The 57548-nt window shown below is 68.9% G+C and carries 53 protein-coding genes and 2 pseudogenes (1 of these 55 running past the window's edge); 26 read left to right on the forward strand and 29 right to left on the reverse strand.

All coding sequences use genetic code 11. From position 1 onward, the window contains the following. Together ACYVLQ_RS23585 and ACYVLQ_RS23590 are read right to left on the reverse strand one after the other, a co-directional pair. A partial coding sequence (locus ACYVLQ_RS23585; protein ID WP_460699694.1) for a biotin carboxylase N-terminal domain-containing protein occupies positions 1–706 on the reverse strand: 706 nt, incomplete at its 3' end. A gap of 134 nt (positions 707–840) precedes the next feature. Beyond that, entirely contained in the window at positions 841–1785 is a 945-nt protein-coding gene (locus tag ACYVLQ_RS23590) for a sulfurtransferase (protein ID WP_460699695.1), read from the reverse strand. Positions 1786–1944: 159 nt separating this feature from the next. Here ACYVLQ_RS23590 and ACYVLQ_RS23595 point away from each other — a divergent pair, with 159 nt between their 5' ends. Then, the gene (locus ACYVLQ_RS23595; protein WP_460699696.1) at positions 1945–2742 is read left to right on the forward strand and encodes a helix-turn-helix transcriptional regulator; all 798 of its coding nucleotides are present in this window, start codon (positions 1945–1947) and stop codon (positions 2740–2742) included. Here ACYVLQ_RS23595 and ACYVLQ_RS23600 read toward each other — a convergent pair. From ACYVLQ_RS23600 to ACYVLQ_RS23625, 6 genes are all read right to left on the reverse strand, one after another. Then, entirely contained in the window at positions 2674–3312 is a 639-nt protein-coding gene (locus ACYVLQ_RS23600; RefSeq protein WP_460699697.1) for a Maf family protein, read from the reverse strand. The genes ACYVLQ_RS23595 and ACYVLQ_RS23600 overlap by 69 nt on opposite strands. Then, positions 3313–3630 carry an acyl-CoA carboxylase subunit epsilon gene (locus ACYVLQ_RS23605; protein WP_460699698.1) on the reverse strand — a complete coding sequence of 106 codons (318 nt, stop codon included), beginning with the start codon at positions 3628–3630 and terminating at the stop codon, positions 3313–3315. It lies immediately after the preceding gene. Between the two features lie 141 nt (positions 3631–3771). Continuing rightward, the gene (locus tag ACYVLQ_RS23610; protein ID WP_460699699.1) at positions 3772–5412 is read right to left on the reverse strand and encodes an acyl-CoA carboxylase subunit beta; all 1641 of its coding nucleotides are present in this window, start codon (positions 5410–5412) and stop codon (positions 3772–3774) included. Between the two features lie 260 nt (positions 5413–5672). Further along, positions 5673–6866, reverse strand: a complete 1194-nt coding sequence (locus tag ACYVLQ_RS23615) for a YVTN family beta-propeller repeat protein (protein ID WP_460699700.1) — start codon at positions 6864–6866, stop codon at positions 5673–5675. A gap of 144 nt (positions 6867–7010) precedes the next feature. After that, positions 7011–8372, reverse strand: coding sequence for an L-lysine 6-transaminase (lat, locus tag ACYVLQ_RS23620; protein WP_460699701.1), 1362 nt, complete (start codon positions 8370–8372; stop codon positions 7011–7013). 64 nt (positions 8373–8436) lie between these two features. After that, positions 8437–8889, reverse strand: coding sequence for an Lrp/AsnC family transcriptional regulator (locus tag ACYVLQ_RS23625; RefSeq protein ID WP_460699702.1), 453 nt, complete (start codon positions 8887–8889; stop codon positions 8437–8439). A 97-nt stretch (positions 8890–8986) separates the two neighbouring features. Here ACYVLQ_RS23625 and amaB point away from each other — a divergent pair, with 97 nt between their 5' ends. Next, entirely contained in the window at positions 8987–10516 is a 1530-nt protein-coding gene (gene amaB / locus ACYVLQ_RS23630; RefSeq protein WP_460699703.1) for an L-piperidine-6-carboxylate dehydrogenase, read from the forward strand. 27 nt (positions 10517–10543) lie between these two features. Here amaB and ACYVLQ_RS23635 read toward each other — a convergent pair whose 3' ends face one another. Beyond that, on the reverse strand, positions 10544–11398 hold the full coding sequence (locus ACYVLQ_RS23635) for an SDR family oxidoreductase (protein ID WP_460699704.1): 855 nt from the start codon (positions 11396–11398) through the stop codon (positions 10544–10546). A gap of 99 nt (positions 11399–11497) precedes the next feature. Next, positions 11498–12445 carry a patatin-like phospholipase family protein gene (locus tag ACYVLQ_RS23640; RefSeq protein WP_460699705.1) on the reverse strand — a complete coding sequence of 316 codons (948 nt, stop codon included), beginning with the start codon at positions 12443–12445 and terminating at the stop codon, positions 11498–11500. A gap of 67 nt (positions 12446–12512) precedes the next feature. Between ACYVLQ_RS23640 and ACYVLQ_RS23645 the strand changes: the two genes are divergently transcribed. Continuing rightward, positions 12513–13133 carry a TetR/AcrR family transcriptional regulator gene (locus tag ACYVLQ_RS23645; protein ID WP_460699706.1) on the forward strand — a complete coding sequence of 207 codons (621 nt, stop codon included), beginning with the start codon at positions 12513–12515 and terminating at the stop codon, positions 13131–13133. Here ACYVLQ_RS23645 and ACYVLQ_RS23650 read toward each other — a convergent pair. Further along, complete coding sequence (locus ACYVLQ_RS23650) at positions 13123–13668, reverse strand: histidine phosphatase family protein (RefSeq protein WP_460699707.1); 546 nt, start codon at positions 13666–13668, stop codon at positions 13123–13125. The two genes, ACYVLQ_RS23645 and ACYVLQ_RS23650, sit on opposite strands and share 11 nt — an antisense overlap. Positions 13669–13789: 121 nt before the next feature. Here ACYVLQ_RS23650 and ACYVLQ_RS23655 point away from each other — a divergent pair, with 121 nt between their 5' ends. From ACYVLQ_RS23655 to ACYVLQ_RS23685, 7 genes and pseudogenes are all read left to right on the forward strand, one after another. Next, positions 13790–18388, forward strand: coding sequence for an ATP-dependent helicase (locus tag ACYVLQ_RS23655; RefSeq protein ID WP_460699708.1), 4599 nt, complete (start codon positions 13790–13792; stop codon positions 18386–18388). A gap of 18 nt (positions 18389–18406) precedes the next feature. Continuing rightward, positions 18407–19171: a DNA-formamidopyrimidine glycosylase family protein gene (locus ACYVLQ_RS23660; RefSeq protein ID WP_460699754.1), complete on the forward strand. Its 765-nt coding sequence runs from the start codon at positions 18407–18409 to the stop codon at positions 19169–19171. Between the two features lie 153 nt (positions 19172–19324). Then, positions 19325–19501 carry a hypothetical protein gene (locus ACYVLQ_RS23665; RefSeq protein WP_460699709.1) on the forward strand — a complete coding sequence of 59 codons (177 nt, stop codon included), beginning with the start codon at positions 19325–19327 and terminating at the stop codon, positions 19499–19501. 82 nt (positions 19502–19583) lie between these two features. Next, positions 19584–20610 (forward strand): annotated as a pseudogene (locus ACYVLQ_RS23670) (hydroxysqualene dehydroxylase). A gap of 29 nt (positions 20611–20639) precedes the next feature. Next, positions 20640–21248, forward strand: a complete 609-nt coding sequence (locus ACYVLQ_RS23675; protein WP_460699755.1) for a TetR/AcrR family transcriptional regulator — start codon at positions 20640–20642, stop codon at positions 21246–21248. Positions 21249–21261: 13 nt separating this feature from the next. Continuing rightward, positions 21262–21639 (forward strand): hypothetical protein, encoded by a 378-nt coding sequence (locus ACYVLQ_RS23680; protein WP_460699710.1) that lies wholly within the window; start codon positions 21262–21264, stop codon positions 21637–21639. Positions 21640–21682: 43 nt separating this feature from the next. Beyond that, entirely contained in the window at positions 21683–25273 is a 3591-nt protein-coding gene (locus ACYVLQ_RS23685; protein ID WP_460699711.1) for an nSTAND1 domain-containing NTPase, read from the forward strand. 135 nt (positions 25274–25408) lie between these two features. On the opposite strand, the gene ACYVLQ_RS23690 is transcribed toward ACYVLQ_RS23685, so the two are convergent. The 5 genes from ACYVLQ_RS23690 to ACYVLQ_RS23710 all read right to left on the reverse strand — a co-directional run bounded on the left by ACYVLQ_RS23690 (position 25409) and on the right by ACYVLQ_RS23710 (position 32940). Further along, positions 25409–27160, reverse strand: a complete 1752-nt coding sequence (locus tag ACYVLQ_RS23690) for a glycerol-3-phosphate dehydrogenase/oxidase (RefSeq protein ID WP_460699712.1) — start codon at positions 27158–27160, stop codon at positions 25409–25411. Positions 27161–27627: 467 nt separating this feature from the next. Beyond that, positions 27628–28806, reverse strand: a complete 1179-nt coding sequence (locus ACYVLQ_RS23695) for an aminotransferase-like domain-containing protein (RefSeq protein ID WP_460699713.1) — start codon at positions 28804–28806, stop codon at positions 27628–27630. A gap of 82 nt (positions 28807–28888) precedes the next feature. Further along, positions 28889–30076, reverse strand: a complete 1188-nt coding sequence (locus tag ACYVLQ_RS23700; protein ID WP_460699714.1) for a hypothetical protein — start codon at positions 30074–30076, stop codon at positions 28889–28891. A gap of 78 nt (positions 30077–30154) precedes the next feature. After that, complete coding sequence (locus tag ACYVLQ_RS23705) at positions 30155–31255, reverse strand: hypothetical protein (protein ID WP_460699715.1); 1101 nt, start codon at positions 31253–31255, stop codon at positions 30155–30157. Positions 31256–31536: 281 nt separating this feature from the next. Then, a complete protein-coding gene (locus ACYVLQ_RS23710) occupies positions 31537–32940 on the reverse strand; it encodes an NAD(P)H-quinone dehydrogenase (protein ID WP_460699716.1) in 1404 nt (467 codons plus the stop codon). Positions 32941–33435: 495 nt separating this feature from the next. Here ACYVLQ_RS23710 and ACYVLQ_RS23715 point away from each other — a divergent pair, with 495 nt between their 5' ends. Further along, a complete protein-coding gene (locus ACYVLQ_RS23715) occupies positions 33436–33915 on the forward strand; it encodes a gamma-glutamylcyclotransferase (protein ID WP_460699717.1) in 480 nt (159 codons plus the stop codon). A gap of 415 nt (positions 33916–34330) precedes the next feature. Here the strand turns inward: ACYVLQ_RS23715 and ACYVLQ_RS23720 are convergent, their stop codons facing one another. From ACYVLQ_RS23720 to ACYVLQ_RS23735, 4 genes are all read right to left on the reverse strand, one after another. Further along, entirely contained in the window at positions 34331–35485 is a 1155-nt protein-coding gene (locus ACYVLQ_RS23720) for a M20 family metallopeptidase (RefSeq protein ID WP_460699756.1), read from the reverse strand. 164 nt (positions 35486–35649) lie between these two features. Next, a complete protein-coding gene (locus tag ACYVLQ_RS23725; protein WP_460699757.1) occupies positions 35650–36825 on the reverse strand; it encodes a M20 family metallopeptidase in 1176 nt (391 codons plus the stop codon). 176 nt (positions 36826–37001) lie between these two features. After that, positions 37002–37703, reverse strand: coding sequence for an enoyl-CoA hydratase-related protein (locus tag ACYVLQ_RS23730; protein WP_460699718.1), 702 nt, complete (start codon positions 37701–37703; stop codon positions 37002–37004). A gap of 31 nt (positions 37704–37734) precedes the next feature. After that, the gene (locus tag ACYVLQ_RS23735) at positions 37735–38649 is read right to left on the reverse strand and encodes a ribonuclease Z (protein WP_460699719.1); all 915 of its coding nucleotides are present in this window, start codon (positions 38647–38649) and stop codon (positions 37735–37737) included. Between the two features lie 276 nt (positions 38650–38925). Between ACYVLQ_RS23735 and ACYVLQ_RS23740 the strand changes: the two genes are divergently transcribed. After that, entirely contained in the window at positions 38926–39705 is a 780-nt protein-coding gene (locus ACYVLQ_RS23740) for a purine-nucleoside phosphorylase (RefSeq protein WP_460699720.1), read from the forward strand. Positions 39706–39730: 25 nt separating this feature from the next. Next, positions 39731–41506, forward strand: coding sequence for a phospho-sugar mutase (locus ACYVLQ_RS23745; protein WP_460699721.1), 1776 nt, complete (start codon positions 39731–39733; stop codon positions 41504–41506). A 36-nt stretch (positions 41507–41542) separates the two neighbouring features. Here the strand turns inward: ACYVLQ_RS23745 and upp are convergent, their stop codons facing one another. Next, entirely contained in the window at positions 41543–42166 is a 624-nt protein-coding gene (gene upp, locus ACYVLQ_RS23750; RefSeq protein ID WP_460699722.1) for a uracil phosphoribosyltransferase, read from the reverse strand. Positions 42167–42316: 150 nt separating this feature from the next. On the opposite strand from upp, the gene ACYVLQ_RS23755 reads away from it, so the two are divergent. From ACYVLQ_RS23755 to ACYVLQ_RS23775, 5 genes are read left to right on the forward strand one after another with little or no spacing between them, the layout of a single operon-like run. Next, complete coding sequence (locus ACYVLQ_RS23755) at positions 42317–42637, forward strand: hypothetical protein (RefSeq protein ID WP_460699723.1); 321 nt, start codon at positions 42317–42319, stop codon at positions 42635–42637. A gap of 5 nt (positions 42638–42642) precedes the next feature. Further along, positions 42643–43770: a bifunctional WXG100 family type VII secretion target/C40 family peptidase gene (locus ACYVLQ_RS23760; RefSeq protein ID WP_460699758.1), complete on the forward strand. Its 1128-nt coding sequence runs from the start codon at positions 42643–42645 to the stop codon at positions 43768–43770. Further along, entirely contained in the window at positions 43767–44111 is a 345-nt protein-coding gene (locus ACYVLQ_RS23765; RefSeq protein ID WP_460699724.1) for a hypothetical protein, read from the forward strand. Before ACYVLQ_RS23760 ends, ACYVLQ_RS23765 begins: the two co-directional genes overlap by 4 nt. 9 nt (positions 44112–44120) lie before the next feature. Next, the gene (locus ACYVLQ_RS23770) at positions 44121–44468 is read left to right on the forward strand and encodes a YbaB/EbfC family nucleoid-associated protein (protein WP_460699725.1); all 348 of its coding nucleotides are present in this window, start codon (positions 44121–44123) and stop codon (positions 44466–44468) included. Between the two features lie 32 nt (positions 44469–44500). Next, entirely contained in the window at positions 44501–45754 is a 1254-nt protein-coding gene (locus ACYVLQ_RS23775; protein ID WP_460699726.1) for a primosomal protein, read from the forward strand. 355 nt (positions 45755–46109) lie between these two features. Here the strand turns inward: ACYVLQ_RS23775 and ACYVLQ_RS23780 are convergent, their stop codons facing one another. From ACYVLQ_RS23780 to ACYVLQ_RS23795, 4 genes are all read right to left on the reverse strand, one after another. Next, complete coding sequence (locus ACYVLQ_RS23780) at positions 46110–47201, reverse strand: adenosine deaminase (RefSeq protein ID WP_460699727.1); 1092 nt, start codon at positions 47199–47201, stop codon at positions 46110–46112. Positions 47202–47572: 371 nt separating this feature from the next. After that, positions 47573–48856: a thymidine phosphorylase gene (locus ACYVLQ_RS23785; protein WP_460699759.1), complete on the reverse strand. Its 1284-nt coding sequence runs from the start codon at positions 48854–48856 to the stop codon at positions 47573–47575. A 159-nt stretch (positions 48857–49015) separates the two neighbouring features. Continuing rightward, positions 49016–49417, reverse strand: coding sequence for a cytidine deaminase (locus tag ACYVLQ_RS23790; protein WP_460699728.1), 402 nt, complete (start codon positions 49415–49417; stop codon positions 49016–49018). Between the two features lie 49 nt (positions 49418–49466). Next, complete coding sequence (locus ACYVLQ_RS23795; RefSeq protein ID WP_460699729.1) at positions 49467–49919, reverse strand: tyrosine-type recombinase/integrase; 453 nt, start codon at positions 49917–49919, stop codon at positions 49467–49469. Between the two features lie 34 nt (positions 49920–49953). Here ACYVLQ_RS23795 and ACYVLQ_RS23800 point away from each other — a divergent pair, with 34 nt between their 5' ends. Further along, positions 49954–50511, forward strand: a complete 558-nt coding sequence (locus ACYVLQ_RS23800; protein ID WP_460699730.1) for a DUF7172 family protein — start codon at positions 49954–49956, stop codon at positions 50509–50511. Positions 50512–50584: 73 nt separating this feature from the next. Here ACYVLQ_RS23800 and ACYVLQ_RS23805 read toward each other — a convergent pair whose 3' ends face one another. Together ACYVLQ_RS23805 and ACYVLQ_RS23810 are read right to left on the reverse strand one after the other, a co-directional pair. Beyond that, a complete protein-coding gene (locus ACYVLQ_RS23805; protein ID WP_460699731.1) occupies positions 50585–50959 on the reverse strand; it encodes a hypothetical protein in 375 nt (124 codons plus the stop codon). Continuing rightward, positions 50956–51522: a hypothetical protein gene (locus ACYVLQ_RS23810; RefSeq protein WP_460699732.1), complete on the reverse strand. Its 567-nt coding sequence runs from the start codon at positions 51520–51522 to the stop codon at positions 50956–50958. The genes ACYVLQ_RS23805 and ACYVLQ_RS23810 overlap by 4 nt, the downstream gene beginning before the upstream one ends. Before the next feature lie 275 nt (positions 51523–51797). On the opposite strand from ACYVLQ_RS23810, the gene ACYVLQ_RS23815 reads away from it, so the two are divergent. The 3 genes from ACYVLQ_RS23815 to ACYVLQ_RS23825 are packed head-to-tail and all read left to right on the forward strand — an operon-like array spanning position 51798 to position 53446. Next, a complete protein-coding gene (locus ACYVLQ_RS23815) occupies positions 51798–52115 on the forward strand; it encodes a hypothetical protein (protein ID WP_460699733.1) in 318 nt (105 codons plus the stop codon). Then, positions 52096–52614, forward strand: coding sequence for a DUF6879 family protein (locus ACYVLQ_RS23820; RefSeq protein ID WP_460699734.1), 519 nt, complete (start codon positions 52096–52098; stop codon positions 52612–52614). The genes ACYVLQ_RS23815 and ACYVLQ_RS23820 overlap by 20 nt, the downstream gene beginning before the upstream one ends. Beyond that, positions 52595–53446, forward strand: a complete 852-nt coding sequence (locus tag ACYVLQ_RS23825) for a DUF5753 domain-containing protein (protein ID WP_460699735.1) — start codon at positions 52595–52597, stop codon at positions 53444–53446. The genes ACYVLQ_RS23820 and ACYVLQ_RS23825 overlap by 20 nt, the downstream gene beginning before the upstream one ends. A gap of 79 nt (positions 53447–53525) precedes the next feature. On the opposite strand, the gene ACYVLQ_RS23830 is transcribed toward ACYVLQ_RS23825, so the two are convergent. Further along, entirely contained in the window at positions 53526–53702 is a 177-nt protein-coding gene (locus tag ACYVLQ_RS23830; RefSeq protein WP_460699736.1) for a hypothetical protein, read from the reverse strand. Between the two features lie 178 nt (positions 53703–53880). Then, positions 53881–54030 (reverse strand): annotated as a pseudogene (locus tag ACYVLQ_RS23835) (cytidine/deoxycytidylate deaminase family protein); the annotation flags it as partial. Positions 54031–54365: 335 nt separating this feature from the next. On the opposite strand from ACYVLQ_RS23835, the gene sdhC reads away from it, so the two are divergent. The 4 genes from sdhC to ACYVLQ_RS23855 all read left to right on the forward strand — a co-directional run. Beyond that, positions 54366–54767, forward strand: a complete 402-nt coding sequence (gene sdhC, locus ACYVLQ_RS23840) for a succinate dehydrogenase, cytochrome b556 subunit (protein ID WP_084519179.1) — start codon at positions 54366–54368, stop codon at positions 54765–54767. Position 54768: 1 nt separating this feature from the next. Continuing rightward, positions 54769–55200: a succinate dehydrogenase hydrophobic membrane anchor subunit gene (locus ACYVLQ_RS23845; RefSeq protein WP_460699737.1), complete on the forward strand. Its 432-nt coding sequence runs from the start codon at positions 54769–54771 to the stop codon at positions 55198–55200. A gap of 111 nt (positions 55201–55311) precedes the next feature. Then, positions 55312–57078 carry a succinate dehydrogenase flavoprotein subunit gene (sdhA, locus tag ACYVLQ_RS23850; RefSeq protein ID WP_460699760.1) on the forward strand — a complete coding sequence of 589 codons (1767 nt, stop codon included), beginning with the start codon at positions 55312–55314 and terminating at the stop codon, positions 57076–57078. After that, on the forward strand, positions 57078–57548 hold the 5' portion of the coding sequence (locus ACYVLQ_RS23855; RefSeq protein ID WP_460699738.1) for a succinate dehydrogenase iron-sulfur subunit. The gene runs 312 nt beyond the window's last position; only the first 471 of its 783 coding nucleotides appear in the window; the start codon lies at positions 57078–57080; the stop codon falls past the right edge of the window. Before sdhA ends, ACYVLQ_RS23855 begins: the two co-directional genes overlap by 1 nt.

Here is a 57548-nt window from a genome sequence, read left to right on the forward strand (position 1 = left end):
AGTCACGAGTCCCCGCCACAATCACATTGCCGTGCTGATCGGCCAGCACCTGCGCCTCGACATGACGCGCCTTGTCCAGATACTGCTCCACGAAACACTCACCACGCCCGAACGCCGCCGTCGCCTCCCGCGTCGCCGACTCGAACAACTCCGGAATCTCGGCGATCGTGTGCGCAACCTTCATCCCACGCCCACCACCACCGAACGCCGCCTTGATCGCCACCGGCACACCGTACTTCTTCGCGAACTCCACAACCTCGGTCGCATCCTCGACCGGATCCTTGGTCCCCGCCGCCATCGGCGCGGACGCCCGCTCGGCGATATGCCGCGCGGTCACCTTGTCCCCCAGATCCCGAATCGACCGCGGCGACGGCCCGATCCAAATCAGCCCCGCATCGATCACCGCCTGCGCGAAATCCGCATTCTCCGAAAGAAACCCGTACCCCGGATGAACCGCATCGGCACCCGACTTACGCGCGGCCTCGAGAATCTTGTCGAACACCAGGTACGACTCCGCCGACGTCTGACCACCGAGCGCGAACGCCTCATCGGCAATCCTCACGAACGGCGCATCCGCATCCGGTTCCGCATACACCGCAACACTCGCGATACCGGCATCCTTGGCGGCCCGGATCACACGCACCGCGATCTCGCCCCGATTGGCAATCAGAACCTTGGTGATCTGCGCGTTGGCATGGCTGGGCACTGAGCCTCCTGTGCTTTGGACAACTTTCGTCTGGAGCGAGTGTAGGCAGTGTGCCAACAGACGCCGAACCCGGGCTAGGGCCTACTGGGTAGTAGGATGGCCGTCACGGTGGCGAAACAGTGCGTTTTACACCGTCAACGGGGGTGGACTGAACCGCTCCCGAAGCCCGGGCCGACGGGGGTCGGTGCTCCGTCGTCGGCAACCTCTCCCGGCTCGTCGCCTTTAACGATCGGGGTCCGCACCGCGTTACTCCATTCGGTCCAGGAACCGTCGTAGTTGCGCACGTTCTCCCGGCCCAGCAGATACGTCAGCACGAACCACGTGTGCGCCGAATGCTCTCCGATCCGGCAGTAGGTGATCGTCTCGCTCGTGTCGAGCGTGGGCTCGTAGATGCGATCCAGCTCCGCGCGGGACCGGAACCTGCTGTCGCCCGCGATCGCCGCGGTCCAGGGGATGTTCACCGCCGTGGGAATGTGTCCCGCCCGCAGCGCCTGCTCCTCCGGCCGATCGGTGATGCGATCGCGCTCACCGGTGTACTCCTGCGCCACGCGCACGTCGATCAGCGACTGCCCCAGCCGCGTCCGCACCTCGTCCAGGAACACCCGCGCCCGCTTGTCGTCCCGATCGACCACCGGATACTCGCCCAGCCCGACATCGGGCACCTCGAAGGTCGTGTCGCGCTCCTCGGAGATCCACGCGTCACGCCCGCCGTCGAGCAACCGCACGTCGGGATGCCCGAAAAGCTCGAAAACCCACAGCGTGGCGGCGGCCGTGCCGTTCGCCTTGTCCCCGTAGACCACCACGGTGTCCTCGCGCTCGATACCCTTTGCTCGCATCAAATCGGCGAAACGGGCACCGTCGATGACATCCCGCGTACTCGGGTCGGTAAGCTCAGCCCGCCAGTCGATCTTGATGGCGCCGGGCACGTGCCCGATGTCGTAGAGCAGTACGTCCTCGTTGGACTCCACGATCCTGAGTTCCGGCGCGCCGATGTTTGCCGACAGCCACTCCGTGGTTACTAGTCGGTGAGGGTGTGCGTGGGAGCCGAAGGATGGATGAGGGTCCGGGGCGACGGGCACGGTGTTTGGTCCTTCACGCGTGGTAGACGGGTGGTCAGCAGTTCCACTCCGATCGTAGGTGCGAAGCGTTACAGCAACCGGTTTCACATCACGAATCGGGTGAAGAGCGAATAAGTCGCAGCCTCATCCGATAAAGTCTCCCGGGAGGAGGGGTGAGCTATGTCTGATTCTTGGCCACGACGGCGCCTGCTCGCGATCCTACGTGGCGCCAGCGAGCCTCTCGATGCCCAAGAACTCGCAAGAGTCACCGGGCAGCACGTCACCACCGTCCGCTTCCATCTGGACGTGCTGACGCGCGAATCGCTCGTGCGGCAGTTCCAGCAGCCCCCGCGCGGCCGCGGCCGTCCGCGCATCGGCTATACCGCCGTCCAGCGATCGGTCGGCTATCAGGATCTCGCCCAGGTGCTGGCCGACCAGTTGGGCAGCGATCCGCGCCGCCGCTCGGATGCGGCGATCGCCGCCGGGCGCGCCTGGGGCGCCAAGCTGGAGTCACTGGACCAGCCGATCGCCTCGCTCGCCGACGCCAAGGACGTCACCGTGACGACGATGTCCGAACTCGGCTTCGCGCCCGAGCGGGACCCCTCGACGGAGACCGACGAGCAGGTCATGATCCGGCTCACGGCCTGCCCGCTGCGTGATCTGGCCCGCACCCACTCCGAGGTGGTGTGCGGGGTGCACCTGGGCCTGATGCGCGAGATTCTCGACCGCAACGGCGGCCGGGATTCGGTCAACGTGCGGCTGCATCCGTTCGTGGAGCCCGAGATGTGCGTGGCCCGGCTGGAGGCGCTGGAGAACACGCTGCTGCCGGATCCGGCCGAGCTGCCCGAGATGCGACAGGACGGCGAGCCTCGGTTGGCCGCCCCGGCGGGCGGGCGGGTAGCTCCGCAGCTACGTGCCGACCCACAATTGCGCAACGCCGACTCCCACGCCGGAAAGCAGTCGACGCAGCAGCGGTAGCCCGATTCCGATCACGCTCGACGGGTCGCCCTCGATGCGGTCGACGAACCAGCCGCCGCGGCCGTCCAGGGTGAAGGCACCGGCCACCTGCAATGGCTCGCCGGAGGCGAGGTAGGCGTCCAGCTCCTCGGGCTCGGGCTTGGCGAAATGCACGGTGGTGGCGCTGCAGTCGGCGGCCTCCGCCGTCACGGCGCCGTCGCGGATCCGCAGCACGCTGTGGCCGGTCAGCAGATCCGCGCTGCCCCCGGCCATTTCGGCCCAGCGTGCCCGGGCCACCTCCGGTGTCAGCGGCTTACCCTGCAGCACGCCGTTCACCAGCAGCATCGAATCACAGCCCACCACCACGCAATCCGCGACGACGGCGGCGGACTCCGCGATCAGGGTCGTGGCGACGCTCTGGGCCTTGGCGCGGGCCAGCGCGGTGACCACGCCCTCGGGGGCGGTATCGGGCGGCAGCGCCGCGGCCACCGCGTCCTCGTCCACGTCCGAGACCCGCACCAGCGGGCTCAGACCGGCCGACCGCAGCACCTGCAGCCGGGCGGGCGAGGCGGAGCCGAGTACGAACTCCATCTAGCCGCGCAGGTGCGACAGGTAGGGGAAGGCGTAGGGCGAGAACGGCGACGTCCCGCGGTGCATCAGCGTCGGCCTGCCCCACTGGTCGGACGGGCCCGTCTCGACGGATGTCGCGGCGGAGTTCGCCGCGGCAGCCGCCAGCACACACACCAGGGCGGCGATCTCGTCGTCGGTGGGCGTGCCCTTCAGGATCCGGATGACGGGTCCCGCGTTCGATTCGGTATCGGTGACCACCGGCTCCATCGCGACGAAGTCGTCGACCGACAGATCCAGTTCGGCAGCGCGCAATACCTCTTCATCAGCTACAGCCGTCACAGCGCCAGCTCCTCCTGTCCATGTGCCGGAGCCCCCGCAGGGCCTGTTCCTACCATTTTTGCTCGGATGAGGCGGTTACGCGCGAGATGCTGTTCTTTCTCACAACTGCAGTGTGCCTCCGCTACCGCGCTTATCGCCGCATCAGAGCGGAATGTTGCCGTGCTTCTTCGGCGGCAGGGTCACCATCTTGCGTTCCAGCAGCCGCAGCGCCGAGACGATCTGGCCGCGCGTCTGCGAGGGCGGGATGACCGCGTCGACGTAGCCGCGCTCGGCCGCCACGTAGGGGTTCACGAGGGTGTCCTCGTACTCGTTCTGCAGCTCGAGCCGCAGCGCATCGACGTCGGCGCCCTCGGAGGCCGCCTGTGCGAGCTGCTTGCGGTAAACGAATCCGACCGCGCCGGAGGCGCCCATGACCGCGATCTGCGCGGTCGGCCACGCCAGGTTCACATCCGCGCCCATATGCTTGGAGCCCATCACGTCGTAGGCGCCGCCGTAGGCCTTGCGGGTGATGATGGTGATTTTGCCCACTGTGGCCTCGCCGTAGGCGTAGAGCAGCTTGGCGCCACGCCGGATGATGCCGTTGAACTCCTGGTCGGTGCCGGGGAGGAAGCCCGGCACGTCGACCAGCGTGATGATCGGGATGTTGAACGCGTCGCAGGTGCGCACGAACCGCGCGGCCTTCTCCGAGGCGTCGATATCCAGGCAGCCCGCGTACTGGGTGGGCTGGTTGGCCACGATGCCGACACTGCGGCCGTCGATGCGGCCGAAGCCGACGATGATGTTCATCGCGCGCTCGGCCTGCACCTCGAGGAACTCGTCGTCATCGAGCAGGCGGCGGATGACCTCGTGCATGTCGTACGGCTGGTTCGGCGAGTCCGGGATCAGCGTGTCGAGCTCGAGGTCTTCTTCGGTCAGCGAATCCTCGATGGCGCCCTCGATCGGATCGCTGGCGGGGAAACGCGGCGCCTCGGCCCGGTTGTTGCTGGGCAGGTAGCTCAGCAGGTCCTTGACGTAGTCCAGCGCGTCCTGCTCGCCGGAGGCGACGTAGTGCGCCGCACCGGATTTCACCATGTGGGTGTGGGCGCCGCCCAACTCCTCCATGGTGACTTCCTCTCCGGTGACGGTCTTGATGACGTCCGGGCCGGTGATGAACATCTGGCTGGTCTGATCGACCATGACGACGAAGTCGGTCAGCGCGGGCGAGTACACATGGCCGCCCGCGGCCGGGCCCATGATCAGCGAGATCTGCGGGATCACGCCGGAGGCCTGGATATTGCGGTGGAAGATCTCGCCGTAGAGGCCGAGCGAGACCACGCCCTCCTGGATGCGAGCCCCGGCGCCCTCGTTGATGCCGATCAGCGGGCGGCCGGTCTTGAGCGCCAGATCCTGCACCTTGACGATCTTCTCGCCGTACACCTCGCCGAGGCTGCCGCCGAAGACGGTGACGTCCTGACTGAAGATGCACACGTCGCGGCCGTCGACGGTGCCGTAGCCGGTGACGACGCCGTCGCCCAGCGGGCGGTTGTTCTCCAGGCCGAAGTTCACGCTGCGATGCCGCGCCAGCGCGTCCATCTCGACGAACGAACCCTCGTCCAGCAGCGCCAGGATGCGCTCGCGCGCGGTCATCTTGCCCTTGGCGTGAACCTTGTCGACCGCGGCCTCACCCATCGGGTGCTTGGCCTCTTCCAGCCGATTGCGCAGATCAGCCAGCTTCCCAGCGGTGGTGTGGATATCGGGGGCGCCCGCCGAACCCGGCGAAGGCTGCTGCTGGACACTCGTCATGCCCCGGAGTGTAACCAGTACCAGGACGACGGGAAATTCCAGTAGGGCCTACTGATGAGTACTGCTATTGGCTGGCTGCCAGTATAAAATCCCAGGTGAAACGCGGTGCGGGGCGGGCAGAATCCCCCTTCCGCGACACCCGGAAAATTCGGAATCCGATGCGTCCTCGGGGGAAGTTCACAATTGCGCCGACCGGCCGAACGCGGCGCCCGTCCTGAAGTACGCGGCCCCCTGAGCCACACGGCCCCGCTGTGGGCTGCTCAGCGCATAACGCCGGTGTGGCCGGTCGAATAGCGCCCCGGCTGTGGCCACACCGTCAATCCGTGCGGACCTCGACCGACCGGGATGCGCGCCAACAACTTCCAGTCGACGATGTCTATGGCATACACCTCGTCGTGATGACGGCCCGCCACCCAGAACACCCGGCCATCGGCGGACAGATTGCCCATATCCGGGCTGCCGCCGCCGGGGATGTGCCACTTGTGCACGAGTCCCCGGGTCGCGAAATCCCATACCGAGAGGCTGCCCTCACCGCGATTGGTGATGATCATCTGCCGCGAGTCACGGGTGACGTACAGCCCGTGCGCGCCTTTGCCGGTCGGGATGTGTCCGGTGACGTCGAAGGTCTTGGCGTCGACGGTGTACATGCCGTCGGCCATCATGTCGGCGATGAAGAAGGTGGACCCGTCCGGGGACAGCTTGACGTCCTGCGGCATGCCCTCCGGCCCGCCCGGCAGATCGATCATCCGCACCAAGCGCAGCGCGGCGATGTCGACCACCGCCATGCGGCCGGAGAATTCGCAGCTGGCCAGGGCGTAGCGGCCGTCGGCGGTGAAATCCATATGGTCCACACCGGCGCAATCGGGCACGGGAATGGCGTTGACCTGCTGCCAGGTGCGCGGGTCGTAGAGGTCCAGGGATTTGTCCGCCTCGGCGACGACGAGGGCGTAGCGGCCGTCGGGCGTGAAGTACATGTTGTAGGGGTCGCGCACCGGCAGCGGGTCACCGGCCTGGCCGGTGCGCGGATCGATCGGCATCAGGCTGCCGCCGCCGATCGGCAGGTCGTTGGTCGCGTACAGCGTCTGCATGTCGTAGGACGGCACCACGTGCTGGGGCTCCTCGCCCTGCGACGAGTAGGTGTCGATCACCTCGAAGGTAGCCGGATCGATCACCGTGACGGTGTGCGATTTGCTGTTCGGCACGTAAACCCTGGGCAAATGATCGGACACCGCCGGGCTCAGCTCCCGCGCACCGGCGTAGACGTCGGTGGCCGACAGCGGCGGCGGCATGCCCGGCAGCAGGTTCGCCGCGACCGGCGACGCCTCGGCGCCGGTCGTGGCTACCGGAGTCGAAGGGCTTGCTTCCGGCTCCTTCTTGTCCGCATTGCTCGATGAGCAACCGGCCAGTACGACTACGGCGACAAGGACGCCCAGGCGCGCTCGGGGTGCGGTCATGCGCCGCACCGGGCCGAAAGGTCGTGGCGGCAAATCGACATGCGGCGAATAGTAGAGGGCGACACCGCCTTTGACAGCAACATCCCAGCGATGTCGCGCTACAAATCAGTCACGGGCTGTCGACGCCTCGGCGCGCCCCCATCTTTATTCCGGCACGCTGCGGCCGAAACAACTCAGCACGCGGTCCAGGGCGTCCACGGCACCGTCCAGTTCGTCGGCGGTGACCGTGAGCGGGGGGCGGAAGCGGATGCCGCGCTCGCCCGTGCCGAGGATCAACACGTGCTCACGCTCGCGCAGTTCGGTGACGACCGCGTCGCGTCGCGTGGAATCGGCCAGCGTGACCGCGCACATCAGGCCGCGCCCGCGCGGATCGGTGACCTCCGGATGACGCTGCGCCAGCTCGACCAGGCGCGACAGCAGGTGCGCACCCAGCCGACCGGCGCGTGCGGCCAGGTCTTGGCTCTCGATCACCTCGAATATCCGGCGAGCCCGCACCATATCCGTAAGATTTCCGCCCCAGGTGGAGTTCAGCCGGGAACTCACGGCGAAGACGTTATCGGGCACCTCATCGACGCGCCCGCCCGCCATCACCCCGCACACCTGGGTCTTCTTACCGAATGCCACCACGTCCGGCCACAGGCCCAACTGCTGGTAGGCCCACATGCCGCCGGTGAGGCCGACGCCGGTCTGCACCTCGTCGAGCACGAACAGCGCGTCGTGCTCGTGGCACAGCGCCCGCATCGCCCGCAGGAACTCCGGGCGCATATGCCGGTCGCCGCCCTCGCCCTGGATGGGTTCGGCGATGAAGCAGGCGATGTCGTGCGGATGCTCGGCGAAGGCGGCGCGGGCCTGTGCCAGCGCCCGGGCCTCGGCCGCCTCGATATCGACGCTCTCCGACAGATACGGCGTATCGATGCGCGGCCAGTCGAACTTCGGGAAACGGGCGGTCTTCACCGGGTCGGTGTTGGTGAGCGACATGGTGTAGCCGGTGCGACCGTGGAAGGCGCCGGTCAAATGGAGCACCCTGGTGCCCAGTTCGGCTGGGCGACCGCGCATCTCGTTGTGTCGACTCTTCCAGTCGAACGCGGCCTTGAGCGCGTTCTCGACCGCGAGACCGCCGCCGTCGACGAAGAACAGGTGCGGTAGTGCGGGATCGCCCAGCACCCGTGCGAAGGTGTCGACGAACCGGGCCATCTCGACGGTGTAGATGTCGGAGTTGCTCGGCTTGTTCAGCGCGGCGGCGGTGAGTTCGGCCCGGAAATCCGCGTCGTCCGCCAGCGCCGGGTGGTTCATCCCCAGCGCCGAGGACGCGAAGAAACCGAACATGTCGAGATAGCCGGTGCCGTCGCGGGCATCGATCAGCCGCCGGCCACGCGAGGCGCGTAGATCCAGCACCAGATCGAAACCGTCGGCCAAGATGTTCGCGGACAGGATTTCGTGGACCCGAGAGGGGGTGACCAGCGTGGTGTCGGCAACCGTCCCGGGGCGCTCCAGTTCGAGGGTCACACCAGCAGGTTACGTAAATATTTACGGTTTCGCTACGGGTTTCCGGAAAGATTACGATCGAGCATCATCTGTCATAGAATGTCTGCAGAATGATGGTGCTTCGGGTTCTGACGTTGGCGGTCGCGCGGATCTCCTGCAACAGCTGCTCGAGGTGCCGTGGTGAGGCCACCCGCACCAACAGCACGTAGCTCTCCTCACCGGCCACCGAGTGACATTCCTCGATGCCGGGAATGTGCTGCAGCAGCGCGGGCGCGTCGTCGGGCTGCGAGGGGTCGAGAGGAGTGATCGCGACGAATGCGGACAGCATCTGCCCCAGCGCCTCGGGATCGACCTTGGCGGTATAGCCGCGGATCACCCCGCGCGCCTCGAGCCGCCGCACCCGGGACTGCACCGCCGACACCGACAGGTTGGCCTTCTCCGCCAGGTTGGAGAGCGTGGCCCGGCCGTCGGCCATCAACTCGCGAATCAACAGTCGATCGATGTCGTCCAGACCAGGTTTCGCCGGTGCATCAGCCATCAGCGAAGGCTAACCCAGCAACCCGGACTCGTGGCGGGAACGGATGCACGTACACGCCCGGTCATCACGCACACCACTGTCGAATACGGAGCATCGCATGACACCGGCACTCACCGCCCCCGCGACCAGCGAATTGCGCTCCCGCGCCGAGCATCTGCTCGCGGCGCTGGGCGCCACCCGCCCGGAGCCCGGCCCGCTGCCGGTGCGAACGCCGATCACCGGCGGCGAACTGGCGAGCCTGCGGTCCAGTTCCGGCGCCGCGGTGGACGAGGCGATCACCAAGGCGTCCAATGCCTTTCAGTCCTGGCGCACGGTTCCCGCCCCACAGCGGGCGGCCGTGGTGCGGCGCCTGGGGCAGCTACTCACCGAGCACATCCGCGAACTCGGCGAGCTGGTGACGCTCGAGGCCGGGAAGATCGGTGCGGAGGCCCGCGGCGAGGTGCAGGAGATGATCGACATCTGCGAGTTCGCGGTGGGGTTGTCGCGCCAGCTGTACGGGCGCACCATGCCGTCGGAGCGGCCCGGGCACCGGCTGATGGAGACCTGGCATCCGCTCGGCGTGGTCGGGGTGCTGTCGGCGTTCAACTTTCCGGTGGCGGTGTGGTCGTGGAATACCGCCGTCGCGCTCGTGTGCGGGGACACGGTGGTGTGGAAGCCTTCGGAGACAACGCCGTTGACGGCGCTCGCCTGCCATACGCTGCTGCGGCGGGCGGCCGTGGAGGTCGGCGCGGATCCGGATATTCATCAGCTGGTCCAGGGCGGGGTGGAGGTCGGCGAGCGCCTGGTCGACGACGAGCGGGTCGCCCTGATCAGCGCCACCGGATCGGTGCGGATGGGGCGGGCGGTCGGGCCGCGGGTGGCGGGCCGATTCGGCCGTTGCCTGCTCGAGCTGGGCGGCAACAACGCCGCCGTCGTCACCCCGTCGGCCGATCTAGAACTGGCCACGCGGGGTGTGGTTTTCGCCGCCGCCGGCACCGCGGGGCAGCGCTGCACGTCACTACGCAGGCTGATCGCGCACGCGGATATCGTCGGCCCCCTGCTGAACCGGATCGAGAAAGCGTATCACCAACTGCGCGTAGGCAATCCGCTCGACGATGGCGTGCTCGTGGGCCCGCTGATCAACCAGCGCGCCTACCGGTCGATGCAGGACGCCATCGCCCGCGCCGTCGACGACGGCGGCGAGTTGTTGTGCGGCGCGGAGCGAGTCATGGTCGCCGGCGAGGATTCCTACTATGTGCGCCCGGCCATCGTGCGCATGCCCGCCCAGACCGCGGTGGTGCGCGAGGAGACCTTCGCGCCCATCCTCTACGTACTCACCTACCACGAACTGGACTCCGCGATCGCGCTGCACAACGGTGTGCCGCAGGGACTCTCGTCGGCAATATTCACCGGAAACCAGCGCGAGGCCGAACGTTTCCTGGCCGCCGACGGCTCCGACTGCGGCATCGCGAACGTCAATATCGGCACCTCGGGCGCCGAGATCGGCGGGGCTTTCGGCGGCGAGAAGCACACCGGCGGCGGCCGCGAATCCGGTTCCGACTCCTGGAAGGCCTACATGCGCCGCGCCACCAACACCGTCAACTACTCCACCGACCTCCCCCTCGCCCAGGGCATCCAGTTCGGCTGACCATCCGCGCCCCGGGGTTCGGGAATCTCAGCTGGCGTCGGGGTCCTTGGCGATGGCGCGGACCTGGGCCTCGTAGGCGGCGCGGGTCTGCTGGTCGGAGGGATGCAGGGCGCGGTCGCCGTGGAAGAGGCGGCGAACCAGGCGAACCGCCGGTTCGGGGGCGGCGGCGAGGGCGACGTCGATCAGGTTGAGGTAGCCCGGGACGGCGACCTCGGCGCGGCGGGTCTGGCAGGTCCCCAGGATCGCCGCCGCGACATCCTCCGGGTCGACGGTCGGCAGGCCGTGGCCGAGGGTGAGGCCCGAGGACAAGCGGGTGCGCACCGCCGAGGGCATGACGCAGCTGACGCTGACGCCGTGCTCGGCGAACTCCAGTCGGGTGGAGGCCGAAAGGCCCACGGCGGCAAACTTACTCGCGTTATAGACCGCCAAGCCGGGCAGCGGGATCTTGCCCGCCAGCGACGCCACGTTGACGACGTGCCCGCGGCCGCGTTCGATCATGCCCGGCACCACCGCCCGCATGCCGTGGATCAGGCCCCACACATTGACGTCGATCGTGGTGTGACCCACCGCATCCGGCTCGTCGAGGAAGGCGCCCGCGGGCATCACCCCGGCGTTGTTGACCAAGACGTCGACGCCACCCAGGTCGGCGATCACCTTGTCCCACTGTTCCCGGTCGCGCACGTCCAACTGGTAGGCCCGGCCGCCGAGCGCCGCCGCGGCCGCCTGCGCCGCGCCGAAGTCGACATCGGCGATGGCGACCTGGGATCCCTTGCCCGCGAACAGTTCCGCGGTCGCCTGGCCGATGCCGCGCCCCGCTCCGGTGATCAGCACCCGTGCCCCGCGCAGGTCGACGGCGGGGTAATCGGCTCCGAAAAGACTCATGCTGCTTCCTTTCTCACCCGCGCGACGAGAACCGCACGGAAGGGACGATCGCGCCGCACCCGATCCCACCGGATCGATCGAACGGCTGCCAGGCGTCGGTCATACGAATTCTCCTCGCTCCACCGCCCGGCGCGTGCTGCCCAGGCTGTGCTCGAACGTGGCTCGGCGTCGGCGGCCGTCCATGAAATTGGGTCCCATCACCGCCAGATCTTCGGCGGTGGCATCCACCCGCAGCACCTTGGTCCCCGCCGCTCGCAGGGCCGCGATCTCGGCATCGAGCTTGGCGCTCATGCGGTTTCGCAGCTGCCGCTCCAGGAAATGCCCGGGACCGGTGGCGGGGATCCGGCCGGTGGACGCCATCGGCGCCAGTACCACCAGTTCGTCCAGTTGGTGCGGCACCAGTAGATCCGCCGAGACACTGGAGGCGGCGCCGCCATCGATGTATCGGCGGCCACCGATGGATACCGGCCGGAACCACCCCGGAACCGCCCACGAGGCGCGCAACGCCGCGCCGATCGGTGCCGCGGGGGCGCCCGGTGCGCCGAAGGCCACCCGCTCACCGGTCGAATAGTCCATCGCGACAAGCCAAGTCGCCGGATGCGAGACCCAGGACCGCCCCGGATTCAGCTCCGTCGCCAGCCGCTCCAGCCACCCCGCGTCGCCGCCGCCGACCGGCAGCAGGCCGCTGCCCGCCGTCAGCAGGCCCTGCTCGGAACGGTTGCGGCGCAATGCCATCCGCACCGCACCCAGCGCGGGCCGCGGCAGCGGCGGAAACCGCCCCGGCTCGTCACGCAGATGCCGTGCCAGCACCGGGTTCGCGGCGCTCCCGTCCTGCATGGCGACCAGTTCGTCGACACCCACCCCGCTGCCCAGCATCGTCACCAGCTCCGCCCCGGCCGAGGTGCCGACCAGCACGTCCGCCGTCCGCGGATCCCAGTCCAGCGCGTCGCGCACGGCGGCCAGGGCCGCGATGATCCACGCCGCACCGAGCGTGCCGCCGCACCCGATCGCCAGGCCACGCCGCTGTGGCCGATTGCCGTTACTCATAGTTGCGAACATATCAGAACGTAAATACCGACGGTATCCGAAATCTGCCGGTACATAGAATTGCCGCATGGCACGACTGACCCGGACCGAGAGCCAGGCCCGCACCCGCGCGGATCTGCTGGCCACCGCGCGCGAGATGTTCCTCACCGAGGGCTACGCGCGCACGGGCCTGGAGCGGGTGGCCGAGTCGGCCGGTTACTCCAAGGGCGCGGTCTACTCGAACTTCCGCACCAAGTCCGACCTGTGCCTCGAGGTGCTCACCGATATCCACGAGACCAAGTTCGCCGAGGTGAGCGAGCTGCTGCGGGATGGCGAGGGCTTGGAGGAGCGGCTGGCGAGATTTCAGGGCTGGGCCGAGCGAACGCTCGGCGACGTCGGCTGGACCATGCTCGAATTCGAGTTCGCGATCGTCGCGCGGGAGGATCCGCGGCTGCAGGCGGCGCTGGTGTCCAGCCTGTCACTGGTGCGCGGGATGGTCGCGGCGCAGTTGCAGACGCTGGCCGAGGCGATCGGCACGCGGCTGCCGATGCCGCCCGAGGACGCGGCCACCACGGTGCTGAGCATGGGGTTGGGACTCGGAATCCAGCGGGCCATCGACCCGTCCCTGTCGGCCGGGCTGATCACCGACGCGGTGCGTGCGCTGGTGCAGGCGGGGACCCCCGCGTCGACGCAGCCGCTCACGCCCTGAAATGCAGCGTCCACTCACCGCGATAGTGCAGCCGCGTCACGCTGACCGGGGGAATGTCGATGCGCCAGAACGATTTCGCGGGGGCGTCCAAAGCGACGAGCAGGGCCGAGCGAATCACCGCGGGGTGGGTGACGGCAATGGTGGGCGCGCCCTCGACGACGATATCGATCATCCATTCCCGGGTCCGCTCGATCACGTCGTGCACCGATTCCCCGCCGTGCCCGCGAAATTTCGGATCGGTGAGCCAGGCGTACAGCTCGCCCTGCGGGACCGACATCAGCTCGCCGCCGCGCCACGCCCCGGCGTCCATATCGCGTAATCGGTCGTCCTCGTCGCCGAGCAGGCCCAGCAACGCCGCGGTTTCCGCGGTCCGGCGCTCCGGCGCCATCAGCACCCGGGCGGCATGCAGGCGGCCGCAGGCGGCGACCGCGCGGCGTCCGGCCTCGGTCAGCGGTTCGTCCACCGGGAATCGTGCCTTGCGCATCGCCTCGGTCATGCCGTGACTGACCAAGTCGAGACGGAGCACCTTCTGCACGGATGGAAGCGTACGGCGCGGCGCTCGGGACCGTCCGGCGATTGCCCAGCCTTAGCTCCCTCCTGATGCCCGCGCGGCGCGACCCGCGTTCCTGTCGGTGCCGGGGTGCACACTGGGGTCCATGGACCAGTTCTCCCGCCCCACCCAGGAGTGGTTCGACGGTGCGTTCCCCGCACCGACGGCCGCTCAGCTGGGTGCGTGGAAGGCCATCGCGGCCGGGGAGCATACGCTGGTCGTCGCGCCGACCGGTTCCGGCAAGACGCTGTCGGCCTTCCTCTGGGCGGTCGACCAGCTGGCCACGCGGGAGCAGTCGGACACCCCGCGCAAGACGTCGGTGCTCTACATCTCGCCGCTCAAGGCGCTGGCGGTGGATGTCGAGCGCAATCTGCGCGCGCCGTTGGTCGGGGTCACGCAGACGGCCAAGCGGCTGGGCCTGCCCGCGCCGGAGATCAGCGTCGGGGTGCGCTCGGGCGACACCACGGCCGCCGCGCGCCGCACGCTGCAGCGCACCCCGCCCGACATCCTCATCACCACGCCCGAATCGCTGTACCTCATGCTGACCTCGGCCGCCCGGGAGACACTGAGCGAGGTACACACCGTGATCGTCGACGAGGTGCACGCCATCGCAGGCTCCAAACGCGGTGCGCACCTGGCGCTTTCGCTGGCCCGACTGGACCTGCTCACCGAGCGTCCGGCACAGCGGATCGGGCTGTCGGCCACGGTGCGCCCGCCGGAGGAGGTGGGTCGCTTCCTGGTGGGCCCGACGCCGATCACCATCGTGTCGCCCCCGGCGCCGAAGACGTTCGACCTGTCGGTCCGGGTGCCGGTGGCGGATATGACCGAGCCGGACGAGTCCGGCGAGTCGGACCGCCCGGGGTCGATCTGGCCACATGTCGACTCCGCGATCGTGGATCTCGTACTCGCGCATCGATCGTCGATCGTGTTCGCGAACTCGAGACGCCTGTCCGAGCGGCTGACGGCCCGCCTGAACGAGACCTACGCCGAACAGGTCGGCCAGTCGGTCGAGACCGAACACGAGCTGCCCTCGCAGCTGGGCCTGCCCTCCGATGTGAGCCACGGTGCGGCCGCACTGCTGGCGCGCGCCCACCACGGGTCGGTGAGCAAGGAGCAGCGCGCGCTGATCGAGGACGACCTCAAGAGCGGGCGGCTGCGCTGCGTGGTCGCGACCAGCAGCCTGGAACTCGGCATCGATATGGGCGCCGTCGATCTGGTGGTGCAGGTGGAGGCGCCGCCCTCGGTGGCCAGCGGGCTGCAGCGGGTCGGTCGCGCCGGACATCAGGTCGGCGAGATCTCCCGCGGCGTGATCTTCCCCAAGCACCGCACCGACGTGATCCACTGCGCGGTGACCTCGATGCGCATGACGGCCGGGCAGATCGAGGAGCTGCGGATTCCGGCGCACCCTCTCGATGTACTGGCCCAGCAGACGGTCGCGGCCTGCGCGCTGGATCCGATCGATGTCGACACCTGGTTCGACATCGTCAGGAGCACCGGCAATTACGCGTCACTGCCCAGGTCCGCTTACGAATCGGTCTTGGACCTGCTGTCGGGCCGCTACCCGTCCGACGAGTTCGCCGAACTGCGCCCCCGCGTGGTGTGGGACCGCGACGCGGGCACGCTGACGGGGCGGCCCGGGGCCCAGCGGCTCGCCGTCACCTCCGGCGGCGCGATTCCGGACCGCGGCCTGTTCCCGGTGTTCATGGTCGGCGAACGAGCCTCGCGGGTGGGCGAACTCGACGAGGAGATGGTCTACGAGTCGCGGGTGGGCGACGTCTTCGCCCTGGGCGCCACCAGCTGGCGGATCGAGGAGATCACCCACGACCGCGTCCTGGTCACCCCGGCGTTCGGCCTGCCCGGCCGACTTCCGTTCTGGCACGGCGATTCCCTCGGACGCCCGGCCGAATTGGGCGGCGCCCTGGGCGAATTCGTGCGCAAGGCCGGACAGGCGGTGGAGCGCGCGCCCACGGCATCCCCGGGGTCCACCGACCTCGAACAGGTGGTGCACGCCGCGGGCCTGGACGATTTCGCGACCGCCAACCTGGTATCCCTGCTGAGCGAGCAGCGTCAGGCCACCGGCCACCTGCCCACCGACCGCACGCTGCTGGTCGAGCGCTTCCGCGACGAGCTCGGCGACTGGCGGCTGATCCTGCATTCGCCGTACGGGCTCCCCGTGCACGCGCCCTGGGCCCTGGCGGTGGGCTCGCGGCTACGCGAACAGTTCGGGGTGGACGCCGCGCCGACCGCCGCCGACGACGGGATCGTGGTCCGGCTGCCCGACACCACCGACGACCCGCCGGGCGCCGAGCTGTTCGTCTTCGAGCCGGACGAGATAGACGAGATCGTCACCGAGCAGGTCGGCAGTTCGGCCCTGTTCGCGTCCCGATTCCGGGAGTGCGCCGCCCGCGCGCTGCTGCTGCCCCGCCGCGATCCGGGCCGCCGCGCCCCGCTGTGGCAGCAGCGGCAGCGCGCGGCCCAATTGCTGGATGTGGCACGCAAATTCCCCGATTTCCCGATCCTGCTGGAGACGGTGCGCGAATGCCTGCAGGACGTCTACGACCTGTCCTCCCTGCACGAGCTGCTGGGAAATGTCGCTCGGCGCAAGCTGCGGCTCGTGGAGGTGGAGACGGCGGCGCCGTCGCCGTTCGCCAACGCGCTGCTGTTCGACTACATCGGGCAGTTCATCTACGAGGGCGACAGTCCGCTGGCCGAACGGCGAGCCGCCGCGCTCTCGCTGGATTCCTCCCTGCTCGCCGAACTGCTCGGCCGGGTCGAGCTGCGCGAGTTGCTGGACGCGGCGGTCATCGACCTGACCGAGCGAGAACTGCAGCGCCGCACGCCCGAGCGGCAGGCCCGCGACGCGGAGGGCCTGGCCGATCTGCTGCGGCTGCTGGGCCCGCTCACCCCGGCCGAGGCGGCGCTGCGCAGCCTCGACGATCCGCGGCCGTGGTTCGAGGAACTGTCGAAAGCCCGTCGCGCCCTGGAGGTTTCGTTCGCGGGCGAGACCTGGTGGGCGGCCGCGGAGGATGCGTCCCGGCTGCGCGACGCACTGGGCGTGCCGCTGCCGATCGGAACGCCCGCCGCGTTCATCGAGCCGGTCGCCGACCCGCTGGGTGATCTGGTCGGCCGCTACGCCCGCACGCACGGCCCCTTCATGCTCGACGCGGTGGCTCACCGCTTCGGGATCGGGCCCGCGGTCGCCGCCACCGCCCTGCACCGATTGGCCGCCGAAAAGCGCGTCGTGGAGGGCGAATTCACGCCCGGTTCGACCGGCGCCGAATGGTGCGACAGCCAGGTGCTGCGCCGGTTGCGGCGGCGGTCGCTGGCCGCGGCGCGCAAGGAGGTGGAGCCGGTCGCGACGGCGGCCTTCGCGCGGTTCCTGCCCGCCTGGCAGCACATCGGCACGGGCGGCGCGCGCGGGGTGGACGGTGTCGCGGCGGTCGTCGAACAGCTTGCGGGCGTGCCGATTCCGGCCTCGGCGTGGGAGTCGCTGATCCTGCCGTCGCGGGTGCGCGACTACTCCCCGGCCATGCTGGACGAGCTGATGGCCACCGGCGAGGTGATCTGGTCCGGGCACGGCTCGATCACCGCCACGGACGGCTGGATCGCGCTGCATCCCGCCGAGCAGGCCGGGCTCACTCTCCCCCCGCCCGACGAGATCGACCTCACCGAGACCCAGGTCCAGTTGCTGCTCGCACTGGGAGCGACGGTCGTACCGGAATCGCCTGCGCCACAGCAGACCCCAGGTGCTGCCGGAACCGGCGGTCGCATCCAAGTGCTCCCAGGCGCCGGTGGAGCCTACTTCTTCCGGCAGCTGTCCGACTCCACCGGGCTGCTCGACGACGCCGCGGTCACCTCGGCGCTGTGGGAATTGGTGTGGGCCGGGTACGTGGCCGGGGACACCTTCGCGCCCGTGCGGGCCATGCTGTCGGGGGCGACCCGAAGCACCTCCGCGCACCGCACACCGCGCAGGACTCCGCGCGGCAGGGCCTATCTGCCACGGCCTGCCATGCCGACCCGGACCGGCTCCCCGACCGTGGCCGGACGCTGGTCGCTGCTGCCGGAGCGGATCGCGGACAATACGGTCCGCGCCCAAGCCACCGCCGATCTCCTGCTGGAGCGCTACGGCGTGCTCACCCGCGGATCGGTGCAGAGCGAGGGCGTGCCCGGCGGGTTCGCGCTGATGTACCGGGTACTCACCGAATTCGAGGACCACGGCCGTTGCCGCCGCGGCTATTTCGTGGATTCACTCGGCGGCGCGCAGTTCTCCACCACCGACGTGGTGGATCGAATGCGCTCGTTCGATACCGAACGCTCCGAACGCGCGCCGGGCGAGGCGCTCGCGCTGGCCGCCTGCGATCCGGCCAATCCGTACGGCGCGGCACTGCCGTGGCCGAAGGACTCCGAGGGCGGCGGCCACCGCCCGGGGCGCAAGGCCGGTGCCCTGGTGGTCCTGGCCGACGGCGAACTCGCCCTGTATCTGGAACGCGGCGGCAAGACCCTGCTCACCTTCACCGAGGATCCGCAGATCCGCACCCGGGCCGCCGCCGCCCTCGCGGGCCTCGTCCGCGACCGCCGCGTCGATTCACTGGTGATCGACCGGGTCGACGGAGAGTCGGTGCACGGCAACACCTTCGCCACCTTCCTCACAGAGGCGGGTTTCGCGCCGACGCCGCGGGGGTTCCGGTTGCGGAGCAAGCCTTGAGTGGCAGTCGGGGCCGACGTGCCCGAGGGTGACGTCGTCTATCGCACCGCCACGCGGCTCGCCGCGGCGCTTGCCGGAAAGAAGCTGACACGCAGCGACTTCCGAGTTCCGAGATATGCCACCCTCGATCTTCGCGGCCAGCCGGTCGAGGGCGTCGGCAGCTACGGTAAGCACCTGTTCGTGCGCACACCGGCGGTGAGCGTCCACACCCACCTGAAGATGGAGGGCGAGTGGCGGGTTTACCGACCGGGCCAGCGCTGGACCAAACCCGCGTTCACGGCCCGGCTGGTGCTGGCCGCCGAAGACGCCGAGGCCGTGGGTTTCTCGCTCGGGCTGGTCGAGGTGCTCCGCCGCGCCGACGAGCACACCGCCATCGACCATCTGGGCCCGGATCTCCTCGGGCCGAACTGGGACGCCGAGGAAGCGGTACGGCGGCTGGCGCAACACCCCGACCAGCCCATCGGCCTGGCCCTGCTCGACCAGCGCAACCTCGCCGGTATCGGGAACATCTACCGCAGCGAGGCCTGTTTCCTGCGCCGCGTCCACCCCGCCACCCCCGTCGGCGCGATAGCCGACCTCCCGGCCCTGGTGGACGAGGCGCACCGCATCCTCACCAAGGCCACCCACGAACCCCCCTGGCGCGCACTGGCCTACGGCCGCCAACGCCAACCCTGCCGCCGCTGCGGCACCACCATGCTGGTCCACCTGCTCGGCGACGACACCGCCACCCGGGCCGAGCGCGGCATCTACTTCTGCCCCCGCTGCCAGCCGCCGCCCGACTAGCCACGTACGACAGCTCGCCCGCGTCGGCCCGCACGAGTTTTCCGGTTCCGCAGCGGCGCCCCGAGGATTGCTAGCCACAAATTTGCTAACACTCCGGCATCCGCTGCCGACTACACCGCGACAGGGATTCCGACGACGACGGAGAGCGGGCGAATGGCAGCGATGACGGCCAGGCGGCGGGTCGTCGGCATCGCCGTACAGCTGTTCGTCGCATGCGTCGCGACCGCGGTGACCGTGATCTTCACCTACGTGTTGCTGCAGCAGCATCCCCAGGGCAGCGTCCCCCGGCCGACCGGACAGCAGCCACCCGCGGCCGCCGTGCCGCACTGAGCGTCGCAACCCGCCGAATTCCTTGACCGCGCAATGCCACCCGGATAACTTACAGAATGTTAGTTATCTGAGGAGGGTCGCCATGGGCGAGCAGCAGTTCGAGGATCCCCGGCGATACGTGGTCGTCGGGGGCGGTCTGGCCGGGCTCGCCGCCGCCGTCTGGCTGGCCGAGGCCGGGAAGCAGGCACGCTGCTGGAGCGGCGGGGGCGGCTCGGCGGGCGCACCCACGCCATGCGGGCCGAGCCGGTCGACGACATTCCCGACAACGGGCAGCACGTCATCGCCAGCGGCTACGACCATCTGTTCCGGTATCTCGAATCCATCGGCACCCGACGTTTCGTGGCCTTTCCGCAGCGCGCGACGCTGCGCTGGCCGGACGGCCGCAAGACGACCATGGCCACATCACCGGCGCGCTCGCCCTGTTCGAGCGTCTCGGCGTGGAGGTGCGATACCGCGCGGTGGCCCGGCGGATCCGGATCGTCGACGGCGCGGTCACCGGGGTCGCACTCGCCGACGGTACGGAGATCCCGGCCGATGCGGTGGTCTGCGCCGTGCCCAACTCCACTATCGGCGGACTGCTCGACGATCTGCCCGAGCACGCCGAAATCTACGCCGCCGCAGATAAATTGGGGTACACGCCGATCGTCAGCACCAACCTCTACCTGGACCGCGCCCTGGGCACCGAGGCCGAGTTCGAGGCGCTCATCGGCGGCACCGGCGTCATCGACGAGGTCTTCGACCGCCAGCGCATGCACAAGCGCTCCACCGACGCCGCATGGCTGTACTGCGTGACCACCAGCGGCGCGTACGAGCAGATCCACAAGAGCAACGACGAGATCGTCACCGAGCAGATGGACCTGCTGCGACGCTATTACCCCGCGGCTCGCGACGCGAAAGTCGTTACGGCCCAGGTGGTCAAGATGCCCAAGGCGACGTTCTCCCAGGTGCTGGGCACGCACGGGCTGCGTCCGCCGCAGCGGACCTCGGTGACCACCCTGGTGCTGGCGGGCGACTGGACCGCCACCGACTGGTCGGCCACCATGGAGAGCGCCGCGCAGAGCGCCGCGCGGGCGGTGGATCTGCTGCTCGAGTTACCTTCGGTGACGTGAGCGCCGATCGTCCCGCCGTCAAACGCCGCATGTCGGCCGCCGACCGGCGCGCCCAGTTGCTGGACGTCACGCGGGACATCGTCGCCGCCGAGGGCTTCACCGCCGTGAGCATCGACCGGGTGGCCCGCGCCGCCGACGTCACGCGGGCGGTCGTGTACCAGCAGTTCGCGGATCTGCCCGGGCTGGTGGCGGCGCTGCTGGAGCGCGAGCGCGCCATCGCGCTCGCCGGTGTCGACAGCGTCGACCGCCCGGCACCCGCGGGCGATGTGGACGCGGTCGGCCGCGGCATCCTCGCGTATCTGCATGCGGCACCGGACAGTTGGCGCATCATACTGCGCCCGCCCGACGGTGCGCCGCCCGAGTTGCGCGAGCAGATCGAGCTCGGCCGCGCCTACGCCCGCCGGGTGGGCGCGCGCCATTTGTCCCGATTCGCGGGCGTGCACGTCGATCCGGACGGCCCTACGGAGCGAATCCTGTTGGCGGCCATGGAGGAACTGGCCCGGCTGCACCTGGAGGACCCTGCGGCACACCCCGACGAGCTGGTGCTCGGCTACCTCCGCTCGCTGGTGTCGTGGGCGGCGGAGGTCGAACGCGGCGACGGTTATGTTGTTAGCCTGTACGGCACAGCACCTCGATGAGCAGGGGGTCGGCGTGGATCCGTTCACTGTTATCGCGACGGCGTTGGTTGCCGGTGCGGCCGCTGGGGGTCAGGACGCGGCGTCGGCCGCGGTTCGCGACGCCTATACGGCGATCCGCGACCGTATCCGGCACGGCGCCGCGGCACCGGAGGCGGCGACAGCGACCATCGAGGCGATGGAAGCTGCTCCGGAGGCCGACGTATCAGGTATCGAGGAGGCGTTGACACGCGCGGGCGTCGTCGATGACGACCGGCTACGGACGATGGCGAACGAGTTGCTTTCGCTGCTCCCCCAGGATCAGGTCGATCGAGCCGCCAACCGAATCGATCTGCGAGGCGCTCAGGGCGTGCAGCTCGGGAACCACAACACCCAGCACAATACCTTCCGTTGACGACCTGTGTGCCGATGTGCGATGAGCGGGGGTTCGCGCCGTGGTGGGAACAGACGATGAGAACGGTGACAGCGCGGGGCGTGACGGCGATCGCGTCGTGGACGCCCGTGGCGCGCAGGGAGTGGTTGTCGGCGACGGAAACACACAGATCATCTACAACTACCGCCGCACCTGGTCGGACGATGTCGCGCCCGCGCCGCTGATCGACGTCCGCGGGGATGTCGAATCCCCGTATCGGGGCCTGGGTCGGTTCACCGAGCGCGACGCGCCGTTCTTCTTCGGCCGTGATATCGCCATCGATGCTGTGCTGCAACGGCTTACACACCTGATATCGCGGCCCGGACTACTGATCGTGTCGGGTGTGTCCGGCGCCGGGAAGTCGTCGCTGCTGCGAGCGGGTGTCATTCCGCGGATCCGTGGTACGGGCCTGCCCGGGGCTCCCGAGGCACGTGACCGGCCGTGCCTCGTGGTGACGCCGGGTCATGCGCCGCTGGATGAACTGGCCGTGGCGACGGCGCGCATGGCCGGGCTGGATGCGGCGACGGTGCGGCGGGAACTCCGCGCGGATCCGACCTCGTTCGCGCTCATCGCATCTCAGGCGGCTACGGCCGTCGGCCCGCGGTCCCAGCCGGGCGAGCACGGTGGTGTGTTGCTGGTGGTCGACCAGTTCGAGCAGGTGTTCACGCAGTGCACCGACGGTGCTCAGCGCCGCGCGGTCGTCACGGCCCTGCACGCCGCCGCGACAACCAGGCTCGGTGCCGGGGAGCGCCCGTCGGCCGCGGTGGTGTTGGTGGTCCGCGCCGACTTCGAGGCCCGCTGCGCCGAGTTCGAGCAGTTGATCGACGCGGTCCAGGACCGGTATCTGGTAACCGCCATGTCCGAGCGGCAGTTGCGTCTGGCGATCACCGAACCGGCCAAGAAGGCGGGATCCCGTGTCGACGACGATCTCACCGGTCAGTTGATCAGTGAAATGCTGTATAGCACAACCGATTCCGATTCGCCGACAACCACGTCCCGGGCCGGTGTGCTGCCCTTGCTGTCCTACGCCCTGGATCGGGCATGGCGGACCCGCGCGGGCGATACGCTGACCGCGGCCGACTACGAGCGCGCCGGCGGTATCGAGCGCGCGGTGGCCGAGAGCGCGCAACGCGTCTACGACTCGCTCACCCCGCCACAGCGAACGATTGCCCGGCGGATCTTCATTCGGCTCGCTGTGACCGGCGAGGGCGGCGATACCGCCGACCGCGTTGCACGGAGCGATCTGACGCCCGGCGACCCCGCCGGTGATGTCGATGCCGTGCTCGAGGCGTTCGCGGCCGAACGCCTGTTGATCCTGGGTGCGGACACCGTGGAGGTCAGCCATGAGATCGTGTTCACCGCCTGGCCACTGCTTCGCGACACCTGGCTGGCCGAAACCCACGACAGTCGCGTCGTGTGCACCCGGATGCGCACCGCCGCGGCCGAATGGGACCGACACGGCCGCGACCCGGCGTACCTGTATTCCGGCAGTGTGCTGGATACCGCCGCCACCACCGTCGACGCGATCACGGCCGAGCCGTCGCGGTATCCGCGCCTCGGTGACACCGAAACAGAGTTCCTGGCCGCCGCGCTCGGTGCCCGCCGGCGCCGTGCTCGGCAGCGCCGTGCCCTGCGGGGCCTGCTGCTGGTGCTGGTGGTCGCCCTGACCGCCGCTACCGTCGTGGCGTTCCGGGCCAGCGCCGCCTCGGCCCGTCAACGCGATATCGCCGTGGCACGAGACCTCATCAGCCGCAGCGACCTGCTGGCCGCCACAGATCCGGCAGGCTCGCGATTCTCCGCCCTCGCCGCGTGGCGCATCGATCCCGGGCCCGAAAGCCGCTATGCGGTGCTCACCGCCGCTCGCAACCCCCTGATCGCGATCCTGCGCGGCCATGACGGCGCGCTGGCGTCGAGCCGGGACGGCAGGACCCTGGCGTTCTCTACCGCGGATGACGGAGTACAGTTGTGGGACAAGGTAACTCGTCATCCGATCGGTGACCCGCTGCCCGCCCCCGGTGGGGCTCGGGCGATCGCTTTCAGCCCGGACGGGGCGACCCTCACGATTGCCGGAGGCCACGGCAACGCACGGCTGTGGAACACCTCGACGCGGCTCCCGCACGGAGACCCGCTCCGCGATGGCGGCGCCTCGACGCTGGCGATCAGTACGGACGGCAGTACCCTCGCGACACGCGACGACGACAACGCGGTGCGGTTGTGGAATCTCGCCACGCGCCAGCAGACCGGGGACACCATCGTTCCCGGTCGCGGAGTGAATCGCGGAACGTTCAGTCCGGACGGCAAGACCTTCGCCACCAACGACGCGAATACCGTGCAGCTGTGGGAAACGGCCACCGGCCGCCCGGCCGGTGCCGATCTTCCGGTCCCTGCCCGTGCGCTGATATCCCTGGCGTTCAGCCACGACGGCGCGACGCTCGCCACGGTCGACGACGAGGCGACCCGGCTGTGGGAGACCGCCACCGGCCGGGAACTCGGAACCCTGCCCGACAGCGCAGGCGTCGTGACGAACGTGGTGTTCGGCCCGGACGGCTCTGTTGTGGCCACCGGTGCCGCCGACGGCCTCGTGCGACTGTGGGACACCGCCACGCTGCAGCCGGTCGGCGACCCTCTCACCGGCCACACCGGCGCCATCCGGTCACTCACATTCGGTTCGGGCATCATCGCCTCGGCCCAGGGTGACGGCACCGTTCGAGTGTGGGATCCGATTGTGCGGCAACCGGTTCGCGGAATGGTGATCGATGACGGCAGCGCCACGACGACGGCGGCGCTCGGCCGGAACGGCGCGATCCTCGCCACCCGCGGCGACGACGATCGCGTGCGGCTGTGGAACACCGCCACCGGCGACCAGATCGGCGAACCTCTCACTCCGCCGGGCAAATTCACGTCGCTGGCATTCAGCCCCGACGGCGCCACGCTCGCGGCCGCCGCCGAGGACGGCCCGTTACGAACCTGGGACCTCCGCACCCGCCGACAGGCCGAGACCCCGATCCCGAACGATCCCGGCACCATTCGGTCGGTCGCGTACAGTCCGGACGGCAGCACCCTCGCCACCGGGAGCTTCGACGGCACCGTAGGGCTGTGGGACACCTCGACACACAGTCGGCGCGGCGACTCGTGGACTCCGACCGGAGGCGCGAACTCGATCATTTTCGGCCGCGACGGCGAGACCCTGCTCACCCTCGGCCTCGTCGGCCGCACCATCCGGACCTGGGATATCGGCAGTCACCAGCAGACCGGCGACGCCCTCGCCGCCGCCGACACCGTGAACTACATGGCGCTCAGCCCCGACGGCGACACCCTCGCCGTCACCACCATCGCCGACACCGTCCAGCTGTGGGACATGACCACCCGTCGTGCCATCGACGCCCCGGCGCGCGCCGCCGACAACGGTTCGGCAATCCCCATGGCCGCGGTCGCCTTCGGCCCGGAAGGAAAGTCCCTGCTCACCTTCGACCCCGAAAGACTCATGAAGATCTGGGACACCGAGAGCACTGCGGACCCCGTGGCCACCCTCTGCTCATGGGCCGACGGATCCTTCACCGAAGACCAATGGAAACTGCGCGTACCAGGCGTGACCTATAAGGACCCCTGCCCCTGAACCGATCACGAAATGTTCGTAGAGCACTTGGTTTCCTTGCGCAGCGCGGAAATCCGCGCTACCGAAAGGAGACACAGATGTCCGAGGAGATTCTCGCCGCCGGTCAGTGCGCGGGCGACGCTGACGCCCGCACACTCACCCTTCCGTCGGCACCGGCTCCAGGATCTCCGGCCGCGGCTCCGGTGCCGCGGCGCGCAGCGCGTCGGCGGAGGCGTCGTCCGGTTGGGTCTGCGAGCGGATCTCCGCCTCCACTCGGGCTCGGTAGGTGTCGACCTCGCGCTTCACTTCGGCTGTGCCCCAATCCAATACGGGTGCCACCAGATCGGCCACCTCGGCGGCGCAGTCGACGCCGCGATGCGAGTACTCGATCGAGATCCGGGTGCGGCGGGCCAGGATATCGTCCAGATGTAGCGCGCCCTCGGCCGCCGCCGCGTACACCGCCTCCACTCGGAGATAGCTGGGTGCATCCGTAATCGGTTGCAGCAGTTCGGGTTTTCCCTCCGCCAGATCCAACACATCGGTGACCAGCGAGCCGTACCGGTTGAGCAGGTGCTCGATCCGGTACGGGTGGACGCCGTAGGTCTCGGCCAAGTGCTGGGTCTGATTCAGCAGCGCGAAGTAGCCGTCGGCGCCCAGCAGCGGCACCTTGTCCGTGATGGTCGGCGAGACCCGCTGCGGAATGTCCTGTGCCGCAGCGTCGACCGCGTCGTAGGCCATCACGCGATAGGTGGTGTACTTGCCACCCGCGATCGCCACCAGGCCGGGTGCGATCCGTGCCACCGCGTGCTCGCGCGACAGCTTCGACGTCTCGTCGCTCTCCCCTGCCAGCAGCGGCCGCAGCCCGGCGTACACGCCCTGGATGTCGCCGTGGGTGAGCGGGGTGACCAGCACCTGATTGACCCGGTCGAGCAAGTAGTCGATATCGGCCTTGGTCGCGGCCGGGTGGGCCAGGTCGAGGTTCCAGTCGGTGTCGGTGGTGCCGACGATCCAGTGGTTGCTACCCCAGGGGATGACGAACAGCACCGAGGTCGGCGTGCGCAGGATCAGCGCGGTATCGCTGGCGATCCGGTCTCCGGGGACCACGATGTGCACGCCCTTGGAGGCTCGCACATGGAAGCGGCCGCGCAGCCGCGTCAGCGCCTGGATCTCGTCGGTCCACACACCCGTGGCATTGATCACCACGTGGCCGCGCACCTCGGTGGTGCGGCCGTCCTCGCTGTCGCGCACCTTCACGCCCACCACCCGGTCGGCCTCTCGCAGGAAGTTCACCACCTGGGTGGAGGTGCGGATCACCGCGCCGTAGTGGGCGGCGGTGCGGGCCACGGTCATGGTGTGACGGGCGTCGTCGACCACCGTGTCGTAGTAGGTGACGCCGCCGATCAGAGCGTCGCGGCGCACCCCCGGCGCCAGCCGCAGCGCACCCGAGCGAGTCACATGATGTTGTCCGGGAACGGATTTCGCGCCGCCCATGGTGTCGTAGAGCACCAGGCCCGACGCGACATACGGCCGCTCCCACACCCGGTGCGTGAGCGGGTAGAGGAAGCGCAGCGGCTTGACCAGATGCGGCGCCAGCGTCTTCAGGCTCAGCTCGCGCTCGTGCAGGGCCTCGCGGACCAGGCCGAACTCCAACTGCTCCAGGTAGCGCAGGCCGCCGTGGAACATCTTGGACGAGCGGCTCGAGGTGCCCGAGGCCAGGTCGCGGGCCTCCACGAGCGCGACCTCCAGACCCCGGGTGGCCGCGTCCAGCGCGATCCCCGCGCCGACCACACCGCCGCCGATCACCACCACGTCGAAGTGGTTCGCACCCAGCCGCTCCCAGGCGTCCGCACGCTGCGCGGGCCCCAGGTCGCCGGGCGATTGTGCCTGCGGTTGCGACTTCTTCGTCATAGCTCGACTCCTCCAGAACCGGTGGATCGACCTGCCCGTACGGTACTGCCAGGCTGCTCGCAGTACAGGCTATGGGAACCGTGTCACTTCCCAGCGCGGACGACACCCGTGTCGCGTCACCCGCCATTTGCTACCCGCAAGTAACCGCTACCCACACTAGCCCAGTCCTCGACACCCGGCGCTGTGATCCCCCGCGCGCGCCGAGGCGCCGATCCCGGCGACAAACCGCGCCGCCCCGCGCCGAACCCACCCGCACAGCGGGACCCGCCGATATCCAACGAGCCGCGGAGTCAGCACGGACACGAAAATGCCGATGACCCAACGCATACCACCGGCATTTCCCTACATGCTGTCCGAGATCCGGTGCGGCGGTGCCCTATCTGCCACAGTGTCGTAACGCCCGGCAGTACGGCCCGGCTGCACGAGGATCCGAGCCAACCCCGCGTCGGTGGCGGCGCGGCAGTGGATTATTCGCCCGTGGCTCGAGCCAGGAGATCGACCGCTCGCTCGAGGGTGACCGCGTCCGAGGTGGTGAAGCACAGGCGCATGGAATTGCGGTAGTCCGCGCTGACGGCGAAGGCCGCGCCGGGAACATAGGCCACACCGAGATCGACTGCGCGCGTAAGCAATTGCACCGTATCGGTGCCGTCGTTGAAGTCCAGCCACACGAACATGCCACCGTCGGCGTCGGAGCTCACCACGCGGTCGCCGAAGCGATCGCGCACCGCTCCGACCAGCGCCGTGGCGCGCTCACCGTAGATTCGGCGCACCTTGTCCACGTGGCCGGTCAGCCAGTCGTCGTCTGCGAGCAGGTCGGCGGCGATCTGCTGGGTCAGCGCCGAACCACACAGGTCGGCCCCCTGTTTCAGCAGCTCGACGCCTCGGCACACGACGTTCGGCGCAACTATCCAGCCCACCCGGAGCGTCGGGGCCAAGATCTTCGACGTGCTCGACAGCCGAATGACATTGGGCGAGTACGACGCCACCGGATCCGGCGCCGGCCGTTCGAACCACAGCTCGCCGTAGGGGTCGTCCTCGATCACCCAAAAGCCGTGCCGCTCAGCGAGTTCGGCGAGCGCTCGGCGACGATCGGCACTCAGGCTGACCCCGCGCGGATTGTGGAAATTGCTCACGGTGTGCACGACCGCGGGGCGTTCGCCGCGGTCGAGCAGTTCCGTGAGCGCGTCGATACGCATGCCGTCGGCGTCCAGCGGTACCGCGACGATCCGCGCGCCGGCCGCCCGAAACACTTGCAGCGCACCGACATACGCCGGATCCTCGACCACGACCAGAGCGCCCGGATCCAGCAGCACCTCGGCCAGCAGCGACAGCGCCTGCTGCGACCCGTGGGTGACGAAAATCTCCGCCACCGGTACCGCGCGTCCCAGTCGCACCGCTTCCCGCGCCGCGAGCACCTCGCGCAGCGGGCCCCAGCCCGCCGATTCGGTGTACTGCAGCCGGGAGCGATCGACCAGGGCCCGCTCGGCCGCCCGCGCGATCCGGTCGCGCGGCATGAGCTGCTCGTCTGGCAGGCCACCAGCCAGGCTGATGACGTCGTCGCGCGCGGTCAGCTTCAGCAGGTCACGAATCGCCGAGCTCTGCAGGCTTTCGAGGCGACGGGCCAGCGGCGGATTGAGCGACAACATGGGACCTCCGGAAATGTGCGCGATCAGGCCACTGTCGCACACTCCGGACCAGATTCTGAAATTTCTTTCTCACATTTTGGGATCAGAAGATGATCTGCGAGATCAATGTCCGCCCGTCCTGAACGACCGTTGTGATGATCTGCGAGTAGACGGCCGTACTCCCGTCGGGACGACGCTCGGTGATCTCGACATTGAAGCGATCGACGCCCGTCGTCGCCACACGCAGGCAGTATGTGGTGCCCCGCGGGATCTGCTCGTCGATGGCCTTCTGCAACTCGGGGGCGGGCAGCAGGTTGATATCCGGCACCGCGAACGAGTGCGCACGTGCCGCGTTGCGCTCGGTGTAGTACGCGTGCTGGAAGGCGAAGATGGTTCCCAGCCCGGTCGACGTATCGCCGGGGCCGTTGCCGGTCACGACGCCGCCCTCGGTGCTGGACGCGCAGGTGAGTCCCGAATCCGCCGCCGAGGCCGAGGGCGGCGCCGCGCCCGTCTCCTCGGTCCCACCCCCGTTGTTCCGCGTCGCGAACACGATCACCGCGGCGATCGCCACGATCACCACGAATGCCGCCGCCAGACCGCCGATGAGTACGCCGGTGTTGCGTCGCGGCTTCTCGGGCTCGGGCTCCGCGGCCGGGCGCGACGGCGCCAGTTTCTTGGCCAGGTCATCGTCGTCCCACAGCGAGTTGGAGGAGGACTCGCGCGGCGACGGGCGGGCCGCGACCAACTTCTTGGCGAGTTCGTCGTCGTCCCACAGCGAACCCGACAACTCCCGGGGCGGGGTGGCCGGGCGACGCGCGGCCCCCTGATCGGCCTGCTCGGGGTAGCGCCCGGTCGGCTGGGAGGGCGGTGACGGGGGTGCCGAGCGCCCTGAGTCGGACGAACCCCGCACCTCCTGCACCGGACCGCGCTGAGTCTCGGGCCCGCGATACGGGTCCGGGCCGCGCTGCCCCGTGGGAGCGGGCCCGCGCGGCGGCGGCACCGAGCCGGAATCCGGCGCCCGGTACTGCGGCGGTGGCGGCGGGACCGGCGGGGCGGCCGGAGTAGCCGGGGCATCGGCGGGCTGCCAGCCGAGGTTGGGCCGATCGGGCTCGCCCACCGGGGACCAGCCGACCGAACCCGATTCACCGGTCGGCGGGCCGAAGTCGGTCAGCGGCGGGCCGAATTCACTGAGCGGCGGGCCGAACTCGGAGACGGGCGGGCCGAACTCGGACTCGCCCCGATCCCGGGGCCGCCCGGATTCGTCGTAGTCGGCATCGTCTTCGGAAGCCATCGCCTGTCGTCCCTTCCCCATGACACACACGTGGGGCGGTCGCGAACGACCGCCCCACGTGTCTCAGTTCAGTCTGTGTCAGTGCTGGACCGAACCACTCCACTGCGTCGTGACACCCGCGACACCCACGATTTGCGGTGCCAGTTCGCCCTCCGGCAGCTTACCAACCTGTGCGGCGGCCTCGAGCGCCGCTGGACCGCCCGGCTGCATCCGGATCCAGCCCTCGACGGCCGCCTTGGCGGCGTTGGCGGCGGTCGTGTCGACGTAGGTCTCATTGGTGATGTCGTGGAAACCGGTCGCCGACTTCAGGTCATCGATGCCCGTGGTGTGGGTATAGGTGGTGACCTTGATCTTGTTGGCCTCGACGTACTCGAGCGACACGCCGGCATCGCCCACGCCGTTCGGCGTCGCGTAGCCGACGGTGCCCACGTACCCGTCCAGATTGCTGAAGTGGTGGGTGTTGGCCACGTACCCGGGCATTACGCCACCGGCGTCGATATTGGCCCCGACCTCGGTATGCGGGCCCTCCATCGTGACGACCGGCGCCGCCGGGGCGGAACGCAGGCTCGGCGGGGCCCACCGCGGTTGTGCCGGCTCCTCCGCGGGCCCGTCGTCGGCGAGGGTGTCGGTGTTGCCCTGGTCGCCTTGATTCGGCTGCGCCGGGCGCGGCGAGACCTGCGGTTGCGGGCGCGGCTGCTCGGGCTTGAGCTGATCGGTCAGGCCCTCGTTCGGGTTGGGCTGCGGTACCACCGCGGGCTGCGGCTGGTCCCCCTCGCCCGGGACCGGAAGCGGAGCCACGCGCGGCGTGGTGATGCCCGGCTGTCGCGGCGCGGCCTGTGGCGGATTCTTCGGATCGGGCTTGGGAGCATTCGGATCCGGCGGCGCGGTGACGCCCGGCTGCGGAGTGGTCACGCCCGGCTGCGACGGCGTGGTGACACCCGGCTGCGCCGGAGTCTGTCCTTGGTTGTCCGCCTGCGGGGCCTCGCTCGGCTGCTCACCCTCCGGCGCCTGCACCTCGTTGGTGTTCGGCTGCGCGGGTGTGGTCGGCACCGCAGGCTCGGCCGGTGCGGCGGTGGCGGGCGCCGAGGCCGAGAGAATGGTGGCCACGGCGGCCGCGGTGGCCAGCGGCAACGAGGTCGTAGCCAGCATGCGCCCCGGCTTACGATGTTTGACTGTCACGCGATCCCTTTCACGAACCCGGCCGTTGTCGATGCCGACCGTGCTCCAGCTTCCCTCATCAGATGCCCGGTCCGCTCCGTCACGACCCCGGGGGCCGTCCGCGGATTCCCGGCTCGGGAAGGGCCGTTCCCCCGCGCGCGAAACCAACCAACCGCCCAACACTGACATCTCTGCCGGAAGTGAACCACACGCACAGATCTCAGGCAACAGGTACGGACGCCCCAGCACCGGGAAGTGAGATCCCCACTGCCGCAACCCCGCAACGGCACCGATTCGACACGTCAGCCCAGGTCGTCGTGCCGCATCAGCTGACGCGCGGCCTCGGTGATCGATCCGGACAGCGACGGGTACACCGAGAACGTCTGCGCCAGATCGTTGACCGTCAGGTTGTTCTGCACGGCCATCGCGATGGGCAGGATCAGTTCGGAAGCGATCGGGGCCACCACGACACCCCCGATCACCACGCCGGTGGCAGGTCGGCAGAAGATCTTGACGAAGCCGCGGCGCAGGCCCGACATCTTCGCCCGCGGGTTGGTGTTCAGCGGCAGCATGACGGTGCGGGCGGGCGTCTCGCCGTTGTCGATGGCGGTCTGGCTGACCCCGACCGTCGCGATCTCGGGGCGGGTGAACACCGCCGAGGCGACCGTCTTCAGCCGGATCGGCTGCACGCCCTCCCCCAGCGCGTGATACATCGCGATGCGACCCTGCATGGCGGCCACCGAGGCCAACGGCAGCAGGCCGGTGCAGTCGCCCGCGGCGTAGATGCCCGGGACCGAGGTCCGCGATACCCGGTCCACCCGCAGGTAGCCGCCCTTGTCGAGTTTGATGCCGATGCGCTCCAGGCCGAGGTTCTGGGTGTTCGGTGTGGAACCGACCGTCATCAGCGCGTGCGAGCCGGTCACCGTGCGCCCGTCGGCCAGCTTCACCACGATCCCGTCGGCGGTGCGCTCGACGGCATCGGCGCGCGCCTGCTTGAACAGCTCCACGCCGCGCTCCGCGAGGGCATCCTCGAGCACCAGCGCGGCGTCCGCGTCCTCGCTGGGCATGATGCGGTCGCGGCTGGACAGCACCTTCACCTTCACACCCATCTCGGTGTAGGCGGAGACGAATTCCGCGCCGGTGACGCCGGATCCGATCACCACCAGGGTTTCCGGCAGTTCCTTCAGGTCGTAGAGCTGGCGCCAGTTCAGGATCCGCTCACCGTCGGGCTCGGCGCCGGGCAGCACGCGCGGGGCGGAGCCGGTCGCGATCAGCACCACGTCCGCCTCGATCACCCGCTCGGCGCCGTCGGCCAGGGTGGCCCGCACCAGGTGGGTGGCCAGCCCGGCGATCTGGTCGATCAGCTCGCCGCGGCCGTTGAGGATGGTCACCCCGGCGGCCTGCAGCTTGGACCGGATGTCGGAGGACTGCGCCTGCGCCAGCGTCTTCACCCGGGAGTTGACCTCCGACAGCCGCACCTGCGCCTGCGCGACGTGCAGCGTGATGCCCAGATCGCGGGCCCGGCGCAGGTCCGTGCGCACCCCCGTGGAGGCGATGAAGGTCTTGGACGGCACGCAGTCCCACAGCACGCACGCGCCACCGATGCCGTCGCAATCGATCACCGTGACCGTCGCGCCGTGCTGGGATGCCACCAACGCCGCCTCGTAGCCGGCGGGGCCGCCCCCGATGATCGCAATGCGGGTCATGTGTACCTCCGCTGTCGAGCTGTCGTACCGGGATCTCCGATACGCATAACGTTATCGGTCCAGGTCCTCACAGGTTTGACCGCATCACCGGTGATACCCGCCCGTTGCCGGGCGTTCACGGACCACGAGAATCCCGCCCTGGACGAGGGCAACGTGTTACCGCGATGCCCTCGCCCTGCGGCGTCTACACGAACGCGATACGGCCGACAGCCGAGCCACGCGACACCCCGCCCGCGACACGCAGTGCCCAGAACCCGGCCATGCGACGAAGGAGCGAGCCGAGCACCCCCTGCAGAGCGTCTCCGTACGCTCCCAACTTCGGCCGCGAAGCGATAGCCAAGCAACCAGACCTGCAAGGTTTTCGGCGCGTCTCGGTTTCCAGGTGCCGCCGCGATGCGACGAAGGAGCAAGCAGCGGTACTGGAAACCGAGACTCCGGGCGCCGAAAACCCCGCCGGAGCAAAGCGGAGGCCGATAAAACAGCTACCCTTTCTAGGTGCCGATATACGCCGCCTACGGGTCCAACATGGATCCCGAGCAGATGCTCAAGCGCTGTCCGCACTCCCCGGTGTACGGAACCGGTTGGTTGGAGGGGTGGCGCCTGACCTTCGCCGGCGACGACATCGGCTGGGAGGGGCCGCTCGCGACGGTGGTCGAGGAGCCCGGCTCGCGCGTTTTCGTCGTGCTCTACGACGTCTCCGCCGACGACGAGGCGAGCCTGGACCGCTGGGAGGGCTCGGATTTCGGCATCCACAAGAAGATCCGCCTGCGGGTCACGCCGAATACGGGCACCGGCACCGAGCCGGTCCTGGCCTGGCTGTACGTGCTGGACGCCTACGAGGGTGGCCTGCCCTCCGCCCGATACATCGGCGTGATCTCCGACGCCGCCGAAAAGGCCGGAGCCCCGGCCGATTACGTCCACGCCCTGCGCACTCGCAACAGTAAGAACGTAGGACCGGGCACCTTCGGCCTCTGAGCGCTCCACAGCAGCTTCCCGGGCTAGCACGTCATTCCGGGCGCGCTATCCCTCGTTCCGGCGTGCTATCTCGTCGTTCCGGCGTGCCATCCCGTCGTTCCGGCGTGCCATCCCGTCATTCCGACGCGCCATCCCGTCATTCCGACGCGCCATCCCGTCATTCCAGCGCGCCATCCCGTCATTCCAGCGCGCCATCCCGTCATTCCAGCCTGCTATCCCGTCATTCCGGCGTGCTTCTTGCCGGAATCCACCTTGGCTGCCGTGGCTTCCGGCCAAGAGCACGCCGGAAATAGAGTGCGGCGAGCGCCGGTCGAAGTGCGGGCGACGAGCGCTGGTCGAAGTGCTGATCCGACGAGCGCCCGTCAAAAGTGCGGGGCGACGGGCGCTGGTCGGAGTGCTGGGCGACGAGCGCCGGTCAGCGCGGGGCGGCGGGTGCCGGTCGGTGGGCCTGTAGGACCAGGTTCGTCAGGGCTCGCACGCCCACGCTCAGGGCGCGCTCGTCGATGTCGAAAGTGGGCTGGTGCAGGTCGAGTTGGGGGCCGTGCCCCGGCCAGACGCCCAGGCGGGCCATCGCGCCGGGAACTTCCTCCAGGTACCAGGAGAAATCCTCGCCGCCGCCGGACTGGGGAGTGTCGGCCAGTGCCTCGGGACCCAGGATGCGGATGGCGTCCTCGAACATGCGGGTGGCGTGCTCGTCGTTGACCACCGGCGGCACGCCGCGCTTGTAGTTCAACTGGTAGCGCACGCCCGTCGGCGCCAACAGCCCGTCGACGATCTCGCGCACCATCGGCTCGAGCAGCGACCAGGTGGCGTGGTCGCCGGTGCGGACGGTGCCGGTCAGCATGCCGGTCTGCGGAATCGCGTTGGGCGCCTTGCCTGCCGAGACCGCGCCCCACACCATGACGGTGCTGGTGCGGGGATCGATGCGGCGACTCAGGATCCCGGGCAGGCCGGTGATCACGGTGCCGATCGCGTACACCAGATCGCTGGTCAGGTGCGGGCGCGAGGTGTGGCCGCCGGGTGAGTCCAGCACCAGTTCGACGGTGTCGGCGGCGGAGGTGATGGCGCCGACCCGGACGCCGACCCGGCCCACCTCCAGCCGGGGGTCGCAGTGCAGCGCGAACATCCGCGACACGTCCTCCATCGCCCCGGCCGCGACCATATCGATGGCGCCGCCGGGCATCACCTCCTCGGCGTGCTGGAACACCAACCGCACGCCGACGGGCAGTTCGGGCACCTCCGCCAGCGCCATCGCGGTGCCGAGCAGGATCGCGGTGTGCGCGTCGTGCCCGCAGGCGTGCGACACACCCGGCACGGAGGAGGCGAACGGGAGGCCGGTGTACTCCTGCAGCGGGAGCGCATCCATATCGGCGCGCAGGCCGATGCGCGGCCCGTCGGGGCCGATGTCACAGATCAGGCCGGTGCCAGTGGGCAGCTTCCGCGGCTCGAGCCCGGCCTTGACCAGCCAGGTCTCGACGAACTCGGTCGTGGCGAACTCGGTGCGGGACAGCTCGGGGTTGGCGTGGATGTGCCGCCGCCACCCGATCAGGTCCTCCGCGTGCTCGCTCAGCCACGCGTCGACCGCCTCGCGGCCGGTCGCCGTGCTCCGCGCCGATGCGGCGCCGTTCGTGGACGGGGCACCGTTCGTCGATGCCACATCTCCGAGCGTCGCCGCCGCTCCCGGATCCGCCGCCCGCGCCGTACTCGGCGCGGTATCGGACCCGCCGGTTGTACTCACCGAATGTCCTCCTGTCGCTGAATGCTGCGCTCCAACAACCTGTCCCTGTGAAATTGATCGCCCGCAAGGTGTATCGCGGTACGCGCCAGTGCCGTAGCACCGTCGGTCACTGCGAGATCCGCCGATGACGTGATACACGCCGCGGCGAATTCCGGCTGATGTGTCACCGCACCGCCGGCATCGATCCCGATAACCGGATGGATGCCGGGGATGACGTGGGTGACGTTGCCCATATCGGTACTGCCCAGCGGCCGCGCTGCCTCGAGCTCCGGCGCGAGCGGCACGCGTCCCATACCGAGAATCTGCTCGCGATAGGCACACAGTAGTGCGGAATCGGGCGTGAGCTCGGTATATGTGGGCGCAAGCGTCCGAATTTCGTGGGTACATCCGGTCGCCAGTGCTCCCGCCTCGAAGCAGGCCGATGCGCGTCGCATCAGATCATCGAGGGATGCGGAGTCGACTGCCCGTAGGTAGTACAGCAGTTCCGCATGTCCGGGCACGATGTTGGGGGCCACGCCGCCCGCCTTAACTATACCGTGCAGTTGCTGCCCGGGGTTCAGATGCTGACGCAGCAACCCAAGGGCTACTTGAGCGACGGTCACCGCGTCACCGGCGTTTCGCCCCTGTTCGGGCGCGGCGCTGGCGTGCGCCTCCCGCCCGTGGAACGCGATCGAGACGTCCGCCAGCGCCAGCGACCGGGCGCCGACGATGTCGTACGGCCCGGGGTGGACCATCATCGCCATCGCCGTGCCGTCGAATACTCCGCGCTCGAGCATCAGTACCTTGCCGCCGCCGCTCTCCTCGGCCGGGGTGCCGAACACCTTCACCGTGATTCCGCACGCATCGGCCACTTCGGCCAGGCCCAGGGCCGCACCCACCGACGACGCGGCGATGATGTTGTGCCCACAGGCGTGTCCGATCTCGGGCAACGCGTCGTACTCCGCGCAGATTCCCACCACCAGTTCCCCGCTGCCGTACGTGGCGGTGAACGCGGTGTCCAGCCCGGCCACGGGCGTCTCGATCGCGAACCCTCGTTCCCGCAGCGGAGCAAGGGTTTTCGCGACGCTGCGCGTCTCGGCGAAGGCCAGTTCGGGTTCGGCGTGGATGTCGTGCGACAGCGCGATCAACTGCTCGGCGGCGGCGCGGATGGCCGCGTCGGCGGCGGCCAGCAACGCGGAATCCGGGGCGACAGCGGCACCGGCATCGCCACAGACCGATCCGACTGTTCGGTCCGAGCCGCGGTCAGATAGTGAAAAGCCGGAGCTGCGTGGCATGGCACACAGTGTTGCACTGTGGCCGCACGATCGCCTATCGGGTTATCCGGCGGCGAATGGCCGGCGTTCGCTCGTCAGGCTCCGAAGGCCAGATTCTCCGGAGTCGTCGGGGTGTTCAGGCCCGCCAGCGCCCGCCCGTGCAGCGCGCGCTTGATCACCGGCAAGTTCGGCTTGCGGTTGCCGGTCAGCGCGGCGGCGCGGGTCACGGCCGCGGCTAGCACCTTGTCCGCCTCGGCCTGTTCGTCGATGATGCCCGCGGCGATCGCGTCGGCCGCGGCGTAGCGGCGGCCGGTCGTCATGGCCTCCAGCGCCACCTGATTGGCCAGCCGCTCGGTGACCAGCGCGTTCATCGCGACGGTGAACGGCATGCCCAGATGCACCTCGGGCAGGCACCAGTAGCCGCGATCGCCGCGCATCACCCGGAAGTCGTGCGAGGTGGCGAGCATCGCGCCCGCGCCGAAGGCATGACCGTTGATCGCCGCCACGGTCGGCATCGGGAAGGCCAGCAGGCGGCTGAACATCGAGTGGACGCGGTCCAGGTACCAGTGCACGCGGTCGTAGTTGCCGAACAGCCAGTCGGTGTCGAGGCCGTTGCTGTAGAACTTGCCGGTGGCCACGGTGACCAGGGCGGCCGGACCCTCGCTCCCCTCGACCTCGTCCAGCAGCCCGTGAAAGGCGTCGACGAACTCGGGGTGGAACCGGTTCTCGCTGTCGGTCTGGCCCTCGTTGCCCAGGTAGAGGACGAAGACGTCCCCGTCACGTTCCAAGTACGGCATATTCCGAGCATAAGTTACCGGCGAGTTGGGTTCACCGCCGCGCTGGCACCGGCACCCGCATGAGGTCCTCGGCCACCACCAACTCGCCGTGGAAGAACTTGCTCGCCTCGGCCCGATGTCCGTCGAGGTCGGGGTAGCGCTGCGAGAAATGAGTGAGCACCAGCGTCCGCACGCCCGCCGCCTCGGCCACCCGGGCGGCCTCGGCGGCGGTCAGGTGGCCGAACTCGTGCGCGAGCGCGGCGTCGGCGTCCAGGAACGTGGACTCGATGACCAGCATGTCGGCGTCCTGCGCCAATTCCTCTACGCCGGAGCACATTCGGGTATCCATGGCGAAGGCGAAGCGCTGGCCGCGCCGCGCCGTCGAGACCTCGTCGAGGGTGACCGTGCGGCCGTCGGGCAGCCGCAACGCGCCCTCGCGCTGTAGGCGGCCGACGTCCGGGCCCGCGATCTCGAAGGCGGACAGCCGATCCGGCAGCATGCGCCGCCCGTCGGGTTCGGTGAGCCGATAGCCGAACGTCGCCACCCGGTGCGACAGGGCCACCGCATCCAAGCGGAAGGGCGCCTGCGGCAACGGAATCGGGCCGTCCCCGGGGACCGGATGCGCCCGCAGGCCCGGATCCGGATCTCGCGGCACGATCTGACTCAACCGCTCGAAGTAGTTGCTGTCCTCCGCGGGAAAGCAGACGTCGACCGCGTGCTCGACCCGGTCCAGATTCAGCCTGCCCAGCACCCCGGGCAGGCCCAGGCAGTGGTCGCCGTGGAAATGAGTGATGCAGATGCCCGTGATGCTCGCCGCCGAGACCCCGGCGTACAGCATCTGGCGCTGGGTGCCCTCGCCCGGATCGAACAGCAGCCCGGCGCCGTCCCACCGCAGCAGATAGCCGTTGTGATTGCGCTGACGGGTAGGCACCTGGCTGGCCGTCCCCAATACGACGAGTTCACGCACGGCCTCATACTGCCCTGCCACACCGCCCGTCGCCGCCGGGACGCGACCCACCCCTCGGCGACGCGCCGTCACCGAGTACCGCAGCCCGAGCGTCCCGCAGATCTCACACAGCGGCTCCCGCGGTGCGCTTGCTCGACTCGCGCACCGAGCACGGCACGCGCCGGCGCCTCGGGACCGTCGTGCGGCGACGACCGACCGGGTCGCCCGCCGGACAGGTGACGACGCCGGCCCCACCGCGGTCGGCGGCCCGCCACCGCCCCGACTATCGTGGCCGACATGCTTGCCGAACAGGCCGCCGAGGCAATCGCCGAACGTACGGGAGTCGCGCGCCACCGGGTCGCGGTGGTGTTGGGATCGGGCTGGCAAGAAGCGGCCGCGGAGATCGGCAATCCCACCGCGTCGGTGCCGATGAGCGAGCTTCCCGGATTCGGCGCTCCCACGGCACAGGGGCATCAGGGGACCGTGCGCTCCGTGCTGGTGAACGACTCCCCGGTACTGCTGATGATGGGCCGCCAGCACCTGTACGAGGGCTACGAACCCGCGCAGGTGGTGCACGGCGTGCGCGCGGCCGTCGCCGCGGGCGTCGAGACCGTGCTGCTGACGAATGCGGCCGGTGGCATCCGGCCCGGCCTGCGGGTCGGCGAGCCGGTGCTGATCGGCGACCACATCAATCTCACCGGCCGCACCCCGTTGTCCGGCGCCACCTTCGTCGACCTGGTCGACGCCTGGGACCCCGAGCTGCGCAAGCTGGCCAAGGAGGTCGATCCGAGTCTCACCGAGGGCGTGTACGCGGGCCTGACCGGACCGCAGTACGAGACCCCCGCCGAGATCCGCATGCTCGCCACCGTGGGTGCCGACCTGGTGGGCATGTCCACCGTGCTGGAGGCGATCGCCTGCCGCGCCGCCGGGGCCCGGGTCCTCGGCATCTCGCTGGTCACCAACCTCGCCGCCGGAGTGACGGGCGCGCCCCTGTCGCACGCCGAGGTCCTGGCCGAGGGCCATGCCGCCGCGCCGCGCCTGGGCAAACTCCTGCGCGGCGTACTGGAACGGCTGTAGCGCGAGCGGAAGGGAGGCGCTGCCGATGTTGCGATTCGGAACGGCCGGTCTGCGCGGACCGCTGCGGGACGGTCCCGACGGGATGAACGTGGACACGGTCGCCCGGGCGACCGCCGGACTGGCCGAGTGGCTGCGCGGCCGCTGCCTGGGTGGCGGCCTGGTGGTCGTCGGCCGCGACGCCCGGCACGGCTCCGCCGAGTTCGCCGCCGCCACCGCGGAAGTCCTTGCCGCGACCGGGTTCTCGGTGCTGGCGCTGCCCCGCCCGCTGCCCACTCCGATCGTCGCGTTCGCGGTCCGGGAGCTGGGAGCCGTTGCGGGAGTGCAGATCACGGCCTCGCACAATCCCGCCACCGACAACGGGTACAAGGTGTACCTGGACGGCGGCTCGCAGCTGATCCCGCCCGCCGACGCCGAGATCGAGCGCCGCATAGCGGCTGTGCGCGAACCGATTCCGCGCGCGGACCCCAAGCCCACCGCACCCGACCCCGCGACCCTGTCGTTGTCGGTAGGCGCCTCGGTCACCGATATGGGCGAGGAGATCGTCCAGCGTTACCTGGCCCGCGTCGCCTCGCTTCCCCACCTGCTCGGCGGGTCGGACAGGATCGGCGAACCCGTCGTGGGAGCCCGGACGAACGGCCCCGGCACGCCCCCGGCGGTCTCCGGGATGGCGGCGCCCGCGACATCCGGTGCCGCGGCGGCACCCGCCGAGCCCGTCCGACAGATCGACGACGCGACGCCCGCCGCCACCGCACGACAGGGCACCGGCAGCACGGCGCGCACCGGCACGGCACCCGCACCGGGTTCCGGGGCGCCGCGAAACCCGGTGGAGCGCAGTGATCTTCGCATCGCCCTCACGCCCATGCATGGCGTCGGCGGCGAACTCGCCGTGACGGCGCTGCACGCCGCGGGGTTCACCGATGTGCACGTGGTGGTCGAGCAGTTCGCGCCCGATCCGGACTTCCCGACGGTGGCCTTCCCGAACCCGGAGGAGCCGGGTGCGGCGGATCTGCTGCTGGCCCTGGCCGAGAAGGTCGACGCGGACCTCGCGATCGCCCTGGACCCCGATGCGGACCGCTGCGCGATCGGCGTGCCCGGCCCGGCCGGGTGGGCGCTGCTGCGCGGCGACCAGACCGGCGTGCTGCTCGCCGACTACGTGCTGCGGACCGCGCCGAAGGATGCGCTGGCGGCCACCACGATCGTATCGTCGCGGCTGCTGAGCAAGCTGGCTCCGGCCCGCGGCGCCCACTACGCCGAGACCCTCACCGGCTTCAAATGGCTGTCCCGGGCGGGTCAGGGTCTCGTGTACGCCTACGAGGAGGCCATCGGCCACTGCGTCGATCCGGCGACCGTGCGCGACAAGGACGGCATCTCGGCCGCGGTGACGGCCGCCGACCTGGTGGCCCGGCTGCGCGCGGTCGGGCGCGGCCCGCTCGACGCCCTGGACGGCTACGCCCTGGAATTCGGGCTGCACGCCGGGGACCAGGTCTCGCTGCGCCTGGACGACCAGGCCGCGGCCGCCGAAGTGGTTGCCCGGCTGCGGAATTCCCCACCGGACCGCATCGCGGGCGTGCCGGTCACCTGTACCGACCTCCTGCAGGTCCGGGGGCAGATGCGCACGGACGCACTGATTTTCGAGGGCGAGTCACAACGCATAGTGATCCGCCCCTCCGGCACCGAACCCAAACTCAAGTGCTACCTCGAAGTGGTGGAGCCGGTCTCGACGAAAGCCGACCTGCACACCGCGAAACAAGCTGCGGCCCAACGTCTGTCACAACTGCGCAAGTACTGCGAATCACTCTGACCGCAGAGCTCGGCCTTTCCGGCAGCGGGAGGTAACTCAGCGCGGCCCGAACTGCCGATCCCCCGCGTCGCCCAGACCCGGCACGATGTAGGCGTCGGCGTTGAGTCCGGCGTCCACCGCGGCGGTCACCAACCGCACTGGCAGGCCCGAATCAGCCAGCGCGGCAACACCTTCGGGCGCGGCCACGACGCATATGGCCGTGATGTCGGTGGCGTTGCGGGCGGCCAGCAGCTCCAGCGTGTGGCACATCGAGCCGCCGGTCGCCAGCATCGGGTCCAGGACGAACACCGGCAGCCCGGACAGATCCTCGGGGAGCGATTCCATGTACGGCACCGGCTGGTGAGTGTCCTCGTTGCGGGCGATGCCGACGAATCCGACCCGCGATTCCGGAATGAGCGCGCTGGCCGCGTCCACCATGCCCAGCCCGGCCCGCAGCACCGGCACCAGCAGCGGCGGCTGCGCGAGCCGCGCCCCGTCGGCGGTCGCGACCGGGGTGGCGACGTCGAACCTCGCCACGGGCGCCTCGCGCAGTGCCTCGTAGATCAGGAACCCCGTGAGGTCACGCAGCGCGGCACGGAACGCCGGATTCGGCGTGCGGGCGTCGCGCATGGTCGTCAGCAAGGTGTCGGCCAGCGGGTGATCCACGATGTGCGTGTGCATGAGGGAACGATAACGATAAGGTCTGTACGGGTTCACGACCCGAACCTGCGATGGATTTCTCGTCCGGGGGTGGAACCGTGCCCGTGGCGCCTGCGTCGAAGTACTCGAATGACGTAATCTGCCACCAGACCAGCACGATGGGGGATGTTGATGCACAAAGTCTCGGTCGACACCGAGGGCGTCGCCGCCTACGGTGCGACAGCCGGGGGCCTGTCCGGTGAGATGGCTGCCGCCGCCGCCAGCGCGGCGGGCGCCAACCCACTGTTGTTGGGCCCGATCTTCGGCCTGGTGGGTGGCGATTTCGTCGCCGCGTACGCCGCCGCGCACGCCGGGCATGTGGCGGGTATCAGCGAACTGTCGGCGGTTCTGGGCAGCATGGGCGCCGCGGCGACCGGCGCGGCCGTCGCGACCTCCGAGTCCGACGCAGGCAATGCCGCCGCCCTGCGCTCCACCGAGGGAGGCCGGGCGTGACGGGCGTGATCAACCTCGATGCCCTGGCACAGCCGATCATCGACCTGCTCACCAGCTTCGGCCACGGCGTCGTCCCCACCGGCGGCCCGTCCGACGCGCTGCGGCAGACGTCCACCACCCTGGACGGAATTCATCAGGCGGGCAGCGCCGGGATCAATCAGGTCACCAGCGCCTGGCAGGGCCAGGGCGGCGACGCCGCGATGGACAAAGCGCTGAAGGTGCAGACCTCGGCGGCCGCCATCTCCGACCGCGGCCTGAACATGGCCGACGTGGTCAATCAGGCGGCGGCCTCGGTCCAGACCGGGCAGAAGGAGCTGGACGGAATCCTGCAGTCGTTCGTGCAGTCGGTGACGGTGCTGGGTCCCGCCGTCACCACACCCCCGGGGCTGGCGACGGTCGTGAGCTCGGCGATCGACCACCTCGGCCAGGCCCTGAACGTGGTCGGCCGCACCCGTTCCGAACTCGATACCCACACCGCCTCGATGACCGAGCTGACCCCGGCGCCGCCCACCCCCTCGGCCGCCAGCACCACCACGGCCGCGGCATCGGCCGCCCCGATAGCGAGCGGCGTGCAGCAGGCCGGGGCGCTGCTCGGCGGCGTGGCCTCCACGGGCGGCTCGATGATGAGCAGCCTGGTCAGCCCCGCTTCCATGTCCACCCCGTCCTCGCGCCCGAGCAGCGGCGGCGCCACCACGCCGAACTCGCAGGCCGGAGAGACCAAGCCGGGGCGGCACGGCGGCGTCATGATCACCCTCCCCGACGGCAGCCAGGTCGAGGCGCCCAACGAGAAGGCCGCCAAGGCGGTGACGTCGGCGCTCAGCGCCACCGGCACTCCCTACGTGTGGGGCGGCAACACCCCGGGCTCCGGCCTGGACTGCAGCGGCCTCACCAAGTGGGCCTACGGTGAGGCCGGGGTCGACATTCCCCGGCTGGCAGCCGACCAGAGCGCCGGTGCCACGCCGGTGAGCCCGGGCGAGCTCATGCCCGGCGATCTGGCCATCTGGGACGGCCACGTGGCGATGGTCATCGGTAACGGACAGCTCGTCGAGGCCGGTGACCCGGTACAGACCGGTCCGATTCGAACGGAGAACAGCGGTATGGGATTCCACGGCTTCTACAGGCCCACGTCATGAGCTCGTCGCAGCAGATCCCCAATGTCACGGTGGCCGCCAGCACCAACCGCGCGGGCACGATCAGCGTCCGGGCCACCGACCAGGGCATGCCGGTGGAGATCAAGTTCGAGCGCAGCGAATACCGCTACGGCGCAAAGGCGTTGGCGGCGGAGATCCTGCGCCTGACCAAGCGGTCGGCGATCGTCGCCAAGGCTCGTCGGCGCGAGCTGCTGGCCGAGTCGGGCATGCCGGACGAGGTCTTGGACAAGCTGGGCTTGCCCACCCGCGGCCAGGCGGTCGACGAGCTGGACCGCATGGACGACGCGGATACGGGGCCCACGAGCTGGATGCGGCCGGTTTAGGGAGACAGCATGAGTGCAGAGATGGATGCCCTGGTCGCGCAGGCGACGGACAAGCTGGAGGCGCTGGAGGCCGCGCTCTACGGCCTACAGCAGGTGCGCGGCCGGTACACCGCCGAGGACGGCTCGGTGACGGTCGAGGTCGATTCGAGCGGCGCCCTGGTCGGCCTGGAGCTGGCGGAAACGGTGGCCTCCCGCCCTCCGGCCGAGGTGAGCCAGCTGATCATCTGGGCGTGCCAGCAGGCCGCGCAGGACGCGGGCGCCCAGCGTTCCGAGGTGGTCGGCAAGTTGAACTCCGCGTTCGTGCCGCCGGAGACGGCAACCACGGAATCGGGAAACGTTGGGGGGCGGGCCGAATAGTGCCGCGGGCGCTGGCTCGATAGGCTTCGGTCATGGCTTCTGGAGACATCGTCCCGATCGAGCTCGGCCTGACCGACGGCGACCTCGTTACATTGTGGGCACCGCGCTGGCGAGACGGTGACGACGAGTGGGAGGCATTCCTCGGCCACGAGGACGCGCTGTACGGATTCGGGTCCGTCGCGGAACTCGCCGCGTTCATCCGCACCAACAACGACAACGACCTGGTGGACCACCCGGCGTGGAAGGTCGTGGCCGGGCTGTCGGCCGCCGAGCTGGAGCCGGAGGAGCAGTATGTCTTCGACCTGGTCGGCGTGCCGGAGCTGGCGGCGGGTGATCCGGATCCGGAGGTTCTCGCCGAACTCGAGGAGACGCTCGATATGGTCCGCACCCTCGGCGAGGTGTGCGAACTCGAGGTGGTGACGAAGTTCTTCGGCTCCCACCCGGTGCTGGGCGCGCTGCCCGCCGGCCTCAGCGCCTTCGTCGGCCGCGAGGGTGAGGAGCTGTGGGACCAGATCGGCTCGGCCATCGCCAAGGACTGGGACGCGGTGGTCGACGCCATCGATTCGGCGGTGCAGTCGCCCGATGTCGATGCCGACGCGGTGGCCGTCGCCGAGGCGGAATTACTTGCGGCCGAAGAGAATATCGTCGACGCGGAGGACGCCGCCGACACCGATGACGACGATATCGAGCCGGTCGACCTCGACGAGGAAGAAGACGAGGACGAGGACGACGAGGACCCGACGTTCTGGCACGAGGTCGGAATCGACCCGGTCAAGATCGTCACCTCCGCGGATACGTACTACACGCTGCGTTGCTACCTCGACGACGAGCCGGTGTTCCTCGGCAGCGAGGGCACCATCACGGTGTTCACCTCCGAGCGCGCCCTGGCGCGCTACCTGGCCGACGATCACGAGCACGACCTGGCCCGGGTGAGCACCTACGGCGAGGTACAGACCGCGGCCACCGACGGATCGCTGGAGGTCGAGGTCAGCGACGAGAACGTCTACGTGCTGCCCGGCCTGGCCGACGACCTCGGCGAGGGCCCCAAGTCCGTCGACATCGACCAACTCGACCTGGCGGTCGAATTGTTCACCGACGCAGCCGATTACGCGGGCGACGACACGGTAGAGCAGGCACTGGCCAAGTCGACCCCCCTGGGCTGGTACGTGTCCTACCTCCTCGAGCCCGACCCGACCCGCATGGCCCCCAGCCCCCCATTCGCCGCCGAAGCCGAACAATGGCGAGCCCTGGAACAGTCCTTCGAAAACCGCCTGGAAAAAGGCTGACCTACCCCACCACAGCCGCCGCCGAGCCACAACCACTCAGACAGGCCCGCCACCACCCAGCCCAAACCACCCGGGCACAGCTGACACACCGCTCCCCCCGAACACGCCCGCCACACCACTCCGGCCGCAACCACCCGGACACCACCGACACACCACTTCGGCCGTAACCACCCGAACACCACCGACACACCACGCCGGGCGTAACCCGCCCAGGCACAGCCGACGCACCACGCGGACCATAGCCACCCGGGTACCACCGACACACCGCGCCGACTGTAACCACCTGGGCGATGGTCGACGCAGCGCTTCTGTCATACCCGGCGAGACGCCCCCTGGGGCGTCTCGCCGGGTCGGCTCAGCCGAGGAGTACCGCGTAACCCGGCTTGATGACCTCGTCGATGATGCGCAGGCGGTCGGGGAACGGGATGAACGCCGACTTCATCGCGTTGATGGTGAAACGTTCCAGGTCGCTCCAGCCGTAGTCGAAGGTCTCCACCAGCTTGAGCATCTCGCGGCTCATATCGGTATCGCTCATCAGCCGGTTGTCGGTGTTGACGGTGACGCGGAAGCGCAGCCGGGCCAGCAGGTCGAACGGGTGCTTCTCCAGCGATGGCACCGCGCCGGTCTGCACGTTCGACGACGGGCACAGCTCGAGCGGAATCCGCATGTCCCGCACGTAGTTCGCGACCAGGCCGAGCCGCGGCTCGGTCTCGGAATCGAAGATGTCGTCCGTGATCCGCACCCCGTGGCCCAGGCGGTCGCAGCCGCAAAACGCCACCGCCTCATGGATGGACGGCAGCCCGAACGCCTCCCCGGCGTGAATCGTCACGTGCGCACAGTTGGCGCGCATGTACTCGAACGCGTCGAGGTGGCGGCTGGGCGGATAGCCCGCCTCGGCGCCGGCGATGTCGAATCCGCCGACCCCGCGATCGCGGAAGCGCACCGCCAGTTCGGCGATCTCCAGCGAGCGAGCGGCATGCCGCATGGCGGTGAGCAGGCAGACCATCCGGATCGGGGTGCCGTCCGCGGCGGCCAGCTCCGCCCCCTCGGCGAAGCCCGCCAAAGTGTGCTCGACCACCTCGTCCAGCGACAGGCCCCGCTCGAGGTGCTGTTCGGGGGCGAATCGCACCTCGGCGTACACCACGCCGTCGGCGGCGAGATCCTGCGCGCATTCTCGTGCCACCCGCCGCAGCCCCTCCGGGGTCTGCATCACCGCGACGGTGTGGGCGAAGGTTTCCAGATAGCGCTCGAGCGACCCGCTGTCGGCGGCGTCGCGGAACCACTGGCCCAGGGATTCGGCATCGTGTGCCGGAAGCTGCTCGTAGCCGCACTCGGCGGCCAGTTCGAGCACGGTCGCCGGACGCAGCCCACCGTCTAGGTGGTCGTGCAGCACGGCCTTCGGGGCCTGGCGGATCGAGGCAAGGGTCAAAGGCATCGGTCCAGTCATGTACCGACGCTATCCGCATCCGCACACTTCCGCACCCGACTCCCCGTGTGTCCATCCTCTCGCTGGCATGTCGTCCCCGAAACGTCGCCCGCGTGTCGCTCGAGTAACACTTCCCGCACCCCCACCCGTTCCCGCACCCCCCGCAAGCGCTGCAGGGAGTGCGTGAACACGCACGGGGTGCGAGAGAGTTGGCACCGCCAGCGAAGCCGTGTATCGGCGAGCGGGACCAGGTGCGAAACCAATGTGCCGCGTTGCTTCACGCACCCTCCGCGCGTTCACGCACCCACCGCATGCGCTGCGCGGGGTGCGTGAGCAGGGACGGGGTGCGTGAATAGGGGCGGGGTGCGCGAAGAGGGACAGGGTGGGTGAAGTTAGGGCGCGATGCGGTCCAGGACGGTGGGGGTGGGTGAGAGGGGTTTCGATGCGATGGTGTGGCCGTCTGTGAGGGCGGCGAGGGCAAGGGGGATGGCGTCGGGGGTATCGGTGTGGAGGGTTAGCAAGGGCTGGCCCGTGGTGACGGAATCGCCTGGCTTGGCGTGCATTTCGATACCGGCACCGAATTGCACCGGGTCGCCCTGGCGGGCGCGACCGGCGCCGAGGCGCCAGGCAGCCAGGCCGACGGACATGGCGTCGAGGCGGGTCAGGGTGCCGGACCGTTGCGCTGTCACGGTTTCGGTGTGCTTCGCGCGCGGCAGCGGTGCGTCGGGATCGCCGCCCTGCCCGGCGATCATGGCCCGCCAGTGGTCCATGGCGCGACCGTCGGTCAGCGCCGCGGCGGGGTCGACATCGTGAATTCCGGCCTGCGCCAGCATTTCCCGGGCCAGCGCGACGGTCAGTTCGACGACGTCGGCCGGGCCGCCACCGGCCAGCACCGCCACGGATTCGGCGACCTCCAAAGCGTTTCCGGCGGTGCGGCCGAGCGGGGTGTCCATCGCGGTCAGCAGCGCGACGGTCCGCACGCCCGCATCGGTGCCCAATTCGACCATGGCCGTGGCCAATTCACGCGCGGAGTCGAGGTCCTTCATGAACGCGCCGCCGCCCACCTTGACGTCGAGCACCAGCGCCGCGGTTCCCTCCGCGATCTTCTTGCTCATGATCGAACTGGCGATCAGCGGAACCGATTCCACGGTCCCGGTGACGTCGCGCAGCGCGTACAACCGCTTGTCGGCGGGTGCCAGATCCGCACCCGCCGCGCAGACCACCGCGCCGATCTTCGGATCCGCCAACAACTCCCGCATCCGCGGCACCGAGATATCGGCCCGCCAGCCGGGGATCGACTCCAGTTTGTCCAGCGTGCCGCCGGTGTGGCCCAGCCCGCGCCCGGACAGTTGCGGGACGGCCGCTCCGCAGGCGGCGACCAGCGGCGCCAGCGGCAGCGTGATCTTGTCCCCCACGCCGCCGGTCGAATGCTTGTCGACGGTCGGCCGCGGCAGATCGGTGAAGTCCATCCGCTTGCCCGACTCGATCATCGCCCGCGTCCACCGCGCGATCTCTCGCCGCGTCATTCCCCGCAGCAGAATCGCCATCGCCAGCGCCGACATCTGCTCGTCGGCCACCTCGCCCCGGGTGAATGCGTCCACCACCCAGTCGATCTGGTCGTCCCCGAGCTCACCACCGTCGCGCTTGGACGCGATAACCGACACCGCCGAATGCACACTCGCCATGGCCCCAAGCCTGTCAGACAACGAGCCGCGTCGCTGGCATCCACGGCACGAAAAGCGTGCGTGATCAGGCAGTGGGCGCGAAAGATCAAACCGCGGCCGCCGTCACGGCGCCCCGATAAGTAGCCCAAAACCTCGCCGGGGTGCCGAAATTCACACGTCCCGCTGTCCCGCCGCCAAATCGTCGGGCCCGAAGGCATAGGGCAGCAAACTGCCGAGCGGGACCGGCCCGTCTCGATGATCCACCAGCATTTCCGCACCTCCGTGCTCATAGAGCACCTGTCGGCACCGACCGCACGGCATCAGAATCGCTCCGCGCGAATCGCATACGGCAACCGCCAGCAATCGCCCGCCGCCGGCCGCGCAGAAGTTACCCACGAGTACACATTCGGCGCAGAGACCGAGGCCGTATGAGATATTCTCCACATTGCATCCCGTGACCACTCCCCGATCGGTCAGCCCGGCGGCCCCAACCGGGAACCTGGAGTAGGGCGCGTAGGCTCGTTTCATTGCTTCAAATGCGTTCTGCTGCAGAAGATTCCAGTCGATCTCCACTTCGCGATTCCTCTCAAATTCCGGTGCGGGGCAGCGTTTCAACGCGTGTTCAAGAGGGGTCCTCCGGGGTGATTGTCCCGGCATTGTCCCGCTTAAGGCCGGCGTCGCTCAGTGCCCGAGTGACTTCCTCGCTGTCGTGCCACAGCCGCGCATACCTCTCCAGCGTGTACTTCGAGGAGGTGTGGCCCATGCGTTCCATCACCAGCTTCGGTGACGCTCCACCGTTGATCAACACCGACGCGTAGTAGTGGCGCAACAGATAGAACTTCAGTTTGGGCAGCCCGACCGCCGCACGGACGCGGTTCCAGTGGTCTGCCCATGTCGACCGATGCCAGTCGTTGCCGTTGCCGAACCGGAAGATCACATCGTCCCCGCCGATGTCGTAGTCAGCGAGCGCGATATGCCGATCTAGCGCCTGATCGACCTCCTCGCCGAACGCGACGCGGCGCATCTTCCGCGTCTTCGGTGGACCGAACACCACCCCGTCGACGAACCCGTGCATCGATCCCGCCTACTTCGACGTCACCGACGGCGAGGTGTCCCCGAAACGGCACTGGCAGTTCGAGCATCGCGCCACCGCGGTCGCTGGCGGCTGGACCTTCACGCCCGCCAACAACGCGGCCGGTACCACCTTGGGGTTCGTGCAGGCGCAGTGGACGAACAGCACGCCGGTCGCGCAGCAGGTGTACGCGCTGATGACGCAGGATGCTGCGCGGTACGTGATCGACCAGCTGAAACACCTGGTCATCCAATACCAGTGGGGCACATCGTTCGGTGCGGCACCAGCCGATCCGACGCTGACCGAGGAGTCCCGGATCCGCGGCTATCTGGATTTCGGCACCACGACGGTGTCCGGCACGACCGTGGGTGTGTTCGGGATGCTGGAGGACCGCCAGCCGCGGATCAGCACACCGATCGGGGACGTGATCACCCTGCCGCCGGGCCAGATTATGAAGGCGAGGGCGCAGGTCCGGTGGTTCACCAGCGCGTGGGGTTTGGACTGGTACAGCGGCTACGGTGACCCGGTGGCGCAGCGGATCGGGAAGGTCGGGCCGGTGCAGATTGACTTGTTCAGCTCGCCGGTGATGCCCTGATGCGGAGCGTGCCGAGCCCGCCGTCCCTGGACTCGGCACGCGTCATCAAAGAATCCCTGCATCTACACGACGATCACCCAGCACGGGTGCCACCGCGGACGCTGTGCACTGCCTTGAACGTTTTTCCTCGCGTCCGGGAGCCGGGTCTCAGCAGCACCGTGATGCCGTCGCGGGTGAGGTACCGGTGGCCCACCAGCTCGGCGCGGTCGTCCACCAGGGCCGACCCGATCCACGGGCACCGCCACCCGGTCATGTTGCTGACGTGGGGCCCGATTCGCCCGTCGCTGGTGACGGGCACGAAGTGCAGGCAGTGAGTGAGGTCCGGGCAGCGCACCGCCGTGACACTGCCGTACGGGCCGCCATCGTCGGTGCGGTAGGTCGCGCACCGCGACAGCCGGGTCTCGGAATGCACCGGCCGCGCAGGCGTAGCCGCCGGGCGGGTAATCACTGCAGATCCCTCTCCAGGCGGATATCGGGTGTTGCCCGCCCCGCCTCGATCAACGCCCGCCACGCCGCCCGCTTACGTGCACAGCCCTCCACCGTGCAGTCCCGATGCTGCTGGGTGATCTTGTGGGCGTGCTCGACCGACAGTGGCGCGTCCGGTGCTTCGTGGGTCCAGCCGATCGCCGACTGCTCGCGCTCGAGGCGTGCCCGTATCTCTGGCACGCCGGTCCCGGTGTCGGCGTGGTCTCTCCACCAGTCGAATTTCGTCATGCCTGACCGCCCCTGTCGTTCGCGGCTGCGGTGCACAGCACCGCGATGCCCGCCTCCCTCAGTGCGCGGTATCCGTCTCCGAGGTGCGCCGCGGTCGGGACGATGACGGACCGTCGCGTTGTGCCGGTTGACCGTTTCCATCAGTCGCAGCGTGGGCATGTCGGTGTCGGCACCGAAGACCAATCCCTCGGCCGGGTGCACATCCGACCATTCGGCCAGTTCCCGAACCGCTTTCTCGTCGTCGGTCACGTTCTCGCTGAGGTCGGCCCGGACCAGGCCAACCGCGTTGTCCCGCATCGCTTCTCCCTCTCCGTGGTGTGGTGGGCGCCCACCGCCGGGGAGCCGCACGGGAGCGGTCCACCGATCGTGGTGTCTAGCGCGTTGGGCCGACCGATAGACCTTGCGGCTCTAACCCGGCGGCGGGGCCAATCCGAACGGTAGAAGTGGCGCGTATCACGACGGAAGCTTGTTGCGAAATGTTGCGCAATTTGACCGGGCAGCTCGCGGCAACACCATGCCTACCTTGAGAGCGCCTGTGCGACAGGCGCGTATGCGGGGTTACCCTCGAACAAGTGAGCGACAGCTACCGGTTGACTGCCTACCTGGCGCGAGAGAGTATGGGCGGGTATCCCGCAACATCTCGCAACAAGGTAGGTAGGGGGCTGACCATGCGTCTAACGTTCATTGCCAAGGATCCGGGCTCGAATCCCTCGGGCTCACCGACGCTGTACCGCACCGACCGCGATTCGTGGGTAGTGCAGGGGTGGGTGGTTACCGACCCCGAAGCTCTCGCTGCGATGGACATTCCGGAAGGCGAGACGTGCGTGGAGATCCCAGACAGGCTAGTTCCGTTCTTCGGGCAGGGAGACAGTGACCTCGATCAGCGATGACGATTTCGATCGTCTGCTAACCGATTTCGAGGCATCATCGGTGCACCTCGAAACCCGTGACGCCTACGGGACAGCGATCGAACTGCCGTACATGGCGAAATGGGCCGCCGGTGAACACGATGACCTCGAATGGCTGCAAGGCTGGTGCGGCACGGTCCGCGCCCACGTGGCCGCCGGGCGATCCGTTCGCCGGGCACGCATCATCTCCGAACCGCTGAGCGACTATCAGTACTGGTCCCACAGCATCGCCCACCCGATGGTGGACGCCGGAGAAGACATCCGCTGGGTTCCGCGGCGGCTCGTATCGTCAACCGCGATACCGGGCAACGATTTCTATCTCCTCGATGACCGCCTGGCGATCTTCCTGCACTACTCCGGCAACGGGCTTGCGGTCGACAAGACCACGTCCACCGATCCCCACGACATCGCGCTGTGCCGCACGGCATTCGAGGCGGTGTGGCATCTGGCTATCCCGCACCGTGACTACAAGCCCGTCTAGCGCCGCACAGGAAGCACGCCGGGCTCTCGGTCGGCGGCTCCGCGAACTGCGCAACGCCGCTGGCCTCACTATGCGGGAGCTGGGTGCCGCGAACGAGTGGCATTTCGCGCGGGTGTCGAAGATTGAGAACGGTGTGCAGTCGCCGACCGACCGCGATATTCAGTTGTGGTGCCAGGCGTGCGCTGCGGAGGAGCAGATACCGGACCTGATCGCGACGTTGCGCACGGTCGATGAGGCGTATGTGGAGTTCCGGCGGCAGAGCCGCGCGGGAATGAAGCGTGTACTGGGTGCACACACGCTGAAGAAGTACGAGCAGACCAAGGTGTTCCGCATCTACGAGCACAACGTCATCCCCGGCCTGTTCCAGACGGCGGAGTACTCCGCGGCGATGCTGTCTTTCTGGATCCGGTTCCTGGGCACCCCGAACGACGTGGACGACGCGGTGAACGTCCGACTGGAACGGCAGCGGATCTTGCAGCGCGGCGGGAAACGGTTCGTCGCGCTGCTGGAGGAGCAGGCGCTACGAACGTGGTTCGGCACAGCCGATGTGCAGGCCGGGCAGCTGGGACGGCTCCTCGAGCTGATGGCGCTGCCGAATATCTCCATCGGCATCATCCCGCTAATGGTCGAACGCGACGCGGTGGCGTCCGCCGGGTTCTGGATCTTCGATGACAATCTCGTGGCGCTGGAGACACCAACCGCCAACATTCAGGTCACCCAACCAGCGGAGTGCAACCTGTACGCGCGCATGTTCGAGGAGCTGAAGCGGTCCGCCGTCTACGGTCCGGCAGCCCGGCGCCTGATCCTGGATGTGCTCGCAGAACTCAGCTGACCGTGAGGCGTTCAGGCGCTGCTGAGTTGTCGTGGCATTCAGCTCGGCTTCACCGGTCGCGCAGCGGGGCCGCTGGCTGCTACCGACGCGGCGGCTGTTCCTCGGTGCCGTCGTTGATGACGAGTGTCGTGTAGCCGCCCTGGCGCTCCAGCCATTTCGTGAGCGGCGACATCTGATCGAGGTAGGTCTCGAGGTTCGCGGCGAACAGTGGATCGTGCTCGGTGGGGACGTTGAACCGCAGCACGAACTCGCTCATCTTGCACTTCCTACAGCTTGGTGGAGTTGTCCCGGTTGTCCCGGCACTCTGTTCGCGTGGCGTCGCTCGGGTCGCTCGGGTCGCGTTCGGGGGGCCGGAACCACCTTATGATCGGCTGTAATCCGCTGTTACCGAGTGCAATCGATCACTTACCCGCGAGTAGTTTTCTGCGCTAGATTGAGATATTTTCCACATTGCACCCGCTCACAGTTTGGCCGTCGCGGGTAAGAGCGGCCGCGCCGACCGGAAACCGCGAGTAGGGTGCATACGCATTTTGCATAACTCGAGATGCATTGTCGCGCAATAAATTCCAGTCAATTTCCGGCATATCGGACCTCCGCTCGAACGAGTCGAACACGACCGTAGGAAAGGCACCACGGGCCCGTCAATTCATCAGGCAAGGCAAACCTAACTAATTCGAATGCGACCAAACGCACGCCACGCCGAATTAGTTCCGCGAATCGCCGGGGATTAGAGTTCCCCTCAGATCGGTTCAGGTTCCCGGCGGCGGGCCGGCCACCGCCTCCGGGGGTTGTCGGCTACGGGTACGAGCTGGTGTTTTCCAGATCCAATGGCTCGATAGCCCGTGCGCCGAAACCGCGACCGGGTCGACTTGCCGGCTCGCCGGCCTGTCCATCAACGACGTTGGAGGCACCGCACTCTATGACCGCCACACTGGAAGCTCCGGCACAGCCGAAGCGGAAGACGCTGTACCGCGGCGACCCGGGCATGTGGTCCTGGGCGCTGCACCGCATCACCGGCGTCACGATCTTCTTCTTCCTGTTCGTCCACGTGCTCGACACCGCGCTGGTGCGAGTCAGCCCGGACACCTACGACCAGGCGATCGAGACCTACAAGAACCCGCTCGTGGCCCTGATGGAAATGGGCCTGGTGGTGTGCGTGCTGTTCCACGCGCTCAACGGCATCCGCGTGATCCTGGTCGACTTCTGGTCCAAGGGCCCGCGCTACCAGCGCCAGATGCTGTGGATCGTGCTCGCGATCTGGATCGTGGTCGCGGGCGCGGGCGTCGGCCGCCAGTTCTTCTACCTGTTTACGGAGCACTGATATGAGCGCCCCTGTTCTGGGTAAATCCCACGACGTCCCGGCCAGCCTCGCCGCCCCGAACGCGCCGCGCCGCACCATGGGCAACAACTTCGAGAAGTACGCCTGGCTGTTCATGCGCTTCTCCGGCCTGCTGCTGGTGGTGCTGGTGCTCGGCCACATGTTCATCATGCTGATGATCGACGGCGGCGTGCAGCGGCTGAATTTCGCCTTCGTGGCCGGTCGCTGGGCGAGCCCGTTCTGGCAGCTGTGGGATCTGACCATGCTGTGGCTGGCCCAGTTGCACGGCGGCAACGGCCTGCGCACGGTCATCGACGACTATGCCCGCAAGGACTCGACCCGCTTCTGGCTCAAGACCCTGCTGGTGATCTCGATGATCCTGATCATGGGCGTGGGCAGCTACGTCATCTTCACCTTCGACCCCAACATCAGTTAGGAAAAGGTCGCCAACCATGAGCGAGCGCAGCGAGCGAATCATCGACACAGCGTGCTTCGCTTATGCCGGAGCTGAGCGGAGCGAGGCGCAGGCATGAGTGAATCCCGACCGATTCAGGAGCACCGGTACGACGTCGTGATCGTCGGCGCCGGTGGTGCGGGGATGCGCGCGGCGATCGAGGCCGGTCCCCGGGCCCGCACGGCCGTGCTGACCAAGCTGTATCCGACCCGCAGCCATACGGGCGCGGCCCAGGGCGGCATGTGCGCCGCGCTGGCCAACGTCGAAGAGGACAACTGGGAGTGGCACACCTTCGACACTGTCAAGGGTGGTGACTACCTGGTCGACCAGGACGCCGCGGAGATCATGGCCAAGGAGGCCATCGATGCCGTGCTCGACCTGGAGAAGATGGGCCTGCCGTTCAACCGGACACCCGAGGGCAAGATCGACCAGCGCCGCTTCGGCGGCCACACCCGCGATCACGGCAAGGCCCCGGTCCGACGCGCGTGTTACGCCGCCGACCGCACCGGCCACATGATCCTGCAGACGCTGTACCAGAACTGCGTCAAGCACGACGTGGAGTTCTTCAACGAGTTCTACGTGCTGGACCTGGTGATGACCGATACCGAGCGCGGCCCGGTCGCCACCGGCGTCGTCGCCTACGAGCTGGCCACCGGCGAACTGCATGTGTTCCACGCCAAGGCGATCATCTTCGCCACCGGCGGTTCCGGCCGCATGTACAAGACCACCTCCAACGCGCACACGCTGACCGGCGACGGCATGGCGATCGTGTTCCGCAAGGGACTTCCCCTGGAGGACATGGAGTTCCACCAGTTCCACCCGACGGGCCTGGCCGGACTGGGCATCCTGATCTCCGAGGCGGTCCGCGGCGAGGGCGGCATCCTGCGCAACTCCGACGGCGAGCGGTTCATGGAGCGCTACGCCCCCACCATCAAGGACCTGGCGCCGCGCGACATCGTGGCCCGCTCGATGGTCAAGGAGGTCCTGGAGGGCCGCGGCGGCGGGCCGAACAAGGACTACGTCTTCATCGACGTGACCCACCTCGGCGAGGACGTGCTCGAGGAGAAGCTGCCCGACATCACCGAGTTCTCCCGCACCTACCTGGGCGTGGACCCGGTCAAGGAGCCGGTGCCGGTCATGCCGACCTGCCACTACGTGATGGGCGGCATCCCCACCCGGATCCGCGGCGAGGTGCTGCGCAACAACACCGACGTCGTCCCCGGCCTGTACGCCGCGGGTGAGTGCGCGTGCGTGTCGGTGCACGGCTCGAACCGCCTGGGCACCAACTCGCTGCTGGACATCAACGTATTCGGCCGCCGCTCGGGCATCGCCGCGGCCGAGTACGCGCAGCGCGCCGAATTCGTCGAGATGCCGGAGAACCCCGCCGAATACGTGCAGGGCTGGCTGGCGAACCTGCTGTCGGACCACGGCAACGAGCGCGTCGCCGACATCCGCACCGACCTGCAGGCCACCATGGACGCCAACGCCGCGGTGTTCCGCACCGAGGAGACGCTCAAGACGGCGCTCACCGACATCCATGCGCTCAAGGAGCGCTACGAGCACATCACCGTGCAGGACAAGGGCCGCCGCTTCAACAGCGACCTGCTCGAGGCCGTGGAGTTGGGTTTCCTGCTGGAGTTGGCCGAGGTCACCGTGGTCGGCGCGCTCAACCGCAAGGAGTCGCGCGGCGGCCACGCCCGCGAGGACTACCCGGACCGCGACGACACCAACTTCATGCGCCACACCATGGCGTACAAGGACGTGGAGCCGGGTGAGCACGCCAAGCTGATCGCCGACATCCGCCTGGATTTCAAGCCGGTCGTGCAGACCCGCTACGAGCCGATGGAGCGTAAGTACTGATGACCGCTGTCGCAGAGAAACAGAGAGAGGGCACTCCGGGCTCGCCCGCACCGGTCCCCGACGGGTCGACCATGATCACCGTCAAGGTGGCACGGTTCAACCCCGAGGACGACAAAGGCGCGCACTGGGATTCGTTCCAGGTGCCGGTGCTGCCGACCGACCGCTTCCTGAACGTGCTGATCTACATCAAGTCCTACCTGGACGGCACGCTCACCTTCCGGCGGTCCTGCGCACACGGTGTCTGCGGTTCGGACGCCATGCGCATCAACGGCGTCAATCGGCTGGCGTGCAAGGTGCTGATGCGCGATATGCTGCCGAAAGGTGGCAAGACGCTCACCGTCACTGTCGAACCCATCCGCGGCCTGCCCGTGGAGAAGGACCTCGTGGTGAACATGGAGCCGTTCTTCGACGCGTTCCGCGCGGTGAAGCCGTACCTGATCACGCACGGCAACGAGCCCACCCGCGAGCGC

It is taken from the genome of Nocardia thraciensis (genome assembly GCF_054782435.1).

Bases quoted from the DNA above. Each gene is read 5' to 3' on its own strand.
- ACYVLQ_RS23595 (WP_460699696.1), top strand. From the start codon at position 1,945: ATGTCTGATTCTTGGCCACGACGGCGCCTGCTCGCGATCCTACGTGGC.
- ACYVLQ_RS23600 (WP_460699697.1), bottom strand. From the start codon at position 3,312: ATGGAGTTCGTACTCGGCTCCGCCTCGCCCGCCCGGCTGCAGGTGCTG.
- ACYVLQ_RS23610 (WP_460699699.1), bottom strand. From the start codon at position 5,412: ATGACGAGTGTCCAGCAGCAGCCTTCGCCGGGTTCGGCGGGCGCCCCC.
- ACYVLQ_RS23615 (WP_460699700.1), bottom strand. From the start codon at position 6,866: ATGACCGCACCCCGAGCGCGCCTGGGCGTCCTTGTCGCCGTAGTCGTA.
- ACYVLQ_RS23625 (WP_460699702.1), bottom strand. From the start codon at position 8,889: ATGGCTGATGCACCGGCGAAACCTGGTCTGGACGACATCGATCGACTG.
- amaB (WP_460699703.1), top strand. From the start codon at position 8,987: ATGACACCGGCACTCACCGCCCCCGCGACCAGCGAATTGCGCTCCCGC.
- ACYVLQ_RS23635 (WP_460699704.1), bottom strand. From the start codon at position 11,398: ATGAGTCTTTTCGGAGCCGATTACCCCGCCGTCGACCTGCGCGGGGCA.
- ACYVLQ_RS23640 (WP_460699705.1), bottom strand. From the start codon at position 12,445: ATGAGTAACGGCAATCGGCCACAGCGGCGTGGCCTGGCGATCGGGTGC.
- ACYVLQ_RS23645 (WP_460699706.1), top strand. From the start codon at position 12,513: ATGGCACGACTGACCCGGACCGAGAGCCAGGCCCGCACCCGCGCGGAT.
- ACYVLQ_RS23655 (WP_460699708.1), top strand. From the start codon at position 13,790: ATGGACCAGTTCTCCCGCCCCACCCAGGAGTGGTTCGACGGTGCGTTC.
- ACYVLQ_RS23665 (WP_460699709.1), top strand. From the start codon at position 19,325: ATGGCAGCGATGACGGCCAGGCGGCGGGTCGTCGGCATCGCCGTACAG.
- ACYVLQ_RS23675 (WP_460699755.1), top strand. From the start codon at position 20,640: ATGTCGGCCGCCGACCGGCGCGCCCAGTTGCTGGACGTCACGCGGGAC.
- ACYVLQ_RS23690 (WP_460699712.1), bottom strand. From the start codon at position 27,160: ATGACGAAGAAGTCGCAACCGCAGGCACAATCGCCCGGCGACCTGGGG.
- ACYVLQ_RS23695 (WP_460699713.1), bottom strand. From the start codon at position 28,806: ATGTTGTCGCTCAATCCGCCGCTGGCCCGTCGCCTCGAAAGCCTGCAG.
- ACYVLQ_RS23700 (WP_460699714.1), bottom strand. From the start codon at position 30,076: ATGGCTTCCGAAGACGATGCCGACTACGACGAATCCGGGCGGCCCCGG.
- ACYVLQ_RS23710 (WP_460699716.1), bottom strand. From the start codon at position 32,940: ATGACCCGCATTGCGATCATCGGGGGCGGCCCCGCCGGCTACGAGGCG.
- ACYVLQ_RS23730 (WP_460699718.1), bottom strand. From the start codon at position 37,703: ATGCCGTACTTGGAACGTGACGGGGACGTCTTCGTCCTCTACCTGGGC.
- ACYVLQ_RS23740 (WP_460699720.1), top strand. From the start codon at position 38,926: ATGCTTGCCGAACAGGCCGCCGAGGCAATCGCCGAACGTACGGGAGTC.
- ACYVLQ_RS23745 (WP_460699721.1), top strand. From the start codon at position 39,731: ATGTTGCGATTCGGAACGGCCGGTCTGCGCGGACCGCTGCGGGACGGT.
- upp (WP_460699722.1), bottom strand. From the start codon at position 42,166: ATGCACACGCACATCGTGGATCACCCGCTGGCCGACACCTTGCTGACG.
- ACYVLQ_RS23755 (WP_460699723.1), top strand. From the start codon at position 42,317: ATGCACAAAGTCTCGGTCGACACCGAGGGCGTCGCCGCCTACGGTGCG.
- ACYVLQ_RS23765 (WP_460699724.1), top strand. From the start codon at position 43,767: ATGAGCTCGTCGCAGCAGATCCCCAATGTCACGGTGGCCGCCAGCACC.
- ACYVLQ_RS23770 (WP_460699725.1), top strand. From the start codon at position 44,121: ATGAGTGCAGAGATGGATGCCCTGGTCGCGCAGGCGACGGACAAGCTG.
- ACYVLQ_RS23775 (WP_460699726.1), top strand. From the start codon at position 44,501: ATGGCTTCTGGAGACATCGTCCCGATCGAGCTCGGCCTGACCGACGGC.
- ACYVLQ_RS23780 (WP_460699727.1), bottom strand. From the start codon at position 47,201: ATGACTGGACCGATGCCTTTGACCCTTGCCTCGATCCGCCAGGCCCCG.
- ACYVLQ_RS23795 (WP_460699729.1), bottom strand. From the start codon at position 49,919: ATGCACGGGTTCGTCGACGGGGTGGTGTTCGGTCCACCGAAGACGCGG.
- ACYVLQ_RS23810 (WP_460699732.1), bottom strand. From the start codon at position 51,522: ATGCGGGACAACGCGGTTGGCCTGGTCCGGGCCGACCTCAGCGAGAAC.
- ACYVLQ_RS23830 (WP_460699736.1), bottom strand. From the start codon at position 53,702: ATGAGCGAGTTCGTGCTGCGGTTCAACGTCCCCACCGAGCACGATCCA.
- sdhC (WP_084519179.1), top strand. From the start codon at position 54,366: ATGACCGCCACACTGGAAGCTCCGGCACAGCCGAAGCGGAAGACGCTG.
- ACYVLQ_RS23845 (WP_460699737.1), top strand. From the start codon at position 54,769: ATGAGCGCCCCTGTTCTGGGTAAATCCCACGACGTCCCGGCCAGCCTC.